The sequence below is a fragment of the Kitasatospora sp. NPDC033851 genome (genome assembly GCF_055576085.1).
In genome coordinates this window covers 282,373-338,852 of record NZ_JBVIRL010000005.1, presented here as the reverse complement: position 1 = coordinate 338,852, position 56,480 = coordinate 282,373, and the positions used below count along the sequence as shown (strand labels likewise).

Here is a 56,480-nt window from a genome sequence, read left to right as displayed (position 1 = left end):
ACGACAGCGACCAGATGACAGATGACGAAAGTTGTCATCTGTCATCTGGTCGCCGTCATCTGTTCGCCGTCATCCGTCCGCCGTCATCCGTCCGCCGTCAGGCCGCGCGCCCGATCGTCGACAGGTAGGTGCGCCAGCCACCGTGGTGGGTGATCTCGCGGTGGACGCCGCGCTCGACTTCGCCCCGGGCGAGCAGCATGGAGAAGCACGCGGAGCCGTCCTCCAGCGTGATCACGCCCAGCTCCAGCTCGCGCGGTTCGCCGGGCAGCACGACGTCCCGCAGCCGCTCCAGGCTGATGTCGTACAGCTCGCCCTCGATGGCGGTGTCGACGTCCGGGTCGGGCAGCAGCCCCGGGCAGACGTCCGTGCCGCCACTGTGGTCGATGGAGAAGAAGCGGTAGCCGGGAGCGGTCCGGGCGGGCCCGATCAGCGCGTCGGCGACCTTGGCGTGGAACGGGCCGCCGACCATCGCCTGGCCGTTGAAGAAGATGCGCGGCATGGGTGAACTCCTTGCGAGGAAAAGGCCGTTCCGTACGGCGATGAGAGGACAGGTGGATTCGTCGCCGTACGGAACGGAGTAACGGGCCGCCGGAGTGCTACAGCCTGGCAGGCGTCAGCGGCGGAGCCGGCGGATTAGATTGGGCTCAGCCCAGCAGGGGAAGCGCGGGGAGGGTCAGGAAGTCCGCGAACTCCTCGGCCAGGGCGACCTGTTCGAAGAGCTGGGCGGCCTCGCGCCAGCGGCCGGCACGGTAGGCATCCTCGCCCAGCTCGGCGAGGAGTTCGGCCAGTTCCGTGGCGACCAGGCTGCGGACCAGTTCGGCGGTGGCCTTCTCGCCGGTGTCGGAGAGCACGACCCCGTTGTGGATCCACTGCCAGATCTGCGAGCGGGAGATCTCGGCGGTGGCAGCGTCCTCCATCATGTTGAAGATGCCGACCGCGCCCATCCCGCGCAGCCAGGCCTCGATGTAGCGGACGCCGACCTGGACGGCGTTGTGCAGTCCCGCGTGGGTGCAGGTGCCGCCGGCGCCGGCGATGTCGAGCAGCTGGGCGGCGGTGACGGGCTCGGACGGGCCGGGGTTGTCCTTCTGGTGGGGCCGCTCGCCGAGCACCGCGTCGAAGGAGGCCCGGGCGACCGGCACCAGGTCCGGGTGGGCGACCCAGGAGCCGTCGAAGCCATTGCCGGCCTCGCGGTCCTTGTCGGCCTTGACCTTCTCGAGCGCGGCCGCGTTGACCTCGGGGTCCTTGCGGCTGGGGATGAACGCGGCCATGCCGCCGATCGCGTGGGCGCCGCGCTTGTGGCAAGTCTGCACCAACAGGCGGGTGTAGGCGGCCATGAACGGCGAGGCCATGGTGACGCTGTTGCGGTCCGGCAGGATGTAGTGCTCGCCGGCGTCGCGGAAGTTCTTGACGATCGAGAACAGGTAGTCCCAGCGCCCGGCGTTGAGGCCGGCCGCGTGGTCGCGCAGCTCGTAGAGGATCTCGTCCATCTCGAAGGCGGCGGTGATGGTCTCGATCAGGACGGTGGCGCGGATGGTGCCGTGCGGGATGCCGAGTGCGGCCTGGGCGTGGGTGAACACGTCGTTCCAGAGCCGGGCCTCGAGGTGGCTCTCGGTCTTCGGCAGGTAGAAGTACGGCCCGGAGTTGGGGTCCTCGGCGCCCTTGGCGAGCAGCCGGGCGGCGTTGTGGAAGAAGTACAGGCCGAAGTCGAGGAAGGCGCCGGCGACCGGGGTGCCGTCGACCAGCAGGTGGCTCTCGTCCAGGTGCCAGCCGCGCGGGCGGACCACGACGGTGGCGAGTTCGGCGGCGGGCTTGAGGGCGTAGGCCTTGCCGGCCGGGGTGGTGAAGTCGATCCGGCCCTCGTAGGCGTCGATCAGGTTGACCTGGCCGCTGACCACGTTCTCCCAGGTCGGGGAGGTGGCGTCCTCAAAGTCGGCGAGCCAGATCCTGGCGCCGGAGTTGAGGGCGTTGATGACCATCTTGCGGTCGGTCGGCCCGGTGATCTCGACCCGGCGGTCCTGGAGGGCGCGGGGCGCCTCGGCGACCTTCCAGTCCCCGGCGCGGATGTCGGCGGTGTCGGGGAGGAAGTCCAGCGTGCCGGCTGCCGCGATCTCGGCGCGGCGGGTCTTCCGCCTGGCCAGGAGCTCTTGCCGGCGGTCCTCGAAGGCGCGATGGAGGCCGACGACGAAGGCGACGGCCTCCGGAGTGAGCACCTCCTCCGCCCGGTGGACGCGCGGACCGGCGACAGTGACGACCGGAGCGGCGGGGGAGGTGCCGACGGGCCCCTGATCTGCAGCCATGAGCAGGACACTCCTAAGACGGTTGAGCCTGGCGAAGGGAGCTCCGGTGGGAACTTCCTCGGGAACTTCCTCGATCGTTACCCGCCTGTCGGCGAGTTCGATTCTGTAAGGTGGAGACTAGTTTCCGCGATACAGAATTTCAACGGTTTGTTGAAGAGGTCGCCGGGACTCTACTCCTCCCCGACAGCGAAGGGAACGCCGGTGGTTGCGACCCCCGACACAGCATCGACGACAGGCTCCGACCGCGCGAGCGGCGGCGTGCAGTCCGTCGAGCGCGCCTTCCAACTCCTGGAGGCGCTGGCCGACGCCGGCGGCGTGGCCACGCTCAGCGAGCTCTCCACCAGTTCCGGCCTCCCGATGCCGACCATCCACCGACTGGTTCGTACCCTCGTCCAGCAGGGCTATGTCCGCCAGGACACCGCGCGCCGCTACACCCTCGGCCCCCGGCTGATCCGCCTCGGCGAGACGGCCGGGCGGCTGCTCGGCAGCTGGGCCCGCCCCTACCTGGCCGAGCTCATGGAGGCCACCGGCGAGACCGCGAACCTGGCGGTACTGGAGGGCGGCGAGGTGGTGTACGTCGGGCAGGTGCAGTCGCGGCGCTCGATGCGGATGTTCACCGAGGTCGGGCGGCGGGTGCAGCCGCACTGCACCGGCGTCGGCAAGGCACTGCTCGCCCAGCTGCCCGAGGACGAGGCGCGCGCCGTCCTCGGCCCCAACCCGCTGCCGGCCCACACCGAGTACACGGTCACCGACCCGCAGGAGCTGCTGCACCAGCTCGCCGAGGCGCGCGAGCGCGGCTACGTGGTCGACGACCAGGAGCAGGAGATCGGCGTCCGCTGCATCGCGCTCGCCGTCCCCGGCGCGCCGACGCCCACCGCGCTCTCGGTCTCCGGGCCGGAGGCCCGCATCCGGGCCCTGGAGGAGCAGGCCGGGGCCGCCTCGCTGGTACCGGTGATGCGCCAGATCGCCGGCCGGCTGGGGCAGGTCCTCGCCCCCTGAGGGCCACCAGCCTGACGCCTCGTCACCCCCCCTTCCGACACGGGCCGCCGGGCCGACACCGCACGTCCTCCGTTCGAGCGGACGGCGGCGGGGCGGGTCGGGATGCGCCCCGGTCGCGGCGACAGCTCGGCCACCCTGGTGCGGACGCGGCCCGCGACGGTGCGGGCGGCCGAAGCACGAGGGCACGGTGAGCGGCATGGAGCAGCAGGACGTACGGGGCGTCGTAGGAGGTGGCTCGGGATCGCGCGGCAGCACTGGGTCTTGCGGTGACACGGGATCGCACGGCAGCACGAGGGGCAGGAGGTACGGCGGGGCCGTGCTGGTCGCGGCCGTCGTGGCGGGCTGCACGGTGGCGGTGCCGGCCACCAGCCCGTCCTGGGCGCTGCGTCGGCCGGAGCCCCGTCCGGCGGTGGAGGTCGTCGCGCCGGGCGCGCCGACCGCGTCCGCCGTCCCCGAGGTGTCCACCCTGCCCGCCGTGGTCGCCGCGCCGTCCGACTCCGACCTGGAGGTGGTCCGGATCGACCCGGACCCGGCGGCGCCGCCCGGCGGCACCACGACCGTCCACGGCTTCGTCGCCAACAGGGGCCCGGACGCCACCGCCTCCCCGTTCACGGTCGTGGTCACCCTGCCGAAGGGCGTCACCCCCGAGGGGCCCTACTACCCCGACAACTGCGAGGTGCTGCAGAACGGCCACCGGGTGCGCTGCGTCTTCGGGCCCGGGCTGCCGCCGCTGCGCACCGCGACCGCCCTCGTCCCGGTCCGTCTGGACCCCGACCTGCCCCTGGGAAAACTGAGCGGCGGCTGGGTCGCGGTGCGCAGCGCGGACGACCGGGACGAGAGCAACAACCGGCAGCCGTTCGACATCACGGTGGTCGAGACGGCTGCCGGTTCCTGAGCACGTCGTCCCACCGGGCGCCGGGCGCCGGCGAGCGGCTGCCGGCTTGCGGCGACCGGTGAGACGTCCTACCGGTTAGCGGTAGACGCGGACGTAGTCGGCGGCCATGGTGATCGGAGCGGTCCCCTGTGGCGCGGGGTGGTACTGCCCCGCGCACACCGAGAGGTTGAGGATCAGGTACGCCGACCAGTTGGCGCCGACGCCCTTGCCGTCCGAGAAGACCTTGACGCCGTTGACGTACCAGTCCACCGAGTTCGCGCCGTAGTAGGTGCCGATGGTCACCCACTGGTCCTTCGCGATGGCGCTCGCGTCGGTGTAGTACTTCGGGTTGCCGGGGTTGACGTGGTTGGTCAGCTCCAGCAGGTTCGGGTTGTCGGGGTGGTACTCGAAGGAGTCGATCTCCCCGTTGCCGTTCTTCCAGGTCCACAGGGCCGGCCAGGCGCCGGTGCCCGCGGGCAGCTTGACCCGGGTCTCGGCGTAGTCGCCGGTCTTGACCTGGAAGCCCTCGCTGGAGCCCTCGGTGGTCAGGAAGCCGGTGTTCCAGGACTGCTTGCCGTTCTCCAGGGCCGGGCCGCCGGGGGCGGCGGTGAAGGTGGCGACCCCGTTGGCGACGCTGACGTTGTTCTTGTTCAGCCAGTCCAGCTTGTTGTCGTCCGGGTTGTGGTTCCCGTACTTGTACGAGGTGCTCTTGTCGCCGACCCAGCGCTGGCCCCAGGAGATCGAGCCGTTGAACTCGTCCGACCAGGTCAGCGACTTGCCGACGACCGGGGAGGACGGCGCGGGGGCGGTCGGGCTGGCCGTGGCGCTCGGGGTCGGCGTGGAGGTCGGGGTCGGCGTGGAGGTCGGCGCCGGGGTGGCGGTGGCCGTCGGGGCCGGGGCCGGGGTGGCGGTGGCCGAGACCATCAGCTGCTGCGAGGGCAGGTTGTGCCAGACGCCGCCGAGGTCCTGCCAGAAGCCGAACTGGGTGTACGTCCCGGCGGGCAGGGTGCGCGCGCCGCTGGTGAAGTTCACGCCGCTCGGGCAGATCTGCACGTTGGAGGCGTTGCCGGGGAAGTCGAGGTTGGTGCCGCGCGCGTCCCGCACGCCCACGCCGACGGTCTTCGCGGTGAAGCAGGCCGAGGAGTGCAGGCCGAGCGAGGCGGTGCCGGCCTTGCCCGCGACCATGGTGGCGGGGGCGAGCCGGTCCTGGGTGACGGTCGGCGCGGTGGCGGCCTGGGCACTGCTCACGGACGGCAGTCCGAACAGGCCGGCGCCGCTGATGGCGAGCGCCCCCGTGGCGGCGAAGGCGGCGTTGCGGCCGCGGCGGGAGGGGCGGGCGCGGCGCGGCGTGGCGCGCCGGACAGCAGGCTGGGGCATGAGCGGACCTCTGCGACGCCTGCGAGGTTAGCTGTCGGGTTCGGGCTGCAGTTGGCCCGGCCGCCTGTGGAACGGCTTCACCCCTAGCCACGACCCGTACGCGTGAGCGCGCGGGCCGGGCGCCGACCTTGGTTCCCCCGCTCCCGTCCGCGTGGTGCTCGGTGACCCGCCGACGGGTGGACGGGACTCGGCGTCCCGGCGGCGGGGTCCGCGAGGGCGGACGACCGTTGCAGGCTAGGCAGGCTGTGCGTGAACGGACAACTCCGTCGGTCCGGTTGTCGCGCAGCTCACAGTGGTGTCGATCAACAACGCTGTGCGGCGGCCGAGTTGATCAATCCCCCGGCCCGGCCGGATGCCCGTCCTGGTTCCTGGCCGGGTGCCCGTCCGGGTGCTCGGCCGAAGGCCTGGCGGGATGGTCAGCCGAGCCAGGCGTCGACCTGGCTCTCGGCCTCCGGCGCCCAGGCCAGCTCCAGGCGGTCGAGGCCGCTCAGCAGCCGGGTGCCGCCGACCGTCGCGATGCCGGTGGTGTGGACGGGCGTGGTGGGGGTGCGTCTCGCTGGGGTGAGTCTCGCAGGGGTGCGTTTTATGGGCGGACGGTAGGACCGGAGCGCGGCGGGTGTCCATGTGCCGGTCGCACCCCCCGGCGGGCGGCGCGGTGGCGATCCGTACCGTGGCAAAGATCTGACCGACTGCACCCGGTCGGATAAATTGGAGGCCTGACATTTCCGCAGTGCACAAGAGCACCAAAGCCCGAAACGAGGAGCCGCCCCACCATGATCGCGTCCCTGCCCGCCTTCGCCGGCCGCACCTACGTCTTCCGGGCCGACAACGGCGCGGCCTTCCGCAACACCTACTCGGCCGACGGCACGCGGCTGCGCTGGGAGGGCCTCGGCGAGTCCGCGGGCCAGTGGGAGGACGTGCGGCTGCACGTCGCCGAGGTCGCACCGGAGATCTACTTCGTCAGCTGGACGGAGCAGAGCGGGATCACCGTCAGCCATGTGATGGACCTGAACAAGCTGACGGTGCGGGCCTTCTGGACCTTCGAGGGCGAGGGCGGCCGGGTCGGCCAGCTGCACACCGGTTCGCTGGAGCGGGTGGCCTGAGACCTGTGACGGCCGGACCCCCGACCCGCGGCTGGGCCCCGGGGTCCGGCCGATAAGCGGCCGGTCGTCAGGCGGTCGGGTTCGGCACCGCAAGGTGCTGGGACAGCCACTCCAGCGAGGACGGCAGCAGCGCGCTCCAGGTCTCGAAGTTGTGGCCGCCGTTCTCGAGCATGCTGTACGAGACCTTCATCGGGCTCCGCGCCGCCTCGACGAAGGCCTCGGTCTCCCGCCGGTAGTCGCCGTCGCCCTTCTTGGTGCCCGCCAGCAGCACGGACACGTTGGGCTGCGGCAGGTTCTTCAGCCGCCACATCAGGTTGGCCTCGTCGCGGCGCTGCTTGCTGCCGCCGAACAGGTCACCGGTGGTCGGGTCGTCGGCGGCGTCGTAGTAGGCCGAGAGCGCGACGGCGGTCGGGAACACGTCGGGGTGGCGCATGGCCAGCTTGAGCGCGCAGTAGCCGCCGGTCGAGTTGCCCATGAAGGCCCAGGCCTGCGGGTCGGACGAGACCCGGAAGCTGGCCTGGATCGCCGAGGGCACGTCCTTGGTGAAGTACGTGTCGGACTGCGGGCCGTTCGGGATGTCCTCGCACTCGGTGTCCTGCGGCAGCGCGGGCGAGGGGCGCATCAGGATCAGGACGGTCGGCTGCATCCGGCCCTCCTGCAGCAGCTTGAGCGCCGCGCCCGGGTAGTTGAAGCGGGTGATCAGGTTCTCGGCGATTCCTGGGAACCCGGTGCTGACGATCACGGCCGGGAACTTCCTCTGCGCGTACTCCGGCTGGAAGTACTGCGGGGGCAGGTAGACGTAGCTCTCGGTGGACAGCCGGCTGACCGCACCGTCGATCCGGACCTTGCGGATCTCGCCCGACTGGCTGGGCTCGCGGCCCACCGCACCGCCGCCCTTGACCGAGGCGTGGCCGATCGTCTCCACCAGGAGGCGACCGGAGGCGTCCGCCTTGTTGTGGATCACCACCGGGCCGGTGTCACCGGTGCCCAGCAGGTCGTCCCAACTGCTGTAGAAGGCGAAGTAGTTGTTCGCCACCAGGCCGAGCGCCGCGAGCACCGCGAACTGGGTGGCGAGCAGCGTGCCGATCCGGCCGAGCACCGCCTGCCAGGTCGTCCTGGCCATCCTGGGCCACAGCCAGACCGTGCCCCCCATCACCACGACGGCGATCAATACGGTCAGCGCCAGCACCTTGTGGCTCGTCAGACCCATGTCCTACTTGCTCCCACGCCTCGAACTCCGGACCCCTCCGCTGGGGACATCCGAGGAGGTCACCCCGGCTCCCCTGCCAGGGCGCAATGATCAACCCTAGCGCCAGCTGGGAGAACGCTGATGGCGGGCTGGGAGGTCGCGGGGAACGGCCGACGGCTTTCAACCGACAGAGTTCAGATGACAGATTTCGAAATCTGTCATCTGACATCTGAACCCTGAACCCTGTCAGCTGCTCGCCGTCACCCGCCAACCGCCGGGCGCGGCAGCCACCACGCCCCACGCCCGACGCACCCCCGGCTCAGGACACCCGCTCCCAGAGCCGCAGCCCCGCCGTGAGCTCGCGCATGCAGCGGGCGCCCAGGTCGCGCGGGGAGCCCGGGCCGACGGCGGGGGCGTCGGAGGAGGCCCACTGCTCCAGGGCCACCCGGATCGCCGCTGTCGCGGCGGCGGCGGCCAGCCGGATCTCCAGCGGATCGGTGCCCTCCGGGCAGCGGTCGGCGAGGACCGCGCGCAGCCGCACCTCCGAGTCGGCGTGGACGCGCTGCCAGGCACCTTCCAGGCTCGGGTCGCGCAGCAGGCTGCGGGTCCACTGCATCATCTCGGCACCCGCCTCGTCGGCCGGCGTCAGCGACGCGACCGCCGCGCTCTCCAGCGCCTCGCGCAGCGGCAGGTCGGCCGAGCTCTCGGCGAACCGGTCGACCCACTGCCGTCCGCCCGCCGCGAGCAGCGGGGCGACGGCATCCTCCTTGACGGAGAAGTACCGGTAGAAGGTGCGCAGCGAGATGCCTGTGGCGAGGGCGATCTCCTCGGCGGTGGTGGCCTCCGCCCCCTTTTCGGCGAAGAGCGCGGCGGCAGCGCGGGCGATCTCCAGCCGGGTGGCGTCACGGCGGCGCTGGTTCAGGGTCGGGCGTCCGGTCACGGGGTCAGCCTACGCGGATGGGTGCCATTCTGGCGCGTCATGCCGAGATGACTCACCAAGCCTCATTGGCACAACATGCCACTTGGGCGTACCGTGCCTCTTGAGGTCGAGAGACCACGAACGAACGGAGTACCACCATGGAGCGCTTCAGCGGACGGAACGTCCTGATCACCGGCGGCGGCTCGGGCATCGGCCGGGCGACCGTGCACCGGATCCTCGCCGAGGGCGGCAAGGTCGTCGCCGTCGACGTCAACGAGGACGGCCTGAAGAAGACCCTGGACCGCGCGACCGCCGACGGCACCGCGGACCGCCTGACCATCCGGGTCCTGGACATCTCCGACGAGGCCGCCGTCGTCGCGGGCGTCGCCGAGGCGATCGCCGACCTGGGCGGCCTGGACGTCCTGGTCAACGCGGCCGGCATCCTCCGTGCCTCGCACACCCACGAGACCACCCTGGAGTTCTGGAACACGCTCCTCGCGGTGAACCTGACCGGCACCTTCCTGATGACCCGCGAGGCGCTCCCCGCACTGCTCGCCGGCGGCAAGGGCGTGGTGGTCAACTTCAGCTCCACCTCCGCGAGCTTCGCCCACCCCTACATGGCCGCGTACGCCGCGACCAAGGGCGGCATCCAGTCGTTCACCCACGCCATCGCCTCGGAGTACTCGAAGCAGGGCCTGCGCGCGGTCTGCGTCGCCCCGGGCAGCATCGACAGCGGCATGACCAACAACCCCGGCCTGCCCGCCGACGCCGACTTCAGCCTGCTCGCCAAGCTCTCCCCCGCCCTCGGCCAGGGCTTCGCGGGCCCGGGGACGGTGGCCGGCGTGATCGCCATGCTCGCCTCCGACGACGGCGCCTTCGTCACCGGCACCGAGCTCCGCATCGACGGCGGCACCCACATGTGACCGCCCGCCCCCGCGGCCCCGAACGGCGGGGCCTGTGCCGTCCCCTGTACGGCACAGGCCCCGCTTCGGCGTTTCGCCCGCTGCCGGAAGGCCTCGATGCTGCGTCGGCGGCCGTGAGGGTCCGGAGCGTCACCACGGCCGTCACCACGGGAGCGTGTTCGGCCCTCGTCAGCCCGTTCCGGCACGGGCGTGACGGCCCCTCGGGACCGCGCCGTCGCGGGCGTCGCGGTGCGCGGCGAGCGCGTTGCCCACGGCGGCGACCGCGGCGCCGACGAGGACGAAGGCCACCGCCGTCAGGAAGCAGGCCCCGGCCACCCGGCGGTAGCCACCGTGCAGGGTGGGGTCGAGGAACGGGTACGGGTACCAGTCGACGGCGTGGCCGCGCAGCAGCGCGTACACCAGGTACAGCAGCGGGAACGCCATCCAGCCGAGCACCACGACCGGGCGGACGCGCCGGGCGGGCGGGTCGATCAGCCAGTCGGCAAGCACGACGAGCGGGATCGCGCGGTGCAACACGTCGTCCGCCCACGGGATCACCAGCTGCTCCGGGTACTTCGCCAGCAGCGTGCCGTAGACCAGTCCGGTGATCACCAGGTAGAGCACGACCGCCCCGCGCACCTCGTCCGGCACCGGGCGGCGGCCGGTCAGGCCCGCCCAGCCGCCGTAGCCCAGGACGGCGACCACGGCGAGGTTGCCCAGGTTGGTGAAGTAGCTGAAGAAGTTCACCACCCCGGTGGGGTCCGTCGCCGCGCGGTAGCCGGAGAAGCAGAGGGCGACGGCGACGAGGGCCGCGACGGCGAGCCGGGCGGGTGCGAGCCACGGGTAGGTCGACGGTGCGGCGGTCGATGGTGCGGCCGCGGTCGATGGTGCGGCCGCGGTCGATGGTGCGGGCATCGTCGAGTCCGCCTCTCTGGGGGCGCCCCTCCGGCAGGAGGGCTACTCGGATTCAAACCCGGGCGGGAGCAGTCGGCCACAGGAGCGGGAACGGGCTCGGAAGCCTGCCAGGGCTCGAGGGTCCGCCCAGCTCAGGGCCTGCCGGGCTCAGGGCCTGCCGGGCTCACGGGGTGCGCCAGTCGGCGGCGAAGGCGGCGGCCGGGTTGGTGGTGAGGAGCAGCTCGGGCAGTTCCGGGCCGTAGGCGCGGGCGAGCCGTGGGGCGAGATCGGTGAGCAGGCGGGTCGGACCGCCGGCCTGCCGGGCGGTACGGGTCGTGGTGTCGGCGCCCAGGAGCAGCTGGTCGGCGTGGCCCGCGTCGACCAGGTCGGCGATGACGTCGAAGGCCTGGAGGTCGGTCGGGTGGCCGATCCGGGAGGGGCTGTCCAAGGCGAGGTGGACGCCCTCGGCGGCGAGGCTGCGGTACGTGGCGCGGTCGGGGAACCGGGTGAGGTGGCCGAAGATGATCCGGTCGGGCCGGACCCCGTCGCGGCTGCTGAGCCGGGACAGGACCTCGTGCGGATCGCCGTCGGGTTCGAGGTGGACGGCGATCGGGGCGCCCGTGGCGTGGTGCGCTTCGGCGGCCGCGGCCATCGTCCGACGGGTGTGCGCGGTGGTGCGGCCCGCGTCGTCGGCGACCTTGATCAGACCGGCGCGGGCGCTCTCGGATGCACCCGGCAGTCCGGTGGTGAGCTCGGCGACGAAGCGTTCGGCGAGGTCCGCGTACGGGACGGGGCCGGCCGCGTAGTGGGCCGCCTGGTGTGCGCCAGTGGCGGCGACGATGTGGACGCCGGTCGTGCGGGAGAGGGTGGCGAGCGAGTCCGCGCCCCGGCCCATGCCGAACGGGGTCCACTGGACGAGGGTGCGGCCGCCGGCGGCGGCGTAGGCGCGCAGGACCTCCTCGGCGGCGGCCGGATCGTCCAGCTCCTGCCCGGGGAGCAGCGGGCTGCGGATGAAGAGGTGGTCGTGGGAGTCCGTGACGCCGAGTTCGGCGGGGTCGAGGTCGCCCAGGACGGTGCGGACGGTGCGGCTCATGCCTGCTCCTCGGTGAGGTCGCTGACTGCGGTGGCGCCGGTGGCTGCGGTGGTGTCGGTGGTGTCGGTGGCTGCGTTGACGGCGGCCTCGGTTGCCTCGGTTGCCTCGGTGGCTTCGGTGGCTTCGGTGGCTTCGGCGAAGGTCGCGGTCGCGACGCGCAGGCCGGCGAGGGCCTTGGGGACGCCGACGTAGGGGGCGAGGTGGACGATGACCTCGGTGATCTCCTCCTTCGTCAGGCCGATCCGCCGGCTGTAGCGCACGTGGTCGGCGAGCTGGGGTTCCACCCCGCCGAGGGCGGTGAGGGCGGCCAGGTTGGCGATCTGGCGGTCGCGCAGGGCGAGGCCGGGGCGCTGGTAGGTGCCGCCGAAGAGGCTGGTGACGATCCAGTCGGGGAAGCCGGGGGCGAGGGCGTCCAGCCCGCCGAGGGTGCCGGCGGCGGCCGGCCCGGCGAGGTCGGCGAGCAGGGCGTAGCCGGCTTCGCGGTCGAGCGGGGCGGGGGCGAGGTCGTTCGGCGGCAGCGGCACGGAAGTCATCGGGGCGTGGGGCCTTTCAGAAGTGGCGTCCGGCCGGCAGCCGGTCGAGTTCGGGTCGGGAGAGGTGCAGCACCTGGTAGCGGGCGCCGGGCGCGTCCTCCGGGGCCGGGCCGTGCCAGAGGGCGAATCGGAGCAGTTCCCAGCGGCTCGGGTCCACGGCGACGGCGGCGGTGTGCAGGGCCGGGTGCGTGGGGAGTTCGGCGAGCGCCCGCTCGACGGCTTCGGCCGGGTCGGCGGTTTCCGGCAGCCGTACGGTGTCGCGGGTGGCGGTGGTCGGGGCGGTCTCCCGCGCGTCGGTCGCACCGCCGTGGCCCAGTCCCGCTCCGAGCCAGTGGTGGACGGCCGGGCGGCCGAAGTCGGCGCTCAGACCGCGGAAGGCCGGGCCCCAGAGGAAGCTGTTCATGCCCTCGGCGGTGCGCCAGAGGTAGAACGGCGCGTACTGGTTGACCGGCGACCCCTGGAGACCGCGCTCCCGGACCAGGTACGCCTTGAGGCCGAGGCCCGGGTAGGCGTCGAGCAGGTGGCCCTTGTCGGCGACGCGTTTGCGGATGATGCCCATGTCGTAGTCGGCGGGGAGGGTGATCTCGTACTGCATGGCGTGCACGGCGGGGCTCCTCGGGGTCGGTGCGCGGCGTCGGGCTGTCGGTCCTGTTCGTTCCGTTCGGGCTGCCGGCCCTGGTCGTGTGGTCGGCCTCTTGGCCGAGCCGGCCCGGTTGGCTCTTCGGGCCCGGTTCGCTCTGTTCGTCAGGCCGTTCGGTGTGCCGCGAGCAGGCCGAGGGCGCCGCGGACGGCCTGGTCGAACGGCTCCGCGCTGTCCGCGGCGCGGGCCAGGACGTAGCCGCCCTGGACGACGGCGACCACGGCGGCGGCGGTGTCGGCCGGGTCGAGGGCGGGGGCGAACTCGCCGCCGGCCTGGCCCTCGGCGACCAGGTCGGCGATCCGGCCGCGCAGCCAGTCGAAGGTCTCCTCGACGGGGGCGCGCAGCTGCGGGTCGGCGACCACGTCCGGATCCTGGGCCATCCGGCCCATCCGGCAGCCGCGCAGGACGTCACGGTCCCGGCGCAGGTACGCGGCGATCCGGTCGTACGCGCTGCCGGGGGCGGCGAGGTCGGCCTCGGCGATGCCCCGCATCTGCTCGGCGCTGCGGCGCAGGGCGGCGGCGGCGAGGTCGGGCTTGCCGGTGAAGTGGTGGTACATGCTGCCCTGGCCGACGCCGGAGCGCTGCTGGATGGCCTTGGGGCTGGTGCCGACGTAGCCGCGCTCCCAGAGGAGTGCCTGGGTGCTCTCGATGAGGCGTTCCTGGGTGCTCATGTGGATCACTGTACATACCAGTAGGTACAGAGTGCCAGTGGAATGCCGGATCGGGTTTCAGGATCGGGCTTCCGGATCGACTTCCAGGAGCCTTCGACGGCCGCCCGATGGTTGAGGGCCGTGCGCCGCCCCCCGGCGGCCACGACCCCTCGACGGTTCGTCATCCCCCTTGCCGCCGGGCGGCATTCCGCCGCGATCGGTGGCGCGCGTCACGTCACGCACGGTTGCCGGCGTCACGCCGGGCAGGGCGCGCACGGCGCGCTGCGCGGGCGGGCGGGCGGCGGATCAGTGGTTACGGGAACGGCAAGGGCTTGATCGGCCGGGGCCGGCTGGCAGGATGTCCGGCATGAGCTACCTCGCCGCGGATGACCGCTACGCCTCGATGACCTACCGGAAGGCCGGCCGCAGTGGCGTCCAGCTGCCCGCCGTCTCGCTCGGGCTCTGGCACAACTTCGGTGACACCCAGCCGCTGGAGGTGCAGCGGGCGGTGCTGCGCCGGGCCTTCGACCGGGGCGTCACGCACTTCGACCTGGCGAACAACTACGGGCCGCCGTACGGCAGTGCCGAGCGCAACTTCGGCTACCTGTTCGCCCAGGACTTCCGGCCGTACCGCGACGAGCTGTTCATCGCGACCAAGGCCGGCTGGGACATGTGGCCCGGCCCGTACGGCAACGGCGGCAGCCGCAAGTACCTGCTGGCCAGCCTCGACCAGTCGCTGGACCGGATGGGACTGGACTACGTCGACGTCTTCTACTCGCACCGCTACGACCCGGACACCCCGATCGAGGAGACGATGGGGGCGCTGGACAGCGCGGTGCGCTCGGGCAAGGCGCTGTACGCCGCGATCTCCAACTACCCGGCGGAGCAGCACCGGGAGGCGGTGGCGATCCTGCGGGAGCTGGGGACGCCGGTGCTGCTGAACCAGTCGGCGTACTCGATCCTCAACCGGCACGTGGAGGAGGCCGGGGTGCTGGACGCGGTGGGCGACACCCAGACCAGCCTGATCGCCTACTCGCCGCTGGCCCAGGGACTGCTGACGGACCGCTACCTCTCCGGGGACGTACCGGCCGGCTCGCGGATGTCGGTCGGGAAGTTCCTGACCCAGGAGGCGCTGACCAGGCCGAAGCTGGAGCAGCTGCGGGCACTCGACGAGATCGCCGAGGGGCGCGGGCAGACGCTGGCGCAGCTGGCGCTGTGCTGGGTGCTGCGGGACCCCCGGGTGGTGTCGGTGATCATCGGCGCGAGCAGCGTGGTCCAGCTGGACCAGAACCTCGACGCGCTGGCCGGCGGGCCGCTGACGGCGGAGGAGCTGGCGGAGATCGACCGGCTGAGCCGCTGAGCCCGCGTTACTGAGGCGCCGAGCTGCGCGGCCTCTGCGGCGGAAGGTGACGATTGACAACTGACAGCTGACAGATTTCGAAATCTGTCAGCTGTCAGTTGTCAGCGACGGCCGACGCACCCGGGCACCGGGCTGGGCCTGCACCGTCCGCTGCACTCCACAGCGCCCGGAAGGCCATCAATAGCCCTGCGGCGGCGGGCTGCTCGTCCGTTCGGAACGTACGGGCGGCCCGCCGCCACAGTCGGCAGTCGGTGATCAGACAGCGGCCGGGTTGTACTTGTAGCCGACCCGACGGACCGTCACGATCGTTTCGCGGTAGGCGGGTCCGAGCTTGCGGCGCAGACGGGCGACGTGCACGTCGACCGTCCGGCCGTCCCCGACGTGGCCGTAGCCCCAGACCGCGGAGACCAGGTGGTCCCGACTGTGCACCCGCTGCGGGTGCTCGGTGAGGTGGGCCAGCAGCTCGAACTCCAGGTAGGTGAGGTCGAGCAGCCGCCCGTCGACGTACGCGTTGCGCCGCTCCGCGTCGACGGTGATGCCGCGCCCGGCCGCACGCACCGGGCGGACACCCGCCGGAGCCGACGCCCCAGGCAGTCCGGCGGCTCCGGACCACCCGACAGCTCCGGGCAGTCCGGCAGTCGCGGGCACGACGGGCGCATCGGGCGCACCGGGCAGGCCCGGGCCACCCGCCGCCGGACTCTCGGTCGGCACCAGCACCAGGTACCCGACCATCGGGCTCCCGTTCGCGCCACCGAACTGCGCTCCGTACTGGGCGAGCAGACCCTGCGGCAGCACGCCCTGCGGCAGGGCGGCGACGACGGTCGCCCCCTCCGGCAGCGCGGCGAGCAGCGCGTGCGGGGCCGGCGGGACAACCGTGCCCGGCTGCGGCGCTACGGCGGTCGTCGGACCACCGGCCGGGCGGGCCGGGCCGGTGTGCGGCGGGCGGAGCACCGCCCCGGGCCATCGGTCGGCCACCGAAGCCGGGGCGACGGACGGACCGGCGGACGGACCGACGGACGACCCCGCGACCCAGGCCGAGCCGGCGGCACCGGGAACGGCGGACGGAACAGGTGACGGAACGGCGGACGGAACAGGCGGAACGGACGGAACAGAGGGGACCGTCGGAACCGAGCGGACCGCGCGCAGGTGCGGGGTCGCGGTGGGCAGGGGCAGGGTGGCCGTGGAGGAAGAAGACATGGTGTGCCGCTCATTTCGCGCGTGACGGACGGGGTGGAGTCGTCTGCGCGTCGACCGGGCGTACTGCCGGGGCTGGACCGGACTGAACCGGGTCAGCGGGCGGAGAGCCGGGACGCGCTGGGCGAGCCCGGACACGTCTGATCGAACAGGTGCGGCTGCCGGGACGGCCAGAACGGCTCGAGGTCGTGGTGACCCCGTCGGCTGTCCGCGGCGCGGCTCACGCGCCCGTTCCACCGTCCGGTCCGTCCACCGCCCGCGCACGTCGCGGGGGCCGTCCCGGCCGTTCGGGTACGGCCGACGGCGGCGGGGTCAGGTCTGGGGCAGACGATGTTCACTGGTGGTCTCTCCGCTGGGCGGTCCGGTTGGTCGGCCGCGGGCGCGCCGGACGGCGGTCCGCTACGGCCTGGTCGACGGGATCAGCGGTGCGTCGGGCGGTGGCTGGTGGGCCGGGAGCGCCGGGGACGTACCGGGATGGGACAGGCCGGTCAGCGACAACACGCGCTGCAGATCAGCGCGTGGTCGATGTAGCGGCGGACGGTGAGCACCGGAGCGGCGGCACCCGAGCGGGCGGAGCCGGGCATGAGGGGCCCGGACAGGGCGGTGGCGATGCGTCGTCGGCCGACGGTCGTCATTCTGCTGCCCTCCCCCTCGTTCTGTGCGCGGCGGTTCACCGCTGCCGGTGCGCGCCCGCGGTGCCTCGCCGGATCGTCGAAGGCCGTCCGCCGGTCGGCAACGCCCGTGTGAACGGGGCGTTTCCGGGGCTCCCGACGGCATGGCCGGGCGGCCTTCGTCCACTGAGCCTTCCACGGCCGGGCCGGTCTAGGCAACCTTCCGCGCGCCGACCGTCCGGGATGCGGACATCGGAATGAGACGTCGGCCGGTAGGGGACGCCCGCGCCGCCGTCACCCGAGGCTCCCTCAGGCCCGGGCGGCAGCAGGGTGGCGGCGCGCGGCGGCGTGCTCGACCAGCGCGACGAGCAGGTCCTTCCCGTCCTCCCGCAGCCGGGCGTCGCAGAGCAACACCGGGATGTCCGGGTCGAGGTCGAGCGCGTCCCGCACCTCGTTCGGCGTGAACCGCTCGGTGCCCTCGAAGCAGTTCACCGCGACCACGAACGGGATGCCGCGCTGCTCGAAGAAATCGACCGAGGGGAAGCAGTCGGCCAGCCGCCGGGTGTCGGCGAGCACCACGGCGCCGAGCGCGCCGCGCGCCAACTCGTCCCAGACGAACCAGAACCGGTCCTGCCCGGGCGTGCCGAACAGGTAGAGGGCGAGGCCGGGCCGCAGGTCGATCCGGCCGAAGTCCATCGCCACCGTGGTGGTGCGCTTCGCCTCGACGCCCGAGGTGTCGTCCAGTGGACGCCCCAGCTCGCTGAGTTCCTCCTCGGTGCGCAGCGGCCGGATCTCGCTGACCGAGCCGACCAGGGTGGTCTTCCCCGCGCCGAAGCCGCCCGCGACCAGGATCTTCACCGCGGCGGCCGGACCGCCGCGCCACCGCGGGTCGTTGGCGTTCGCCGGGTCGGACGCGGCACCGTCCGGGCGGAGGTGGTGGTCAGAGCGCACGGAGTCCATTGATCACGTCTCGCAGCAGGCGCTCGTCCGGCAGCTCGGCGAGCGGAACGGGTCGGGTGACGCTGATCAGGTCGGCGTCGTAGAGGTCGCCGAGCAGCACCCGCACCACGCTGACCGGCAGGTCGGTGAAGGAGCCGAGTTCGGCGACGGAGAGCGGCTCGCGGCGGCACAGCGCCAGCAGCGTCTGGTGTTCCGGGTCGAGGACGTGCGCGGGCACGGCCCCCGCGTCCGGCCCGGGCTCGACGGCGGTGACCAGCGAGATCAGGTCGAACAGGCCCTCCTCGACCGGCCGGGTGCGGCCGCGGGTCATCGAGTAGAGCCGCACGACCGGGCCGGCCTCGTCGTCGAACCAGCGGTCGTCGACCGGGGTGCGCGGACGGAACAGGTCGACCTCGGGTCCGTCCGGGTCGATCTGCTCCGCGTCCGCCGGAGTGTCCACACCCTGGGATGCGGCCACACCGTCCGGCGCGTTCACGCCGGCCGGGGCGTCCACCTCCGCCGATGCGTCCGCACCAGGCGACGCCCCCGCACCGGTCGGCCCGTCCGTGCCCACCGGCACCTCCGGGCCGTCCGGCACGTCCGGCACGTCCGCCTTCGGATCCGCCATCGGCCCGCTCATCTCCCCGGCGGGGCGGTTTCGGTGCGCGGCTCGGCGGCCATGTGCTCGCCGACCCGCTTGACCAGCAGGGCCATCTCGTAGGCGATCTGGCCGATGTCGGCCTCGGCGTCACTCAGCACGGCCAGGCAGCTGCCGTCGCCGGCGGCCGTGATGAACAGGAACGCCTCGTCCAGCTCGACCATGGTCTGCCGGACGCCGCCGACCTTGAAGTGCCCGCCGGCCCCCTTGGCCAGGCTGTGGAACCCGGCCGCGACGGCGGCCAGGTGCTCGGCGTCCTCGCGGTCGAGGTCGCGGGAGGCGCCGGTGGCCAGGCCGTCGCTGGACAGGATCACCGCGTGCCGGAGGGCCGCTACGCGCCCCACCAGGTCGTCCAGGAGCCAGTTGAGGTCCCCGGACGGCTGCGTCGAAGTGGTCATGAATCAGTTCCTTCCGCTGGAGCGGGTGGTGCAGGTGATGCCGATGATGCGGGTGATGTGGGCCGCACAGGCGATGTGGGCCGCACGGGTGGTGCGGGTCGTGCGAGTGGTGCCGGTCGTGCTGATGAATCGGGTACAACGGGTGATACCGGTGGTACGGGCGATCCCGGGCCCGGGCTGCGACGGACCGGCGGTCCGGGCGGCAGCCGACGGGCGAGCGGGGCCCGCCCGGTGTCCGAGGGGGCGGGCAGCGCCGCCGGGGCGGGCGCCGGGCCGATCGCCCGGCGGGACGCGCCCGGCGGCTGCCAGACGGGTACGGCTGCGAAGCGATCGCGCGGCGATCCCTCGTGGGCCGTCGGGGCGCTCTCTGCGCCCTCTGGCGTGCCGTCGCGGTCCTTTGACGATCCGTCGCCGTTTCTTGACGATCCGTCACTGCCTGTCGGCGAGCCGTCGCGATCCTTGGTGGCATCGGCACGGTCCACCGGGGCGGAGGCACCGCGTCCCCGGGTGAAGCCGCGCTGGAACGAGGCGAAGGTCGCCCGGGCCTCCTCGGGCGAGCGCTCCCGTGCCTCCCGAGCGTCGGGAGCGGACCCCGCGTCCCCGGTCGTGTCCCCCGACCCGCCCGCGCTGCGGAATCGTTCCTTCACTTGCTCCGTGAGCTGTTCCCTGAGCTGCGGCGCCAGGTTCGCCTGCCGGACCCGACGCGGCAGACCGCCCACCGTCCGGGGCGCGGCGTCCACCGGCGGAACCTCGGCAGCCCCAGCAACCCCTGCAGCCCCAGCGATCACGGCAGCCTCGGCGACAGCGGCAGCCTCGGCGGTCGCAGCAGCCGCGAAGGCCTCCGCAGCCGCGGCCACCACCATGTCCTCCCGCCGGTGCCGGCCCGTGCCCGGCCCGTCCCCGGTGTCCCCGGTGTCCGCTCCGGGCGCGGGGACCAGGACCGGTCCGCCCTTGGGCCGCGAGGCCCTACGCGGCAGACCGCCCGCCGTACGCCCCGCCTCGGGCACGGAGGGCCGCGGCCCGCCCGTCCCCCGGTGCCGACCGCCCTCACCGGCGCCGGACGAGGAGCCCGACGACACGCCGGACAGGGAACCGGACGAGGAGCCCGCCCCGGGGTCGGTTCCGCCCGCAGCCCCCGGCCCGGGAACCGGCCCCGGGACCGCGACCAGGTCCCGCTGCCCGCGCCGACCGGCGCCCACGGACCGCCGACCGGTCGCGGCCGGCTCCGCCAGCCCGTCCGGCGCCTCGGCGAGCAGCTCGCGCGGGATCAGCACCACCGCCGTCGTCCCGCCGTACGGGGACGGCCGCAGGTGCACGCGGATGCCGTGCCGCCGGGCCAGCCGGCTGACCACGAACAGGCCGAGCCGGTCGGTGTCGGCCAGGTCGAACTCCTGCTCCACGGCGAGGCGTTCGTTGATCTCGGCGAGCAGCTGCTCGCTCAGCCCGAGCCCGCGGTCGTCGATCTCCAGCGCGAAGCCGTGCGCCACCACCTCGCCCTGGACGGTGACCTGGGTGCTCGGCGGGGAGAACACCGCGGCGTTCTCGACGAGTTCGGCGACCAGGTGGGTGATGTCCGCGACGGCGCTGCCGAGCAGGCCGGTGCCGGGGAACGGCCGGACGGTCACCCGGGCGTAGTCCTCGACCTCGCCGACCGCCGCCCGGACCACGTCGACCATCCGGACCGGCTTGCGCCAGGCACGCCCGGGCGAGCCGCCGGCCAGGATGATCAGGCCCTCGGCGTGCCGGCGCATGCGGGTGGTGAGGTGGTCGACCTTGAAGAGGTCCGCAAGCTCCGTCGGGTCCTCGGTGCGGCGTTCCATGGTGTCGAGCAGGGTGAGCTGACGGTGCAGCAGCACCTGGCTGCGCCGGGCCAGGTTGACGAACACGGCCGAGACGCCGCGCCGCAGCTCGGCCTGTTCGACGGCGGCCTCGACGGCGGCCCGCTGCACCGCGTTGAAGGCCTGGCCGACCTGCCCGATCTCGGCGTCGCCGAAGTTCAGTCCGGGCGCCTCGGTGGCCACGTCGACCGGCTCGCCGCGGCGCAGCCGCAACATGACGGAGGGCAGTCGGGTGCCGGCGAGTTCGTTGGCCGCGTTGCGCAGGCCGATCAGCTCGCGGGCCAGGCCGCGACCGATCCGGAACGAGATCATGATCGACAGCACGACCGCGACCAGGCCGATCGCACCGGCGATGCCGCCGCGCCAGAGCATGCCGATCGCCGCGGACCGCGCGCGCTCGTCGAGCCCGGCGGCGATCCGGCTGTTGATCGAGTTGAGGTCGCCGAGTGCCCGGTCGGCGGTCTCCCGCCAGGAGTCGCTGTTGAGTGCCTGGACCACCCGGTCGGGGCCGCCGGCGCCGACGAAGTCCGCCTCGGCGCGGGCCAGCGCGCCCCAGGCCTCGCCGCCGCGCAGGGCGATGTAGTCGGACTGGTCGGCGGGTTCGAGCTCGGCGACGTAGACGGTGAACAGCGCCTGCTGGTTGTGCAGGGCGTCCAGCGCGACCTGGTACTGCTCGGCGGTGGGCTTGGCGGCGCCGGCGCGCAGGCCCTCCATCGCCGCGTCCTCCTGAGACAGGTACTCACGGGCGCGCACCAGCTCGATCAGAATGGTTCCCTGGCGCGGGAGTTGGCCGGTCTGCCGGGCGACGTAGGCGGAGCGGAAGCCGAACACGGGCTTGACCAGGTCGCTGTACTGGTCCAGCGCGAATTCCCAGTTCAGCGCGGCCCGGCCGACCTGGGAGCGCAGCGGGCCGATCTGGTCGGCGGAGGCGATGATCTGCACGAAGCGGCCGCGCTGGGGGGTGGAGAGCTTACTGCCCGCGCTGTCCTTCTTCTGCCGCAGCACGGCGAGGCTGCGGTCGGTGTTGGCCTTGGCGTGCTCGTAGGCGTCCCGGGCGACGGGCGAGCGGGGGTCGGCCAGGCTCTGGACGGCGGCGCGGCGCTCGTTCTGCAGGTCGGTGGCGTACTGGTCGACCGGGCCAGCGAACTCCTTGTACGTACGGCTGATCCTCAGCTGGCTCCAGACGTCGCCGGTGGTGGCGAAGGTCGCGAACACCCACAGGGCGGTGAGCGCCACGATGGGCACCAGGAGCAGCGCGATGATCTTCGCGCGGATCGAGCTGCGGCGCAGACGCATGGAGTCCTCGGTCGGGAAGTGCCAGGCGCGGACGGGGAGGGTGGGGGCCGTGGAAGCGGTGGGCGCGGCGGGAGGGGTGGGGCAGGGGCAGGAACGGTGAGGAGGGATACGGAGGGGGCTCCCGGCCACGGGTCTGCGCGACTCTACTACGCCCTGACCACTCGTTCGAGGGCCGAACCAATCCGCCTCCCCACCTTGCCCCGCACACGTCAGAAACCGGTCGCCCAGGCCCTCGTTTCACGACGGAATCGTCCACCGATGCCCGGAATGCCCGACCTGCACGCCACCCTCACCCCTCTCCCGCATCCTCGACCACGCCTTCACGGGTGCGGCACCATGCGGGCGGACCGGTGCCGATCTCGTCGCGTCACCGTCACAACCCTGGGAAGTGACGGGACGATCCGATAGTTTCGCTCCACCCGCGCAACCGGCGCCGGCGCCCCGGCGGCCGGAGGGCGCGCCGGGCCGGCCCGGCAACAGGCGCCGGGAGACGCGAACTGGGGAGGACTGTGCGCGAGTTCACCACCCCCGCCCCGGACGCTCCCGGGGCCGCCGGAGGACTCGCCGACTCCCTGTACGACACCGCCGAGCGCACCCCCGACCTGGTCCAGTTGTCCCGGCGGACCGGCGGCGGACGCTGGCAGGACGTCACCGCCCGGCAGTTCCGGGACCAGGTGCTCGCCCTGGCCAAAGGACTGCTGACACACGGCGTGCACTACGGCGACCGGGTCGCCCTGATGTCCCGCACCCGCTACGAGTGGACCCTCTTCGACTACGCGCTCTGGTCGATCGGCGCGATCACCGTCCCGGTCTACCCCACCGCCGCCCCCGAGCAGGTCCGCTGGATCCTCGCCGAGACCCAGGCCGTGGCCTGCCTGGTCGAGGACGAGGACGCCGCCATGACCGTCGGCGCGGTCTGCGACGCACTGCCCGACCTCACCGGCATCTGGCAACTGGACCGCGACTGCGTCGCCGCGATCACCGAGGACGGCCACGGCGTGCCCGACTCCCTGGTGCACCGCCAGCGCCTCGGCGTCGCCGCCGAGAACGTCGCCACCGTCGTCTACACCTCCGGCACCACCGGCCGGCCCAAGGGCTGCCTGCTCACCCACGCCAACCTGGCCGCCGAGGCCGACGCGCTGCTCGCCGGCTGGGGCGACGTCCTGCGTGACACCGGCGGCGGCCAGCCCGGCACCCTGCTGTTCCTGCCACTCGCCCACGTCTACGGGCGGGCCGTGCAGATCGCGGCGATCCGCGGCGGCTTCCGGGTCGGCCACGTCCCCGAGGTCTCCACCGACGCGCTGCTGCCCGCGCTGGAGACCTTCCGGCCGACCTTCCTGCACGCCGTCCCGTACGTGTTCGAGAAGATCTTCCAGCAGGCCCGGCGCGCCGCCGAGAGCTCCGGCCGCGGCGAACTCTTCGAGCAGGCCCGACAGGTGGCCGTCGACTGGGCCGCCGCCCGGGAGCAGAAGGCCTTCGGACGCGGACCCGGACCGGGCGCCGCACTGCGGCTGCGCCACCTCGCCTACGAGCGGACCGTCTACCCGAGACTGCGCGCGGCGCTCGGCGGCCGGGTGCGCAGCGTGATGTGCGGCGGCTCCTCGCTGCGGCGCGACCTGGGCCTGTTCTTCACCGGCGCCGGGCTGCAGCTGTACGAGGGGTACGGGCTGACCGAGACCTCCGCCGCGATCACCGCCAATCCGACCGGGCGGCAGAAGCTCGGCACCGTCGGGCAGCCGGTGCCGGGCGCCTCGGTGGCGATCGCCGACGACGGCGAGGTGTGGGTGCGCGGCGACTCGGTCTTCGGCGGCTACCTCAACCACCCGCGGTGCACCGCCGAGTCGCTGGTCGACGGCTGGTTCGCGACGGGCGACCTGGGCCGGCTGGACGAGGACGGCTACCTCACCATCACCGGCCGCAAGAAGGACCTGATCGTCACCAGCAGCGGCAAGAACCTCGCCCCGGCCGGCCTGGAGGAGCGGGTCGAGGCGCACCCCCTGGTCTCCCAGTGCCTGGTGGTCGGCGACGACCGCCCGTACGTGGCCGCACTGATCACGCTCGACCCGGCGGCGCTGGCGCACTGGCTGAAGACCCGCGGGCGGGAACAGCTCGACGCATGGGCGGTGCTCGCGGACGAGGACCTGCACGTCGAGATCCAGCGCGCGGTGGCGGCGGCGAACACGGCGGTGTCGCGAGCCGAGTCGATCCGCGCGTTCCGGCTGCTCCCACGGGAGTTCAGCGAGGAGCAAGGTCTGCTGACGCCCTCACTCAAGCTGCGGCGAGGGGCCATCGCGGAGTACTACGCGGAGGACATCGAGGAGCTGTACCTCCCCTGATCGGGATGTCCGGTAGGTGTTTTGACTGGCCGTCTTGTCCCTTGTGGCACAGGTCCGGTGGCCGCCCGGTTCATCTGCCGTTCCCTTGACGGGCCGATTGGTCCAGTCCATTGTTTCTCTTCGGTCCGAGTGCGGCGCACCACCACCCCTTTCGTTCGCGCCCTCCCCACGGGCGTCTCCCCCACACGCTGGAGTCCTCACGTGTCGATGTCCACGCGGCTGTCCGCGCTGGCCGCCTCCGTCGCGCTGCTCACCGCCTTCGCCGTACCGGCGGCCTCCGCCGACGGCGCCCAGGCCGCCCCTGCCACCCCTGCCACCCCGGCCGCCGAGGCCGCCCCGACCGTCAACCTGGCGACCAACCCCGGGTTCGAGCTGCCCGCCCCGAGCCTCGCCGACTGGGGCAGTATCCCCGGTTGGAACTGCACCGGCGGCCCGGCCGAGGCGGCCGTCACCCCCACCGCCCCGCACGCCGGCGCCTCCGCGCTGACCGTCACCCCGGCGAACGCCGACTCCACCGGCGAGTGCGCCCAGACCGTCGCCGTCCGCCCCGGCACCACCTACACCGCCTCCGCCTGGGTGCGCGGCAGCTTCGTCTACCTGGGCGCCACCGGCACCGGCAAGGACGTCCCGCCCGCCTGGACGGAAAGCACCGGCGGCGGCTGGCAGCGACTGACCACCCGGTTCACCACCGGCCCCGACGCGCACAGCGTCCGACTGTACGTGCACGGCTGGTACCAGCAGGGCCCGTTCTCGGTGGACGACGTCCGGGTGGACGGGCCCGCACCCGCCCCGGCGGTGGCGGCGAGCTCGATCCCGACCACCGACAGGGTCGTCTTCTTCACCGTGGACGACGGCTGGCAGCGCACCCCCGAGGCGGAACAGTTCATCGCCGACCACCGCCTGCCGATCACCGCCTTCCCGCTGCCGATGCCGGCCGGCACCGACCCGGCCTTCTTCCAGCGGGTCACCGCCGTGCCCGGCTCCTCGATCCAGGACCACACGGTCTCCCACTCCGACCTCAGCAAACTCCCGGCGGACCAGCAGCAGGTCGAGATCTGCGACGCCCGCGACGCCCTGACCCGCCACTTCGGCACCGCGCCCGTGGTCTTCCGTCCGCCGTACTTCGCCTGGAACGCCGACACCCTGCAGGCCGCCGCCAACTGCGGCATCCGCACCGTGCTCACCGCCGACGCCGACTTCAGCTGGGGTGCCGCCGACATCTGGCACCCGGGCCTGCTGCAGCCGGGCGACGTCGTCCTCATGCACTGGACCGACACCCTGGCCACCGACCTGCAGCGGGCCCTGGCCGCCGCCGACGCCGCCGGCCTCAAGCCGACCGGCCTGGTCGACTACCTGCGCTGACGCACCGCGACACCGACCGCCGCTGACGTGCCGTCATATCGACCGTCGCAGAAGCACCGCCATACCGGCCGTCGCAGACCCGACGCGCCGCCGCCTCCAGGGGGAGCGGCGGCGCGTCGCCGTACCGCGCGGTGCTTCGCCGCCCCCGGTGGTGGGTGATCCCGCTCGTTGACAGTGCGACCGCGGCGCGGATCTAATGGGGGCGTGCAGCGCGGCGCCGGCCACAGAGCAGTGGGCCGGCCGGTGGCCGAGCGAGCACCCTTCCGAAGGGACGACGCGCGATGAGCACTCTCTCCGCTTCCCTGATCTGACGCCACGCGGTCACCCGCGGTGTCCGCGTGCGCGATGCGCCACCCCTGACTGTCACCGCGTGTGGCCGCGACTCCCCTTTCTCCGGAGACCCCACCACACACACATGCCTATGTCTTTCCAACTGAATGTCATCAAGGAGTTCCGCGCCAACGGCGGGCGGGTCGGCGGCCCGTTCGAGGGCGGCGACCTGCTGTTGCTGACCACCACCGGCGCCCGGTCCGGGCGGCCGCACACCGTGCCGCTCGGGTACGTCCGGGCGGAGGGGCTGCTGCTGGTCGTCGCCTCGGCCGCCGGGGCGCCGGAACACCCACAGTGGTACCGCAACCTGCTGGTCCACCCGGTGGCCCGGGTCGAGCTCGGCACCGACACCTTCGACGTGATCGCCGTACCCGCCGAAGGCGCCCGCCGGGAACGGCTGTTCGCGGCCGTCGTCCGGAAGGCGCCGGGGTACGGCGACTACCAGGCGCACACCGAACGCGAGTTGCCGGTCGTCGTACTGGAACGGGAGCGGCCCGGGGCCGGACCCGGCGGCGAGGAGCCGGTGGTACGCACCCTCGCCGACAAGCTGCTGGAGGCGCACACCTGGCTGCGCGCACAGCTGCGCCACGTCCGGGAGGAGGCGCACACGCACGTCCCCGGCCGCCCGGCCGGGCTCGGGCTGCAGCTACGGCAGCACTGCCTGGCGTTCTGCGACGGGCTGACCCATCACCACACCGGCGAGGACGCCGCGATCTTCCCCGCGCTCGCGCGCAGCCACCCGGAGCTGGCCGACGTGCTCGCACGGCTCGACGAGCAGCACCGGGCGATCGGGCGGATCAAGGACGAACTGGTGGCGCTGCTGGCCGGGATCGAGGTCACCGAGCCGGAGCGGCTCCGCACCGAACTGGACCGGATGTCGGCCCAGCTGGAGGCGCACCTCGAGCACGAGGAGGCGGAGTTGTTGCCGGTCCTGTCCGGCATCCCCTTCCCGCCGACCGGGCCTTCGCCGACCGGGCCGGGGGCCTGACCCGCTCCGGTCGGGACCGCCCCGACCGGAGCCGTCCCGACCGGAGCCGTCTCGACCGGGGCTGCCCCTACCGGTAGCTGAAACGGCGTTGCCGCCGTCCCCTCCCCGTGCCTCGGGAGGGGGCGGCGGCAGCCGTGGTGCGACGGCCGCGGCGGTGTCGGAATCCGACCGGGTCCGTCAGGACTGCGAGAAGACCGGCAGGTAGCCACCGGCCTGGCCGGAGGCCTTCGGGTGGTAGCTCTCGTCGATCGGCAGGGTGGTGCTGTTCAGCCAGGTGGTCAGGCTGCCGCAGATCTCGTGCTCGGTGAAGATGCTGCGGACGTCGCCGAAGTTGAAGCCGGCGTTGGCGGCGCGCTTGGCGAGGACGCCGTCCAGGGTGTCGGCGGCACTGTTGATGGCGGCACGCTTGGTGTCGCCGATGCCGAAGACGCAGTCACCGCCCACCTTGTACATGTGCGGGTAGCCCATCACCACGACGTGGGCGTTCGGCGACTTGGACTTGATGGCGGAGTACACCTGGTCCAGCTGGGCGGGCAGGGTGTTGAGGGCGTAGTTCTTCGCCGTGCTGACGGCGCTGAGGCAGGCGCTGTCGGAGCCCAGGACACAAGTCTGCATGGTGTCGGCGAAGCCGGCGTCATTGCCGCCGACCGAGATGCTGACCAGCGTGGTGCCGGAGTCCAGGGCGGAGATCTGGTTGTTCAGGATGTCCCCGGTCCTCGCGCCCGAACAGGCGACGAACTTGAAGGAGGACGGCGAGTGCGCGTTCTTCCACAGGTACGCGTACGCGTTGGTGCTGCGCTTGCAGCTGCCACTGTCGCTCAGGTAGCTGCCGGCGCCGACACCGGCGGAGTACGAGTCGCCGAGGGCCACGTAGTTGGCACCGGCCGCGTTGGCGGACGAGGCAGCGAAGAGCGTCGTCATGGCGAGGCCTGCCGCTATCGCGGCGATGGACAGGGCACGGGCGGGGCGGGGGTGGATCATGACACCTCCAGGGTGGGGGGGTGGGGGCGTGGGGGCGTGGCGTGGGTCACAGAAGTGATACCAGGCGGTAGCCGAACCCGGAAGCGCTCATGCCAAAGATATTGACGGACCGTCTGATAGCAGAGAGGTGAACTGCCGCCCACAGCACGTGAGTTCACGCTGGTCAGCCCGGGTGCTTTTTGACGCGCGTAGCACTGCGCGCGTAGACCGGCAACTTGTGGATGTTCAGCGCGGGGTAAGCCTGGAGTCGACGTCCGACCATCGTTGAGTCAATTTCGACGCGGGTCAGCGGCCGGGGGGCAAGGGCGCGGCAGCGGGCGCGAGGGGACCGGGGCGGGTGCGACCCGGCGCGGGCGGGTGCCGGTGTGAACCACCTTCAGGACCGGACGCCGAAGCGCCGAGCGTCGACGCGCTCGATGTCGACGCGCTCGATGTCGAGACACCGAGCCTCGAGACACCAAGCCCCGAGACACCAAGCCCCGGGACACTGAACGTCAAGACAATGAGCGTCGCTCAGGCCCGGGACGGGCGGGTCGACTCCCGAACCGGGTCAGCCCCGCCCACCCGGGTGGCCGCCGCCCGGGTACGCGGCACCCGGGGAGACCGTGCAGCCCCCGACGGGCAGCTCCTCGATCGTCTCGTTCGCGGCTGCGGGCACGCCGAGCCGGCGGACGGCGGTGGCAACCGCCGCCCGCGCCTGGCGCAGCCCGGGCTCGCCCCAGCCCAGCAGCTCGACGGCGAGCCCGGGCGCGACCAGCAGCCGCCGGTAGTGCCGGCCCGAGGCCGGGTCGGCCGCGCTCGGCCCGACCGCCCGCAGCGCCGCCGCCATCCGGACCCGCGCGCACTCGTGCCCGCCGTTCGCCGAGCCGACCCGGTCGTAGAGGTAGCCGAGGTAGTACGGCCGACCGATCACCGCCTGCGCCTCCTCGGCGGCCTCCCGGGCCAGGGCGGCCGCCGGGTCCCCGGCGTCCTCCGGCTCCAGCGAGCCGCCGGGCAGCGAGCAGATCCCGTCCCTGGGGTTCACCAGAGTCAGCACCCGCCCGTCCGGGGCGAACAGCCACCCCCAGGACTGCTTGACCGGCAGCCCGTCCGGCACCTGCTCGCCCGGCCGCCACGGCCAGCCCGCCGTGGGGCGACGCCGCACCTTGCCGAGCAGCTCGGCGATCTCCGCGCTGTACTCGATCGGGCTCATGCTCTCGCCTCGCGGCGCTCGGCCGGGGCACCGCACGGCCCAGCGGAGACATCGGCGAACGAACCGGTGGAGACCTCGGCCGTGGTGTCCGCCTGCGCGCACCCCCCGGCACCGAGCTCGCTCCGCGCGCTCATGCGTCCCCCTCTCGCTGTCGGGCTCGCCGGACCGGCGGTGCGCGGAAGGGACCTGCAGGGCGCGGTACGGAGCGGAGCGGCCGGAGCGGCGGCGTGGGGTACCTCGCGCTCCTGCTGTTGATCTTCTCCGAATCTTCCCCGAACAGGCGGTCGATGAACAGTCCCCAGCGCCGCATGGTGGATGCGGAGGCGGTGACCGCCCTGATCACCCCAGCGGCCCACCCCCGCCCCGGGGGCCGGGGAACCCGGGCGGCGGGAAGCCCGGCGCCGGGACGCCGAGCGACGGGAACCCGGGCAACGGGAACCCGGGCCGCGGGTCCACGCCCGGCGGGAACGGCAGCCCGCGGGCGGCGTCGTCGGCGAGCTCGTCGAACACCTCATGCGCGGTCATCGGTCGCAGCCGCCCGCCGGCCAGCGCCCAACCGCGCACCGGCGGCCGGGCCGGGCCGTCGCCGCCGGGGGGACCCCCCGAGCCACCGGGCGGCGGGTCCGCCCGGCCGCTCAGCGACGGATCGCCGTGCAGCAGCAGCGCCCCCTCACCTCCGGAGGCCACACCCGCCGCGAGCGTGACGCAGAACGCCTCGGTGTCCCGCCCGGCGGGGTACAGCCGCCCCTGCTCCACGCAGACGTCCACCGCCGAGGTGAGCTCCTCACCGTCCTCGGGTCCGTGGCAGCGCAGCGTCAGCAGGTGACAGCCCTCCCCGGCGCCCTCGGCCAGCGCCAGGTACACCGACGTCACGTACCGCATCACCGCAGCCATCCGGCGCTGCCCGGCCTGGTCGTCGCCGACGGCGTCCAACAGGGCCGCGCAGGCCACGGACATCCGCACCCGCGCCCGGTGGTCGTCCATCAGCACCGGCAGCAGCTCGGCCAGCCGCTCCCCGGCGTAGACGAACGGCTCCCCGGCCAGCTCGGGATCGCCCGCGTAGGCGACCCGGGCCGCGGGCATCCGCGGATCGAGGCCGAGCACCTCGCAGTAGTCCTCGAAGTCGTTCGCGTCCAGGACCCGCAGGTGCACCTCCAGGCCCTGCCGGTACAGGGCCGTCAGCTGCTCCTCGGCCCGCCGCAGGTAGTCCTGGTGGCCGAGTCCGCCGAACAGCCCGTACCGCGCGAGCCCGGCGAAGTCCCCGGCCTCGACGGCCAGGGCCACCGCGACCGGCTGCGGCGGCGCACCCCGGGCCCGTTCGCTCCGCCGCGCCCGCGCACCACCTCCTCCCGCACGCCCGCCCGGCGGCCGTCCGCCCCCGGGCGGCACCGCCCCACCGGACCCACCGCCCGGCGCCCCACCGGCACCCCCCTGCTTCGACCCGGCCAGCACCAGCACCCGCCGGCGCCGCCCCGCGACACCCGCCACCTCGCGCACCAGCTCCCGCACAGCAGCCATGGCTCCTCCTGTTCCTCGATCCGTTCCTCGATCACCCGACACCCGACAGCGCCGGCCACCCCGAACGGCGGAGCTGCCGACGTCGAGGAACATACACAGAGCCACTGACAATCCACTCCGAGTAATCGAACAGCGCGCCTCGAAAGGAAGGGGCGCGGGAGAGGCGAGAGAGATCGTGTCGACTTGACCGACGATCCGATGGGGCGAAAGCACCCCGACCGACCCCCGGTACCCGTGAGACGCATGCCTCCACGGATCCGGGTGGGATTGTCAGTGGTGCGGGTTAGGGTCGGGGACCATGCGACTGCTGCATACCTCCGACTGGCATCTCGGGCGTTCGTTCCACCGGGAGAGCCTGCATGACGCCCAGCGGGCCTTCCTGGACCACCTGGTGGATGTGGTCCGGGCCGAGGGTGTGGACGCCGTGCTGGTCGCGGGGGACGTGTACGACCGGGCACTGCCGGGGCTGGAAGCGGTCTCGATGTTCGACGACGTGCTGCACCGGCTGGCGGATCTGGGCGTGCCGACGGTGTTCATCAGCGGCAACCACGACTCGGCCCGCCGGCTGGGGGTCGGCGCGGGACTGATCGGGAGGGCCGGGATCCACCTGCGGACGGATCCCGGCCAGTGCGCCACTCCCGTGCTGCTGGCGGACGAGCACGGGCCGGTGGCCGTGTACGGGCTGCCGTACCTGGAGCCGACGCTGGTGCGCGAGCGGTTCGGCCTGGCGAGGGGCGGGCACGCGGCGGTGCTCGGGGCCGCGATGGACGAGGTGCGGGCCGATCTGGCAGCGCGCCCGGCCGGGACCCGGGCGGTGGTGCTGGCGCACGCCTTCGTCACCGGCGGCGCACCGAGCGACAGCGAGCGGGACATCGCGGTCGGCGGCGTCGCCGCGGTGCCCGCCTCGGTGTTCGACGGGGTGCACTACGTCGCGCTCGGCCACCTGCACGGCTGCCAGACGCTCGCCCCGCACCTGCGCTACAGCGGCTCCCCGCTCGCCTACTCCTTCTCCGAGGCGAAGCAGCGCAAGAGCATGTGGCTGGTCGACCTCGCGGCCGACGGCTCGGTGACCGCCGAGCGCGTCCCCTGCCCCGAGCCGCGCCGCCTCGCCACCCTTCGCGACAGCCTGGAGGCGCTGCTCACCGACGAGGAGTACGCCGAGCACGAGCAGTCCTGGGTGCAGGCCACGCTCACCGACGCGGCCCGGCCGAGCGAGCCGATGGAGAAGCTGCGCCGCCGCTTCCCGCACACCCTGCAACTGCTCTTCGACCCCGAGGAGACCGAGGCCGAGTCCTCGTCCTCGTACGCGGCACGGGTGAGCGGCCGGGGCGACCTGGAGATCGCCGAGGGCTTCCTGCGGCACGTCCGTCCCGGAGCCGAGCCGGCGCCGGACGAGCTCGGCTGGCTGCGCGAGGGCTTCGAGCGCGTCCGGGAGACCACCGACCGGAAGGCGGACCTGCCCCGATGAGGCTGCACCGGCTCACCGTCACCGCCTTCGGCCCGTTCGCGGGCTCCGAGACGGTGGACTTCGACGCACTCGCCGCCGGCGGGCTGTTCCTGCTGCGCGGCGCGACGGGCGCGGGCAAGAGCAGCGTGCTGGACGCGGTCTGCTTCGCCCTGTACGGCGAGACGCCGGGCACCCGCCGAGCCAACCGGCTGCGCAGCGACCACGCCGACCCCAAGCGGCTGACCGAGGTCCGGCTGGAGCTGACCCTCGGCGGGCGGCGGCTGCAGATCACCCGCCTGCCGGAGCAGCGCCGGCCGAAGAAGGTCGGCACCGGCACCACCGTCGAGCGGGCGCAGACCCTGCTGCGCGAGTGGGTCGCCGACACGGGCGACGGCACGGCGGGCTGGCGGGGGCTCAGCAAGTCGCACCAGGAGGTCGGGGAGGAGATCCTCCGGCTGATCGGCATGAACCGGGAGCAGTTCTGCCAGGTGGTGCTGCTGCCGCAGGGCGACTTCGCCCGCTTCCTCAAGGCCGATTCGGAGGAGCGGGGCAAGCTGCTGCGGCGGCTGTTCGACACCGAGCGGTACCGGTTCGTCGAGGACTGGCTGGCCGAGCAGCGGCGCGCCCAGGAGGCCGAGGTCCAGGCCGGCCGGCGCCGGCTGCGCGACCTCGCCAGCAAGGCCGAGCAGGCGGCCGGTCCCGGCGCCGAGCCCGTCGAGGGCTGGGCCCCGGCCGAGGACGGTGACGCCGGGCCGACCTCCGGGGTGCTCGGCTGGGCGGCGATCCTGCGCGGCGGCGCGGCCGAGCAACTCGCCATCGCGGAGTCGGCGCTCGCGGGCGCCGGGGAGGCGCAGCGCGCGGCCCAGCGGCACCGAGAGGCCGCCGAGGAGCTGGCCGGGCGGCAGCGCCGACACCGGGAGGCGCTGGACCGGGCCGAGCGGCTGGCCGGGTTCGAGCCGGACGCGGCGCGGGACCGGCAGCGGCTGGCCGCCGCTCAGGAGGCCGTCGGGGTGGAGTCCGCGCTGCGGCTGCGGGAGAGCGCGGCCGAGGCGCTCCGGCGCGCCCAGGCGGCGGAGCGCCGGCACCGCGAGACGCTGGCCGCCGCCACCGGCGAGGGCGGCCGGCCGCTCGACGGGGCCGGCGCCGCCGAGCTGGCCGAGGCCGAGCTGCGGCTGCGGGCCGAGGTGGTCCGGCTGGAGGCGGCCCGGGCGGAGGAGCGGCACTGCGCCGAACTCGCCCGCGAACAGCGCTCCTTGACGGCGGAGCGAAGTGCCGCCGAGGCACTGGCGGAGGAGGCCGAGGACTGGCTGGCCGAGTTCGAGGGCGAACTGAACCGGCTGGAGGAGGAACACTCCGCGGCCCGGGCGGCAACCGCCAGGGTCGAGCAACTGGACGGGCAGCGCGCCGAGTCGGCCGCCCGCCTGGACGCGGCCCGGGAGCGCGACGGCCTGCGCACCGAGATCGCGGCGGCCGAACCGCGGGTCGCCGAGCTGCGCACCGCCGCACTGGACGCCCGCGAGCACAGCCTGGACCTGCGGGACCGGCGCCTGACGGGCATGGCCGCCGAACTGGCCGAACAGCTCCGCTCGGGCGAGGCCTGCCGGGTCTGCGGCTCGCCCGATCACCCGGCACCCGCCGAAGCGGCGCCCGGCAGCCGGGTCGGCGCCCAGGACGAGGAGCGGGCCCGCCGCGCCCAGGCCGACGCCGAACAGGCGTGGACGGCGGCCGACCAGACACTGACCGCCCTGCGGGTGCGCGAGGCCGCCGCCGCCGGGGCGGCCGGACCGGACGGTGCGGACGCGCTCGCGCGGGCCCTCGCCGCGTTGGAGCGCGAACACCGCGAGGCCCGGCACACGGCGGAGGCGCTCGGCCGCGTCGAGCAGGAGATCGCCCGGCTGTCCCGGGACCGCACCCGCCGTGGCGACGAGCTGCACGAGGCCAAGGAACGCGCCGCCGTCCTCACCGACCGGCTGCTGAAGCTCGACACCGAGCGGGAGGCGCTGACCGCCCGGGTGACAGCTGCCCGGGGTGAGGCGGCCTCGGTCGCCGACCGGGCCGCGGCCCTGACCCGGCTCACCGAACAGGTCGCCACCGCGGCGGCGGCGGCCCGGACCAGTGCGGAGGCGGCCGCCCGGCTCGACGAGGCCGAGGGCGAGCTGGGCAAGGCCGCCGCCGTGGCGGGCTTCCCGGACGCCGAGGCGGCACTGGCAGTGCTGCTGCCGCGCGAGGAGCGCGAGCGGCTGGAAGCCCGGCTGGAGCGGCACCGCGCGGAGACCGCCGCCGTCCGGCGTGAGCTCGACCTCCCGGAGCTGGCCGAGGCCGCGGCCCGTCCCCCGGTCGACCTGCCCGCCGCCGCAGCCGCCCTCCGCACCGCCACCGACCGGCTCGGAGAGGCACACGCCGCTCAGGCGGCGGCCCGCGAGCGGTGCGAGGCACTGGCCACGATCGGACGGCAGCTGGCCGGGCTCGCCGCCGAACTGGCTCCGGCGCTGGACCGGTACGGGCGGATCAACCGGCTCGCCACCCTGGCCGCCGGCACCTCCGCCGAGAACCGGCTGCGGATGCGCCTGGAGTCGTACGTCCTGGCGGCCCGGCTGGAGCAGGTCGCGGCGGCCGCCAGCGACCGGTTGGTCCGGATGTCCGGCGGCCGCTACACCCTGGTGCACAGCGACGACCGGGGCAACGGCACCAGGCGCTCGGGCCTGGCCCTGCGGGTGGTGGATGCCTGGACGGGCACCGAGCGGGACACCGCGACCCTCTCCGGCGGCGAGAGCTTCTTCGCCTCGCTCTCCCTCGCCCTGGGCCTGGCCGACGTGGTCACCGACGAGGCGGGCGGCATGCCGCTGGACACCCTGTTCATCGACGAGGGCTTCGGCACCCTCGACGTGCAGTCCCTGGAGGAGGTGATGGACGTCCTTGACGGCCTGCGCGAACGGGACCGGGCGGTCGGAATCGTCAGCCACGTCGCCGACCTGCGCAGCCGCATCCCGGCCCAGCTGATGGTCCGCAAGGGGCGGCGCGGCTCGACCCTGGCCCTGGCCGGGCGGGAGGACGCGTAACGCCGCCGACTCAACCGGGGACCGGCATCAGCCCGAGCAGGCGATCCGCTGCGCCTGCTGCCAGGCACACACCGGGCAGAGCGTGCTGCCCGGCTGATCGGCGGGCAGCTCGGTCGGCTCGCCGCACAGCACACAGTCGGCGCACGGCCCGGTCGCCGCCGGGTCGTGCCGCAGCGCCGCCTCGGCACCGCCCTCGGGGGCGAGCTCGCAGACCGCCGTGGACTCGTCCGTCACGCTGTCGCTCATGCCGCCTTCCTACTCCGCCACTCCGCCCCGCCGCAAGACGGCCCCGATCCCGGCCTCGCTTCCCTGCCGCTCCCGCGACCGGATTCCCTTACCGCTCCCACTCCCCCTCCCGCTCCCGCTCCCGCTCCCGCTCCCGCTCCCGCTCCCGCTCCCGCTCCCGCTCCCGACCGACTCGATCATGGCGGCGACGCCGTCCAGCAGCGGCTTCAGCCCGAAGGCGAACAACGCGTCCAGGTCGAGGTCGTAGCCGTTGCCGAGGCTGCCGGTCGTACGCGCGAACACGGGATGGCGTTCGCCGGTGACGATCGCGGTCAGGGCCGGACCCTGATGGTCCATCCACTGGTCCTCGGTGAGGCCGGTGGTGGCCTCGGCCTGGGCCTCCCGTTCCAGGTGGACGGCGATCCCCTGGACGTAGCTGTAGAGCAGGACGTGCAGGTCGAGCATGGTCGTGGCGTCGAGCCCGTGACCGTCGAGCGCGGTGAGCGCCCATTCGGCGTGGTCCAGCAGGGCGGGCAGCATCAGCGGGCGGGTGAGCGCGCCGACCTGGGCGAGCCATGGGTGGCGCCGGTAGATCCGCCACAGTGTGTGCGCGCCGATCTCGAGCCGCGCCCGCCACGCCGCCGGTGGTTCTGCCGGGTACGACTCATCTCCGAACGCCGCGTCCGCCATCAGCAGCACCAGGTCGTCCTTGCTCGGGACGTAGCGGTAGGGGGACATCACGGCGACGCCGAGCCGGGCCGCGATGCTGCGCATGGAGAGCGCCGCGAGCCCTTCACGGTCGGCGATCTCCATCGCGGCCCGGACGATCCGCTCCGTGGTCAGCTCGACGGACGGCCCCGAGGCCGACGGTGCGGCGGACATCGACGCGGGCGCGGCGGCAACGGGTCCGGCGGGCACGGGAGCAGCGGGCCTGGACGCACCGGGCACGGGAGCAGCGGGCCCGGGCGCAGCAGGCCCGGGCGCAGCAGGCCCGGGCGCAGCAGGCCCGGGCGCAGCGGTGGCGGCCACCACGGTGCCCACCCTGGGCCGGGTCTCGACCAGCCCCTCCAGCCGCAGTGTGGTCAGCACCTTGGTGGCCGTGGCCAGCGCGACGTGCCACTCACGGGCGATCCGCCGCGTCGACGGCACCTGCTCGCCCGGCGCGAGCGCGCCGTCGGCGATCCGCCCCGCGATCTCGTCGGCGATGCGCCGGTACGGCGGGGTGGACTCGGATCCGGCGGTCATGCGGCCCACTCTCTCGTGTGACGCGGATCTCATTCCGCGACGGCCCGAACTGTACTAGTTCAGACGCTACCAGGAGCGCCGCTACGGATCGGCTCGCTGCACTAGATCAGAGGCGGTGGAACAGCACTTGGAAGGCCTACGCGTACGCCGTACATTCAACCCGCGTACAGCGTACGAGCCGACGCGCGACACCGCGCGCGGACGGACAGCGAGGAGCGACCAATGAAGACCGTGCTCATCTCCGGCAGTGGCATCGCCGGTACCGCGCTCGCCGCACTGCTGAGCCGCCGGGGCTTCGCCCCCACGGTGGTGGAGCGCGCTCCCGGGCCGCGCGGCGGCGGGCAGGCCGTGGACATCCGGGGTGTCGCGCTGGAGGTGGTCGAACGACTGGGCGTGCTGGAACAGGTCCGCGCCCGGCGCACCCGGATGCGGGGCATGTCCGTCCTGGACGGCGACGGCCGCGAGGTCCACCGCTCCACCGAGCACACGATCAGCAGCGGGCGGCTCGACAACGACGACCTCGAGCTGCTGCGAGACGACCTCGTCCGGATCCTGCACGAGCGTGCCACCGAGGAAGGGGCAAGCCGGTTCGTGTTCGGGGACAGCGTGACCGCGCTCGACCAGGACGAGGAAGGCGTCCGGGTCTCCTTCGAGCACGGCGAGCCGCGCCGGTACGACCTGGTCGTGGGCGCCGACGGACTGCACTCGGCCGTGCGCCGACTGGCCTTCGGGCCCGAGGAGCGCTTCGCCCGCCACCTCGGGATGCACCTGGCGATCTTCAGCGCGGACAACTTCCTCGACCTGGAGGACTGGCAGCTGTGGCTGCGCGACGGCGAGGCCGGGTACGGCGTCTACCCGGTACGCGACAACACCGAGCTGCGGATCACCTTCGGCTTCGCCGGTGAGCCGTTTCCGGAGGGCCGGCGCAGTCCGGAGGCGCAGCGGGCGGTCGTCGCCGAGCGGATGTCGGCGCTGCGCTGGGAGACCCCGAGGCTGCTGAAGGCGCTGGCCGAGGCGCCCGACCTCTACTGCGACACGATGACGCAGATCCGGATGGACCGCTGGTCGCACGGCCGGATCGCCCTGCTCGGGGACGCGGGCTACTGTGCCTCCCCACTGTCGGGCCAGGGCACCAGCCTCGCCCTGGTCGGCGCCCACGTCCTCGCCGGCGCACTCGCCCGATCCGCCGGCGACCACCGCACCGCCCTCGCCTCGTACGAGGAGCGGCTGCGCCCGTTCGTCGAACTCAATCAGGCTCTGGCGACGGAGAACCCGGGCGGACCGGCCGCCGAGGAATCGGTGGAGCGGGCCAAGAACGCGATCTCGCTGGACGACTGACCGAAGCGGACGGCGGAGGGGCACGGCGTTGAGGGAACAGATGACAGCAGACAGATGACAGCGAACAGATTTCAGAAAACGTTCGCTGATATCTGTTGACTGAAAGCTGTTCGCCGAACGCCGTCCGCCGCAGCCCGTTCGCAGCCCGCCCGTCCGCCATGGCCCGTCCGCCGGCAGTCGGTAGCCGTCGGCCCGCCGACCGGGCGGGCCTGGCCGACGGCTACCGTGACCGGCATGGCTACCGATCTCCACCAGCGCCTGCTCGCCGCCCGCGCCACCGCCCCGTCGTACGCCGAGGTGGGGGCCACCCGGGGCGGGCGGCTGCCGGACGGCTACGCACACCTGCGGCGGCGGGTGCACCTCGGGCACGGGCCGGAGGTACTGCAGCGGGCCGGGCGGTACGTCCTCGGCTGGGGCACCCAGTTGGGCACCGGCTTCGCGGTCCACCCCGGCGGGCCGGCCCGCGACGGGGACACGGTCCTGCTGCGGCTGAGCCTGCCGGGGAGTCGGTGGCCGCGTCTGGTGATCCCCTGCCGGGTGGTGTGGACCGTGGACGAGCCGGACCGGGTCGGGTTCGCGTACGGGACGCTCCCCGGGCACCCGGAGTGCGGCGAGGAGGCCTTCCTGGTGTCCATGGACGCCGACGGCGAGGTGTGGTTCGAGGTCACCGCGTTCTCCCGGCTCTCCGCCTGGTACGCGCGCCTCGGCCGCCCGGTCGCGCTGCTCTGCCAGCACCTGGCGATCGAGCGCTACCTCACGGCCGTGGCCGCGCACGTCGGCCGGTAGCCACCGGACATGGCAATCGGCCTGATGGGGGGCCGGCCGGCCCGACGGGAGTCAGCCCAGGAAGGACAGCCGGACGGTACGGCGCGGATTGTCCCCGTTGGTGTCGACCAGCACCACCGACTGCCAGACGCCGAGCGCGAGTTGGCCGCCGAGCACGGGCAGGGTGGCGTGCGGGGCGACCAGTCCGGGCACCACGTGGTCCCGGCCGTGGCCGGGGCTGCCGTGCCGGTGGCTCCAGCGGTCGTCGGCCGGGAGCAGTGCGCGCAGGGTGGCGAGGAAGTCGTAGTCGCTGCCGGAGCCGGTTTCCAGGACGGCGATCCCGGCGGTGGCATGCGGGACGAAGACGTTGAGCAGGCCGTCGCGCCCGGCGGCCCGCTCGTCGAGGAACGCGGCGCAGCGGTCGGTGATGTCGAGGGCGACCTCGCGGCTGCCCGTGGTGATCTCGAAGGTGGTGGTCTGGAACAGACCGGCCGGGGTGGAGTTCTTGTTGTCCGCCATGGCGCCATCCTGACCCAGGTCAGGGGGCTCGGCGTACTGCCTCGCCGACTCGGCTTGCCAGGGAGGCAAACTCGCATAGGGTGAAAGGTTCAGACCACAGCCCGGGCCTCGACCAGCCCCGCCCGGCTCGGGACAGCCCCCGCCCGGCTCGGGACAGCGGCCGCCCGCCCGGCTCCCCGACGGCAGCTGCCCGGATACGCCAATGACCCGGCGGACCGGATGGTCCACCGGGCCTGCTCCCGACCAGGACGGGACAACGACTGACGCCGACCGGGGACGAACCCCTAGCCGCGCCCGCCGAAGAGGCTCCGCCGCAGCCGACGCAGCGGTGTCAGCAGCGAGATCCTGGTGTGGCGACGACGGGTCGCCGGGGCTTCGCCGCCGCGCGGCGTCAGCTCCCTTATCAACCCGAGCGCCTCGGCGGTGTCCACCGCCGGGAGCGCGGGCGCGCCGAGCACGGCCAGGTGCCGTTCGATCCGGCGGCCGGTCGTGCCGACACCGCACTGGATCGCCGGCACACGGGGCCGAGTCCGCACTTGCATGTGTTCCATCAGTTTTCCCACCCCTACGAGGCGCCAGGGCCGTGAGGCGAAGACTATCCGTGACAGACGGCCTTCGCGCAACCGTCCTTGGTGTTGTGCCACCGTATCGTGTGGCGTCAACTGACGGTGCACCAGGGGCCACCCGGCCGATCACGACTAGGCATCAATGATGGTGCACGACCGGCCATCCGTCAGCAGGGCCAGGAGGTGCGGGCCCGGCGCCCGTGTGCGCGGTACGCGCCCGGCGCACGGGGGCGCTGTGGCGGGACGCGACTCGGCACCGGGTGGGGCGCCCGCGCACACCCGCGGGGACTCCACATGTGGACACCGCATATAGGGGACAGCCGCCAGATCGACAAAGTGATCTTCGGGGTCATCACTCACCGTTGCCCACCGTCGTCCGCCACCGCCCGCCACTACCCGCCTCCGCCCGTCTCCGCCGCCCGCCAGCTCCCACCCGCTCCCGACTCCGCCCGAATTCATGAAGTGAACACATTCGAGGGATTGACTCCCGCCGAACCTCCAAGCAATATCTGATGCACGCGCCGGTGCCCGCACCGCACCCAGGTGCGTGTTCGAGTGATGAAGAACTCCGGCTCCCGCGAGCCACTGCCCGGCCGCCTCGACGCTGCGGTGGCCAGGCTCGCGCGGTGCCCGGACCGGCGGTCGGCCGTAGAGGGTCGGCCGGGCCGCCACCTGACTGCCGGTGCCGCCCCGTGAGGGGCCCGGCACCGGCGGTTCCGGGTCACCCCCCGCGGATCCCACCGACCGGCCGCCACGGCTGCCACCAGCTGCCACCGGCAAAACCCGCGGATCCCCGGCAGGACCTCCGCACCGGACGTCCACGCAGGTCGCGCCCGGTGGATCGGTAGACTCGGCCACCGTGTCCCTCCTCCTCAGCATCGTGCTCCCGGTCCACGGCGTGGAGCGGTACCTGCCGCGCTGCCTCGATTCGATCCTCGGCGACACCCCCGCCCTGGAGTCCCGCTTCGAGGTCATCGCGGTCGACGACCTCTCCCCCGACGGCTCCGGCGCGATCCTGGACGCCTACGCGGCCCGCGACCCCCGGCTGCGGGTGCTGCACCTCACCGAGAACCAGGGCCTCGGCGGGGCCCGCACCGCCGCCCTGCCGCACGCGCGCGGCGAGTACGTCTGGTTCCTGGACAGCGACGACTGGGTGCCCGAGCGGACCGTCAGCGTGATCCTCGACGAGCTGACGCAGGAGCGCCGCCGCGAGACCCCGGCCGACGTGCTGATCACCGACTTCACCCACGTCTACCCGGACGGCGGGACGGAGTCCAACCCCTGGCGCCACGTGCTGACCGGCTCCCCGCTGGTCGAGGGCTGCACCCTGGCCGAGCACCCGGCGCTGTTCCAGACCGTGATGTCGGTGTGGAACAAGGTGTTCCGGCGCGAGTTCCTGGACGGCCTCGGCGTCTCCTTCGGCCGCGGCTACTACGAGGACATCTCGGTCACCTACCCCGCGCTGCTGGCCGCCGAGCGGCTGCGCTACCTCGACCGCCCCTGCTACAACTACCGGCGCGGCCGGGACGGCGCGATCACCGCCACCGCCTCCCCCAAGCACGCCGACGTCTTCGCCCAGTACGACGCGATCTTCGCCTTCCTGGACCGCGCGGACCGCCCCGGCCCAACCGTCCCGGACTCGCTGCGCACCCTGGTCTTCGACCGGACCGTCCGCCAGGCGCTCAACGTCTACGACACCCCCGGGCTGGTCCCCGTCGACCTGCGCAAAACGTTCTTCCAGCGGATCGCCCGGCACTTCGACCGCCACCGCCCGACGGGCTACCGCTTCCCCGGCGGGGTGCGCGGCGTGCAGTACCGGCTGGCCTCGCGCGGCGCCCGGATCGCGTACGCCGAGCTGCGCCGCACCGGCCGGCTGCCGCGCGAACTCAAGCGCGGGGCGCGGGCGATGGCGCCCGCGGTGAAGAAGGGGGTGCGCAGCGGCGCCCGGTTCACCGCGTACAACGCCTTCCGCCGGCTGCCGCTGGACGAGAACCTGGCGGTCTACGCCGCGTACTGGCACCGGGGTTACGCGTGCAGTCCGGCGGCGATCTACGAGAAGGCGAAGGAGCTCGCGCCGCGGATCCGGGGCGTGTGGGTGGTGCAGAACCGCCGGCAGGCCGCCACGCTGCCGCCCGGGGTGCCGTACGTGATCGTCAACACCCCCGCCTACCTCAAGGTGATGGCGACCGCCAAGTACTTCGTCAACAACGTCAACTTCCCGCGCACGATGGTCAAGCGGCCGGGCTCGGTGCACGTGCAGACCCAGCACGGCACCCCGCTCAAGGCCATGGGCATGGACCTGCGCGACCGCCCCTCCGCAGCGGAGGGGATGGACTTCGACCTGCTCCAGGAGGCCATCGACCGCTGGGACTTCCTGGTCTCCCCCAACCCGCACACCAGCGAGCACTTCGCCCGCGCCTTCCCCGGCCGGTACGAGATGCTGGACACCGGCTACCCGCGCAACGACCGGCTGACCGACGCCGACCCGGACGAGGTGCGCGCGGTGCGCGAGCGGCTGGGGCTGCGGCCGGGCACCCGGGCCGTGCTGTACGCGCCGACCCACCGCGGCGGCAAGGGCGGCTACCTGCCGCTGCTGGACGTGGCCGAGCTGGCCCGGCGGTTGGGCCCGGACTTCACGCTGCTGGTGCGCACGCACTACTTCCACACCGGCGGGCCGGGCGACCTGACGGCCGAGGGGAAAGCGGCGGAGATCGTGGACGTCTCGGCGCACCCGGTCGTCGAGGACCTCTACCTCGCGGCGGACGTGCTGGTGACGGACTACTCGTCGATGATGTTCGACTATGCGGTGCTGGACCGGCCGGTGGTGATCTTCGCCCCGGACTGGGAGGAGTACCAGCGGGAGCGCGGCGTCTACTTCGACCTGTTCGCGGAGCCGCCGGGCGCGGTCACGGAGACCGCGGACGAGCTGACGTGGGCGCTGCTGGCGGGCGATCCGGCGCCGGGGGCGCGGGCGCGGTTCCGCGCGAAGTTCTGCGTCTGGGACGACGGCGGGGCGGCGGAACGGGTGGTGCGCCGGGTGTTCCCGGTGGACAAGCGGTAGGACCAGGACCCCGGAGCGCGGGGGCGGTTGGGCCCGGAGCACAAGCGGTGGAGTCTCCGGACGAAGCCTCCGGACGAGCCTCCGGACGGGACCTCCTGACGGGGCCGGCGCCGCCGGTACGGCGACCGGCCCCGTCGGCGCGGGCTCAGCGCCGGCGGGCAGCCAGGAACTCCTCGAAGGTCAGGACGCCGTCGTGGTTGGTGTCCATGCTGTGGATCAGCGCCTCGGCCATCGAGATGGTGACGTCGTGGTCGCCCATCTCGTTCGCGGCCAGGGCGTACTCGGCCGGAGTGATCTTGCCGTCGCCATCCTGGTCGAAGCGGTCGAAAAAGGCCTTGATCGCCTCGGTGGTCTCCATCGTGCCCTCCTGGGTACTGCGGGGTCGTGCTCGGTACGGACGGCCGTACCCTACCCGGCCGTGGTGTTCGCCACGGCGGCCGGGAGTGGACGGGCGCGGGGGTGGGTGTCGTAGTCTGCGGATCTGATGCAGGCCCGGGACCTCCCGGGCGGTCGTTCGTCCAGGGAGGGAACATGCTCGATCTCGCCACCAGGCTGGTGCTGAAACCCGTCTCGCGGGGTATCTGGCGGCCGGTCATCGAGGGTGCCGAGAACGTGCCGCGCAAGGGCGGGGTGATCCTGGCCAGCAACCACCTGTCGTTCATCGACAGCGTGGTGATCCCGCTGACCGCCCCGCGCCGGGTGCACTTCCTCGCCAAGGCCGAGTACTGGACCGCGCCCGGACTCAAGGGCAAGCTCTCCAAGGGCTTCTTCGAGGCGATCGGCGCGGTGCCGGTCGAGCGCGGCACCTACCGTTCCGCTCAGGCCTCACTGGAGTCGGCGCTGGAGATCCTGGAGGACGGCAAGGCCTTCGGCATCTACCCCGAGGGCACCCGCTCGCTGGACGGCCGCCTCTACCGGGGCAAGACGGGCGTCGCCTGGCTCGCGCTGACCGCGGGCGTGCCGGTGGTGCCGGTGGCGCTGGAGGGGCCGGAGGAGATCCTGCCGGTGGGCAAGCGCGTGCCGCGGCTCAAGAAGGTGACGGTCCGCTTCGGCGAGCCGCTGCACTTCGACGAGCTGCACGGGCAGGCCCGCTCGCTGAAGGCCCGTCGGCAGGTGACCGACGAGGTGATGGCGGCGATCCAGCGGCTCTCCGGCCAGGAGGTCGCAGAGAGCTACAACGAGGTACCGAAGGCCGCCTGACCGCCGACGGGTTCGCCCCCAAGGCTCCGAGCGGCGGGTCCGACTCCCGGACCCAACCCCCGGGCCCGACTCCCGGCTACGACTTCGGGTCCGACTTGCGGGTCCGACTTGCGGGTCCGACTTGCGGGTCCGAACGGGCAGGCCCAACCCCCGGGTCCGACTGGCGGGTTCAGGCGTGACCGAGGACGGGTTCCGGCAGGGCGGCCGCCTCCGGCGCTTCCCGGCGCAGCAGGGCCGCGTACCGGCCATCCAGCTCCACCAGCTGGTCGTGGGTGCCGAGTTCGACCACCTGGCCGTGGTCCAGGACGGCGATCTGGTCGGCGGCGCGGACGGTGGAGAGCCGGTGCGCGATGGTGATGGTGGTGCGGCCGGCGGCCAGGGTGTCGACGGCCTGCTGGACGGCGCGCTCGGTCCGGTTGTCGAGCGCGCTGGTGGCCTCGTCGAGGATGAGCACCGGCGGGTTGCGCAGGATCGTCCGGGCGAGCGCGAGGCGCTGCTTCTCGCCGCCGGAGAAGCGGTAGCCGCGCTCGCCGACCAGGGTGTCGTAGCCGTCGGGCAGGGCGGCGATGGTGTCGTGGACCTGTGCGGCCCGGGCGGCCTCGACCAGTTCGGCGTCGGTGGCGTCGGGCTTGGCGAAGCGCAGGTTCTCGGCGACGGAGGCGTGGAAGAGGTAGGTCTCCTGGGAGACGACGCCGACCGCGCGGGCCAGGGTGTCGAAGGAGAGTTCGCGCACGTCGACGCCGTCCAGGGTGACCCGGCCGCCGGTGACGTCGTACAGCCGCGGGACGAGGTAGCTGAGGGTGGTCTTGCCGGAGCCGGTCTCGCCGACCACGGCCAGTGAACTCCCGGCGGGGACCTTGAGGTCGAGGCCGGCGAGGGTCGGGCGCTCCTGCGCGGGGTCGTAGCGGAAGTCGACGTGCTCGAAGCGGACCTCGCCGCGGAGCTCGGGCAGCGTGACCGGGTCGGCCGGTTCGGCGATCTCCACCGGCAGGTCGAGGTACTCGAAGATGCGCTGGAAGAGCGCGAGCGAGGTCTGTACGTCCACGCCGGTGGACAGCAGGCTCACGGTGGGGCGGAAGAGGCCCTGCTGGAGGGTGACGAAGGCGATCAGGGTGCCGACCGAGACGATCGGCGCGCCGGCGGCGGAGGTCAGCCCGGCCGCCCAGTAGATCAGCGCGGGCATCGCGGCCATCACGATCTGGATGGTGTTCATCCGCCAGCGCCCGGCCATGCTGGCCCGGACCTCCAGGTCGGCGAGCTGGTCGGACTGCCCGGTGAACTCGCGGGCGAGCGAGTCGGAGCGGCCCATCGTGCGGCCGAGCAGGATGCCGCTGACCGAGAGCGACTCCTGGACCGCCGAGCTCATCGCGGCCAGTTGCTTCTGCCGCTCGGTGGTGATCTTCTTGCGTTCCTGGCCGACCCGGCGGCTGATCCAGACGAACAGCGGGAGCAGGACCAGGGAGACGACGGTGAGCCGCCAGTCGAGGGCGACCATGGCCACGACGGAGGCGACCACCGCGGTGAGGTTGGAGACCAGACTGGTCGCGGTGGAGGTCACCGTGGACTGCATGCCGCCGATGTCGTTGGCGATCCGGGACTGCACCTCGCCGGTGCGGGTGCGGGTGAAGAAGGCCAGCGACTGCCGCTGCAGGTGCCCGTAGACGGCGGTGCGCAGGTCGTGCATGACGCGCTGGCCGACGGTGGTGGAGATCAGCGTCTGCAGGACGTTGAAGATGCTGTTCACCACGGCGGTGAGGATCATCCCGAGCGCGAGCAGGCTGAGCAGCCCGGTGCGGCCCTGCGGGATGGCGGTGTCCAGGACGGCCTTCAGCAGGAACGGCGAGACCACCGAGACCACGGCGGATGCGGCGACCAGCAGCCCGACGGTGGTCAGGCGACCTCGGTACGGGCGGAAGAGCGCGAGGATGCGCCGCCACTGGGCCGGCGGGCGGGGCTCGCCCTCGGCGCGCTCGGGCGGGGTCCATCGGATGGTGGCTGGCCTCAAGGGCGGGCCTCCCTGGGTCGGCGGGTCGGACGGGGATCAATATAGGGAGGATAGCTCATAGTTAGACAAGCTAATAGTGAGATTCGCTCTATTCCCCGCCCGACCGCTCTGGCAGTCTTGGCAGCCGACCGCCCCGCCCGACCGCCCCGCTCGCCCCGACCGACCGACTCCTCGGACAGCTGCGGCCGTCAGTCGGTGCGGTAGGTGCGCGCCGCCTTCGAGGAGAGGCCGCCGAGCCCGCCGGACGGCAGCACCCGGGCGATCGCCACCGCGACCTTGTACCGCTTGCCCGGCACGGACAACGACCGGCCGCGGGCCAGGTCGCGCATCGCCTCGTCCACCACCCGCTCGGCGGAGAGCCAGGACCAGGACGGGATGTTGCCGGTGCCCATGCCGGCCCGCTCGTGGAACTCCGTCCGGGTGAAGCCCGGGCACAGCGCCATCATCCGCACGCCCGTGCCGCCCAGGTCACGCAGCACGCCCTGGGTGAAGCTGACCACCCAGGCCTTGCTCGCCCCGTACGTGCCGCGCGGCAGGAAGGCCGCCACCGAGGCAACGTTGACGATCGCGCCCCGCCGGCGCTCACGCATGCCGGGCAGCGCCGCCGTGGTCAGCCGCAGGATCGCCTCGATGTGCACCTTCAGCATGTCCAGCTCGTCCTGCAGCGGGACGGCCCCGAACGCGCCCTTGTTGCCGAAGCCGGCGTTGTTGATCAGAAGGTCCACCGGGCGGGCGGAGTCGGCGAGCCGGGCCTCGACGGCGCCGATGCCCGCGTCGGTCGCGAGGTCGGCGGTCAGCACCTCCGCCTCGACGCCGTACGTGCCGTGCAGGTCGGCGGCGGCGCGCTCCAGGCGCTCGGTGTCCCGCGCCACCAGGACGAGCTGGTAGCCGCTACGGGCGAGCCGGCGGGCGAACGCGGCTCCGATGCCGGCGGTCGCGCCGGTGATCATGGCTGTGGTCATACCCCCGACCGTACCGACTCGCCGCAACCGAGCCCACACCGAGCGCAACGCCCCTGCTCAGGGGGGTGCGGATGCAGACGATCGATCGTGCTCGGACGGTTCATCCAGGTCGGGTTCGAGGTGCTGCGGACCGCCTGTCGCCAGTCCCTGCCGTAAGGCCTGACCGTAACTCCCGGCCGTGACTCCCGGCCGCAAGGCCTGGCCGTACGGCCCCGCCAGTCCTAGGCCCAATGCCGGTGACTTTGTGGTCTGTGTGTCGTTGGTTGTGGTGTGGCGAGGGTGGGGCAGGTCAAGTCGTGTGCGGGTGAGCGGTTGTCGGATCGGATTGCGATCGGGGTGCTGACGCAGGCGTTTCCGCCGGGTCTGGTCGATGAGGTGATCGCTAAGACCGGGCGGGGTGAGAAGCGCAGTCGTCTGCTGCCGGCGCGGGTGGTGGTGTACTTCGTGCTGGCGATGTGTCTGTTCTTCGGGCAGGGCTACGAGGAGGTCGCCCGGCTGCTGGGCGAGGGGCTCGGGGACGGGCGGCGGTCGTGGCGGGTGCCCACGACCGCCGCGATCGGCCGGGCCCGCCGACGTTTGGGCGTCGAGCCGCTGAAGGTGCTGTTCGCGCGGGTCTGCCGCCCGCTGGCCGTGCCCAAGACGGCGGGTGCCTGGTACCGGCGGTGGCGCGTGGTGGCGGTGGACGGCACCTGCCTGGACCTGGCGGACACCGAGGCCAACACCGAGTTCTTCGGCCGACACGCGTCCGGCCGTGGGGCGAGTGCGTTTCCGCAGGCCAGGCTGGTCGGACTGGCCGAATGCGGCACCCACGCGATGTTCGGCGCGGCCGTCGGCCCGCTCTCGGCCAGTGAGCAGTCACTGTCCCGGCAGCTGTTCACCCGTCTGCAAGAGGGGATGCTGCTGCTGGCCGACCGGGGCTTCTACGGCTTCGAACTGTGGCAGGCCGCCCGGGCCAGCGGAGCGGACCTGCTGTGGCGGGTCCGCTCCAACGCCGCCCTACCGGTCGTGCGGGCCCTGGACGACGGCTCCTACCTCAGCACGGTCCACGCCGAACAGGACCGGAGGAGCCGCCGCAACCCCGTGCTCGTGCGGGTCGTGGAGTACACCCTGGCCCGCACCGGCGACCAGGCCGTCTACCGGCTGGTCACCACCATCCTCGACCCCGAACAGGCACCGGCCCGAGAGCTGGCCGCGCTCTACACCCAGCGATGGGAGATCGAGACCACACTGGACGAGATCAAGACCCACCAGCGCGGCCCCAAACTCGTCCTGCGCTCGAAGTACCCGTGGGGCGTCGAGCAGGAGATCTACGGGCTCCTCCTCGTCCACCATGCCGTCCGGCAGCTGATGCACCAGGCCGCCCTGCACGAGGGCCTGGACCCCGACCGGCTCTCCTTCACCCGCAGCCTGCGGGTCGTACGCCGCCAGGTCCCCGCCCAGGCGGCGCTTTCCCCCCGGCACACTCGCCCGCGCACTCACCCGAACCCTGGCTGAGATCAGCGAACGCCTCTTGCCACCACGGCGTAACCGATCATGCCCACGCGTCATCAAACGCAAGATGTCCAACTGGCCCCTCAAACGGGCCGAACACCGCGACTGGCCACCACCCGCTCCGGCCATCGTCACGATCGCCGGACCGGGCAGGACCTTAAATCACCGGCATTGGTCCTAGGCCACGACTGCCTTGGCGCGGTCGGCGGCGATGTGCACGGCGAGGCCGGCGAGGACGGTGCCCATCACGTAGCGCTGGATGCGCAGCCAGGCGGGGCGGCGGTTGAGGAAGGCGGCGATGCTGCCCGCGCTCATCGCGATCAGGCCGTTGACGGTGATCGCGATCGCGATCTGGGTCAGGCCCAGCAGCAGGCTCTGCAGGGCGACGTGGCCGCGCTCCGGTGCCACGAACTGGGGCAGCAGCGAGATGTACATGATCGCGATCTTGGGGTTGAGCAGGCAGGTCAGGAAGCCCATCGCGAAGAGGCGGCGCGGCGGGTCCGGCGGCAGCTCCTGCGGGGCGAAGACCGCCGTACCGCCCGGCTTGACCGCCTTCCAGGCCAGCCAGAGCAGGTAGCCGGCGCCGGCCAGCTTGATCGCGGTGTAGAGGGCGGGCACCACCGAGAACACCGCGGCCACCCCCGCCGTCACGGCGACGAGGTAGACCAGGAAGCCGGTCGCGACCCCGAGCAGCGAGATCAGCCCGGCGCGGCGGCCCTGCGCGATCGAGCGCGAGACCAGGTAGATCATGTTGGGTCCCGGCGACAGCACCATGCCCAGTGCCACGGCAGCGATGCCGAGCACGGCGTGGCCGTCCACGGCGGATGTCAACGCGTCCATGTGATCCAGGTGCAGGCGGTCCAGGTGGTCCATGCGAGGAGGCTAGGACGGGTGGACGGCTCAATGCAATGATGACTTTGCACTCGGTGCAATGATGGTCAGGGCATGAGGGGATCGACGCCGATGGACGACTACCGCCTGATCGCCGACCTGGTCGCCGCCGACATTGCGGGCGGACGGCTGCGGCCCGGCCAGCAGCTGCCCACCCAGCGCGCTTTCGCCCGCAGCCGGGGCATCGCCAACTCGACGGCGGGGCGGGTCTACCGGGAACTGGCCCGACGCGGCCTGACCGTCGGAGAGGTCGGGCGCGGGACCTTCGTCCGGGCCGGGCGCGGTGCGGACGGCGGCCTCGTCCCGCTCGCCGAGCCCACCGCCGCGCCCGTGGACCTGGAGCTCAACTACCCGGTCGTCCCCGGGCAGTCCGAACTGCTGGCGGGTGGACTGGCACCGCTGCTGCGCGCGGACGCGCTCGGGGAGGCTCTGCGGCCGATCGGCGCGGCCGGGACGGGCGCGGCGCGGCGGGCCTTCGCGGGTCTCCTGTCGACCGGTTCCCGGGAGTTCGACGCCGCGGACCTGCTGTTCGCGGGCAACGGGCGACAGGCCGTCGCAGGGGCGCTCTCCGCGCTGGTGCCGCCCGGGCAGCGGCTCGGGGTGGAGGCGCTGACCTATCCGGTGGTCAAGGCGGTGGCGGAACGGCTGGGCATCAGGCTGGTGCCGCTGGCGGTGGACGAGGACGGGCTGCTGCCGGACGCCGTCGCGGCCGCCCACCGGGCGGCGCCGCTGCGTGCCGTGTACCTGCAGCCCCGGCTGCAGAACCCGCTCGGAGTGAGCCTGCCGCGCGAGCGGGCGGTGGCGCTCGCGGAGGAGCTGCGACGGCTCGACCTGCCGGTGGTCGAGGACGCCATCTGGTCCTTCCTGCGACCCGAGCTGAAACCCCTGGCCGCGCTGGCACCGGAGCGCACCGTCCTGGTGGACAGCCTCTCCAAGCGGCTGGCCCCCGGGCTGACCACCGGGTTCGCGGTCGTGCCGGCCGCGCTGCGCGATCCGGTGGCGGGCACGCTGCGGTCGGGCGGGTGGACGCCGAGCGGGTTCGCGCTGGAGGCCGCGGTGCGCTGGATCGGGGACGGCACGCTGGCCGTGGTCGAGGCGGCGAAGCGGGCCGACGCGGCGGCCCGGCAGCTGCTGGCGCGCGAGGTGCTGGCGGGGCAGCGGCTGCGGGCCGATCCGTGCTCGTACTACCTGTGGTGGGAGCTGCCGGGGGCGTGGCGGGCGGAGACCTTCGTCGCGGCGGCCGCACGGGCCGGGGTCTCGGTCACGCCCGCGACGGCGTTCGCGGTGGATCCGCGGCGCTCGCCGTCCGCCGTCCGGGTCGGGCTCGCGTCGCCGCCGTTGCCGGTGCTGGCGCGGGCGCTGGAGACGCTGGCGCGGATTGCGAACAGCTGACAGATGACAGCTGACGGATTTCGAAATCTGTCAGCTGTCATCTGTCGACTGCCGTCCGCCAGCTGTCCTCTGTGACCCCGTCCGGGGTCAGCTGCCCGAGCCGCTGTGGCTCCCCCGGGCTGCCGTGTCCGCCGCACCTCCGGCGCCGACGGCGCGCAGGCGGCTCGCGGCGGTGGCCGCGAGCTGGGGGGCGAGCCGGGCGACGTCCCGGGAGCCGACCACCGCGATCAGGCTCGGCAGCACCCAGCGGACCGGCTGCATGCCGCGCAGCCAGGCCTGGGCGTAGACGTGGGCGGACCGGCGGGCGATCCCCGCGACGATCCGGTCCACCGCGGGCTCCAGCGGGTACGTCTTGTTCGCCGGCCACGGCAGCCGGGACCGCATCTGCTTCAGCACGGTGTCCTCGTCGGCGCCGCGCACCATGTCGGTGTCGGTCCAGCTCAGGTATCCGACGCCGACCTTCACCCCCTGGTGGGCGACCTCGGCGCGGATCGAGTGGGCGAAGGCCTCCACCCCGGCCTTGCTGGCGCAGTACGCGCTCATCAGCGGCGCCGGCGTCAGCGCGGCGAGCGAGGCGATCTGCAGCAGGTAGCCGCGGCTCTCGGTGAGCGCCGGCAGGAAGGCCCGCGCGGTGGCGACGCTGCCGAGCAGGTTCACCTCGATGACCCGGCTGAAGGCCCGGTGGTCGCTGTCCGTCAGCGGTCCGCCGATGGCGATCCCGGCGTTGGCGACGACCGTGTCGATCCGCCCGTAGTGCTCCTTGATCCGGCGGGCGGTGTCGTCGAGCGCGTCGAGGTCGGTGACGTCCACCTCCCAGCTGGTCGCGTCGGGCCCGCACTGGGTGGCGACGGCCTTCAGCTCCTCCGGCTCGAGCCCCAGCAGGGCGACCTTGGCTCCGCGCCGGGCGAGCTTGCGGGCCAGCGACGCGCCGACCCCGCGGGCGGCCCCGGTGACGACGACGACCTGCGCGGACAACGGCGGGATGGCGTTCATGCGACGGCGGTCCTTTCGTCGGTGGAGTCGCTGGTGGACTCCACAGTGGAGTCCGCGGTGGCGAGGGCAAGGGCGGAGTGGGCGAGGGAGACGGCGGTGTCCCCGGCGGGTTCTGCAGTGGAGTCGGCGGCTGCGGCCGGGACGGGATCAGCGCCGGCGGGCGCGCCGACCAGGTGCTCGGCGGCCATCCGGTGGATCTCGGCGGCGACCTCCGACGGCCGCTCCAGCGGCGACATGTGCCCGACCCCGGGCAGCAGCAACAGCCCCTGCGGATCCTTGAGTTCGGCGACCATCCGGTGTGCGTGCACCGGCGGGGTCAGCCGGTCGTTGGTGCCGACCACCACCGCCGTGGGCGCGGTGAGCCGGGCCAGCCCCGCGTGGACGTCCAGCCGGTCGAGCACCGCGGCCCAGTTGGCGCGGACGGCGGTCGGGCAGGCGTGCACGATCCGGGCCGTCGCCTCGACCTGACCGGCGGGCGAACTCGGCCCCATGGTCGCGTACTTGAGCGCCACCCGGCTGAGCGGCGAGACCGGTCCGAGCGGCATCCGGGAGCGCAGCAGCTGCCGGTGCAGGAAGCGGCGCAGGCCCGGGGAGCGAACGCCCGGGGGCAGGACGGTGAGCTCGGCCACCAACTCGCTCGGCCCGGTGGAGATCAGGACGGCGGCGGCGGTGCGCTCGGCGACGTCGGGGCGGCCACCGGCGGCCATGATGGTCATTCCGCCCATGCTGTGCCCGGCCAGGACGGCCCGCTCCCCCGCCGGGACGGTCCGGGCGAGCACGGCGGACAGGTCCTCGGCGAGCGCCCGGGTCGAGTAGCGGGCCCGGCTCGGCGGGATCTCGCTGTGTCCGTGGCCGCGCTGGTCGTAGACCACCACCCGGTAGCGGTCGGAGAGTTCGCGGATCACCGGGGCCCAGAAGGCGGTCGAACAGGTCCAGCCGTGCGCCAGCACCACGGTGGGAGCGCCGGGTTGGCCGTGCACCTCGACGTGCAGCCGGATGCCGTCCGCCGAGCGGACGCTCAACTCCTCGATGGGAACGGGTGGTTCGTACTCGGCAGGCAGATGGACGGAACTCACGCGGTGACCTCCTGGACGGTGCGGGCGGCAGTCGGCACCGCCCGCATGATCAGCTCGTATTCGCCGAGGTCCACCTTGCGGGTGGCGCGGCGGAACGAGGTGGTGGAGTCGGGCCAGAGCACCGTGTTCTTGCCGCTCGGGTCGAGGTACCAGCTGCGGCAGCCGCCGGTGGTCCAGACGGTGCGGTCCATCCGGTGCTGCAGTTCGAGGTTCCACTGCCGCTGGGCGCGCGCGGTCGGCTGCATGGCGGCGGCGCCGATCGAGCCGAGCGTGGTCAACGCGTCGATCATGTAGTTCAGTTGGGATTCGATCATGAGAATCATCGAGCTGTTGCCGAGGCCGGTGTTGGGCCCGATGACGAAGAAGAGGTTCGGGAAGCCGCGCACGGTCGAGCCGCGCAGCGCCTCCATGCCGTCCTTCCACTCCTCGGCCAGGCTGGTGCCGTCGACGCCGAACACCCGGTCCCCGATGGGCATGTCGGTGACGTGGAAGCCGGTGCCGAAGACGATGGCGTCCACCTCGTGCTCGCTGCCGTCGGCCGCGACCAGCGTGGAGCCGCGCAGTTCGCGCAGGCCGGAGGAGACGACCTCGGTGTTGGCCGCAGCGAGCGCCGGGTAGTAGGTGTTGCTGAGCAGGATGCGCTTGCAGCCGATCCGGTAGTCCGGGGTGAGCTTGGCGCGCAGCGCCGGGTCCTGGATGCCCTGGGCGATGTGGCGTTCGGCGAGCTGCTGGACCAGGCGCAGCATTCCGGGGCGGCGGACGAAGGCGTCGACCTGGAGCTCGCGGAGGGCGAACAGGGTGCCGCGGCGGATCGCCGCGGTGACCGGCAGGCGGCCGTGCAGCCACTTCTCCAGCTGGGTGATCTCGCGGTCGCGGCGCGGCAGGACCCAGGCCGGGGTGCGCTGGAAGACGGTCAGCTTGCCGACCTTGGGCTGGATCGACGGGATGATCTGGGCGGCGGAGGCGCCGGTGCCGACCATGGCGACGCGCTTGCCGGTCAGGTCGAAGTCGTGGTCCCAGCGCGAGGAGTGGAACACCTTGCCGGTGAAGCCGCTCAGCCCGGGCAGGTCGGGGATCTGCGGGTCGGCGAGCGGTCCGGCGGCGGAGACGACAGCGTCGGCGGTCCACTGACCGGCCGAGGTGGTGATCCGCCAGCGGGTCTCGTCGCTCTCCCAACGCGCCTCCAGCACCTCGGTGTTGAACCGCAGGTGGGGGCGGAGACCGAAGACGGTGGCGACCTTCTCCAGGTAGGCGCGGATGTCCGGCTGGCCGGAGAAGCTGCGCGGCCAGTCGGGGTTGGGGGCGAAGGAGAAGGAGTAGAGGTGCGAGGGCACGTCGCAGGCGCAGCCGGGGTAGCTGTTGTCGCGCCAGGTGCCGCCGACGGAGTCCGCGCGTTCCAGGACCACGAAGTCGGTGATCCCGGCGCGGCGCAGCCGGACCGCGGCGCCGAGGCCGCCGAAGCCGGAGCCGATCACCGCCACCCGGACGTGCGGTACGGCCCGGTCCGGCACCGCGGACGTCTCGGACGCGCCGGATCGGGGGCGCTTGCTGCTGGATGCCATGCGGCCTCCTCCTGAGGGTGGGGCGGTGATCGTCGCGCTCTCCGGGGGGCTTGCCCCGGAACCCTGCCAATCGCGCCAGTAATCACTGGCATGGTTGGCAGGGTAGCCCTTGCTGACACCGGATGGAAGAAGCGCGACAGCCCCGGTTCCGGGAGTCTTCCGGGTTCCGGGAGCTTCCCTTCCGCGTTCCGGGAGCCTTTCCGGCCGACGGACCTATGCTGATCGCCGTGGACAAGGTCAGAGCTGCTGCGGGCGACAGAAAACGCGAGTACCGGGTGGAGGAACTGGCCGAAGCGGCCGGCATCACCACCCGCACCCTGCGCTTCTACCGCGAGCGCAAACTGCTCCAACCGCCCCGCAAGGAGGGCCGGATCGCCTGGTACGGCGAGGAGCACCTGGCCCGGCTGCGGATGATCGGCGAACTGCTGGAACGCGGCCACACCCTCGGCGGCATCGTCGAACTGATCGGCGCCGGCGAGAGCGGCCGGGACGTCGCGGACCTCATCGGACTGGAGGCGGCGATCGTCGCACCCTGGTCGGACGAGGCCCCGGTACGTCTGGACTGGGAGGAACTGAAGGCCGCCTTCGGAGACCAGCTCACCGAGGAGAACACCGCCGAATCGATCGCCCAGGGCTACATCACCGTCGAGGAGGACGGGATCACCCACGTCAGCCGCCGCCTGATGGACGCCACCACCGAGCTGGTGGCGGAGGGCGTGCCGCTCTCGGCGGTGCTGGACGCCAGCCGGCGCACCCGGGAACACGTGGACGCCATCGCCGAGATCTTCATCGAGGTCGTCAGCGAGCACCTGCTCAGCGCACTGTCCGCCGACACCCCGCTGCCACCCGGCGAGGCGGCCCGGCTCACCGAACGCATCCTGCGGGTGCGGCCACTCGCCCGGACCGTCGCCGACGCCCAGTTCGCCCTCGCCATGGACCGCCGGGTGCACGCCGAGTACGACGAACTGCTGCGCCAGCGACGGGAGAACGGCTCCGAGGCGTAGCGGGCCGCGGCGGTTCCGAGGTGCAGGCGGGCCGGCGCGGTTCCGAGGCGTACCCGGGCTGCTGTGCGGGCAGGGATTCCCGCGCCCTGCCCGTACGTCGGAGGTGCCGTCGATGCCCAGACCCCTCAGCCGCCGCGCCGTACTCGGCCTCGTCGCCGGGCTCCCCCCGGGCCTGACGCTCGCCGCCTGCACCTCCGACTCACCTGCCCCGGCAGCCGGTTCGTCCGGCAGCGGCGGCACCAGGACCGTCCGGCACGCACGCGGCGAGAGCACCGTACCGGCGCGGGCGGCTCGGGTGGTGGCGCTGGACACCGACGCCCTGGACTCGGTGGTCACCCTCGGTCTCGTCCCGGTCGGCGCCACCACCGTCAGCGCCGGCGCACCCTTCCCGACCTACCTCCCCGCTGACCGGCTGACCGGGACGAAGGCCGTCGGCGCCATCGGCCAGCCCAGCCTGGAGGCGATCGCGGCGCTGCGGCCGGACCTGATCCTGAGCAACCAGGTCCGCGACGACAAGCGGTACGACGAGCTGTCCAAGATCGCACCGACCGTGCTCTCCAAGACCACCGGACCGACCTGGAAGGAGAACGCCCGGCTGCACGCGGAGGCGCTGGGCCGCCAGGCCGAGGCCGAGGCTGCGGACACCGCGTACCGGACGAAGCTGCGGGACCTGGTCACCGCACTCGGCGGACCGGCCAAGGCCGCCGCCACCCGGGTCGAGATGGCCCGCTTCCTGGCGGGCGCGCCGACCAGGCTGTACCTCAACGACACCTTCGTCGGCTCACTGTTCAAGGACCTCGGGCTCGGTCGACCCGCCAACCAGGACAAGCCCGGCTTCTCGATCGAGATCAGCCCGGAGCAGGTCGACCAGGCGGCGGCCGACGTCATCTTCTACTCGGTGTACGGGGACGCGGACAAGTCCGACGTGGGCAGGGTCACCGCGGGCGCGCTGTGGAAGAACCTGGATGCCGTCCGGAACGGCCGGGTGTTCCAGGTGGTCGACAGCCTGTGGATGCTCGGCATCGGCTACACCGGCGCGGGGCTGATCCTGGACGGGATCCGCGCGGGCCTCACCCAGGGCTCGGCGAACAGGTGACGGCGGACAGGCGACAGATAACAGACAACAGCTGACAGCGGACAGATGTTGAAATCTGTCCGCTGTCAGCTGTCATCCCGCCGCCCCTCCGCCCCCGGCCGTACCGCGACGG

Annotated in this window: 47 protein-coding genes and 1 riboswitch; of the genes, 18 read left to right on the top strand and 29 right to left on the bottom strand. The window is 73.1% G+C overall.

All coding sequences use genetic code 11. The features are described 5' to 3' along the window. Positions 1–97: 97 nt before the first annotated feature. Both ACZ51D_RS13225 and aceB read right to left on the bottom strand, forming a co-directional pair. Positions 98–499, bottom strand: a complete 402-nt coding sequence (locus ACZ51D_RS13225) for an allophanate hydrolase-related protein (protein WP_360490025.1) — start codon at positions 497–499, stop codon at positions 98–100. Between the two features lie 145 nt (positions 500–644). After that, positions 645–2,297 (bottom strand): malate synthase A, encoded by a 1,653-nt coding sequence (gene aceB / locus ACZ51D_RS13220; protein ID WP_465619741.1) that lies wholly within the window; start codon positions 2,295–2,297, stop codon positions 645–647. Between the two features lie 201 nt (positions 2,298–2,498). Between aceB and ACZ51D_RS13215 the strand changes: the two genes are divergently transcribed. Both ACZ51D_RS13215 and ACZ51D_RS13210 read left to right on the top strand, forming a co-directional pair. Next, on the top strand, positions 2,499–3,296 hold the full coding sequence (locus ACZ51D_RS13215; protein WP_465619739.1) for an IclR family transcriptional regulator: 798 nt from the start codon (positions 2,499–2,501) through the stop codon (positions 3,294–3,296). A gap of 316 nt (positions 3,297–3,612) precedes the next feature. Continuing rightward, on the top strand, positions 3,613–4,191 hold the full coding sequence (locus tag ACZ51D_RS13210) for a hypothetical protein (protein ID WP_465662288.1): 579 nt from the start codon (positions 3,613–3,615) through the stop codon (positions 4,189–4,191). A 75-nt stretch (positions 4,192–4,266) separates the two neighbouring features. Here the strand turns inward: ACZ51D_RS13210 and ACZ51D_RS13205 are convergent, their stop codons facing one another. Then, positions 4,267–5,547 (bottom strand): glycoside hydrolase family 16 protein, encoded by a 1,281-nt coding sequence (locus tag ACZ51D_RS13205; RefSeq protein WP_465662286.1) that lies wholly within the window; start codon positions 5,545–5,547, stop codon positions 4,267–4,269. Position 5,548: 1 nt separating this feature from the next. Next, positions 5,549–5,714: riboswitch (cyclic di-AMP (ydaO/yuaA leader) on the bottom strand. A 606-nt stretch (positions 5,715–6,320) separates the two neighbouring features. Here ACZ51D_RS13205 and ACZ51D_RS13200 point away from each other — a divergent pair. Further along, on the top strand, positions 6,321–6,650 hold the full coding sequence (locus ACZ51D_RS13200) for a phenolic acid decarboxylase (protein WP_360490037.1): 330 nt from the start codon (positions 6,321–6,323) through the stop codon (positions 6,648–6,650). A 67-nt stretch (positions 6,651–6,717) separates the two neighbouring features. Here the strand turns inward: ACZ51D_RS13200 and ACZ51D_RS13195 are convergent, their stop codons facing one another. Both ACZ51D_RS13195 and ACZ51D_RS13190 read right to left on the bottom strand, forming a co-directional pair. Next, a complete protein-coding gene (locus tag ACZ51D_RS13195; protein ID WP_360490039.1) occupies positions 6,718–7,860 on the bottom strand; it encodes an alpha/beta hydrolase in 1,143 nt (380 codons plus the stop codon). A 298-nt stretch (positions 7,861–8,158) separates the two neighbouring features. Next, positions 8,159–8,779, bottom strand: a complete 621-nt coding sequence (locus tag ACZ51D_RS13190) for a TetR family transcriptional regulator (protein WP_465619731.1) — start codon at positions 8,777–8,779, stop codon at positions 8,159–8,161. A 137-nt stretch (positions 8,780–8,916) separates the two neighbouring features. Here ACZ51D_RS13190 and ACZ51D_RS13185 point away from each other — a divergent pair, with 137 nt between their 5' ends. After that, complete coding sequence (locus ACZ51D_RS13185) at positions 8,917–9,681, top strand: SDR family NAD(P)-dependent oxidoreductase (protein WP_465619729.1); 765 nt, start codon at positions 8,917–8,919, stop codon at positions 9,679–9,681. A 168-nt stretch (positions 9,682–9,849) separates the two neighbouring features. Here ACZ51D_RS13185 and ACZ51D_RS13180 read toward each other — a convergent pair whose 3' ends face one another. From ACZ51D_RS13180 to ACZ51D_RS13160, 5 genes are all read right to left on the bottom strand, one after another. Next, on the bottom strand, positions 9,850–10,575 hold the full coding sequence (locus ACZ51D_RS13180) for a Pr6Pr family membrane protein (protein WP_465662284.1): 726 nt from the start codon (positions 10,573–10,575) through the stop codon (positions 9,850–9,852). A gap of 163 nt (positions 10,576–10,738) precedes the next feature. Next, the gene (locus ACZ51D_RS13175) at positions 10,739–11,647 is read right to left on the bottom strand and encodes a phosphotriesterase family protein (RefSeq protein WP_465662282.1); all 909 of its coding nucleotides are present in this window, start codon (positions 11,645–11,647) and stop codon (positions 10,739–10,741) included. Next, on the bottom strand, positions 11,644–12,180 hold the full coding sequence (locus ACZ51D_RS13170) for a carboxymuconolactone decarboxylase family protein (protein WP_465662281.1): 537 nt from the start codon (positions 12,178–12,180) through the stop codon (positions 11,644–11,646). Before ACZ51D_RS13170 ends, ACZ51D_RS13175 begins: the two co-directional genes overlap by 4 nt. Before the next feature lie 16 nt (positions 12,181–12,196). Then, positions 12,197–12,784 (bottom strand): DUF4865 family protein, encoded by a 588-nt coding sequence (locus tag ACZ51D_RS13165; protein WP_465662279.1) that lies wholly within the window; start codon positions 12,782–12,784, stop codon positions 12,197–12,199. Between the two features lie 140 nt (positions 12,785–12,924). After that, positions 12,925–13,491: a TetR/AcrR family transcriptional regulator gene (locus ACZ51D_RS13160; RefSeq protein WP_360490053.1), complete on the bottom strand. Its 567-nt coding sequence runs from the start codon at positions 13,489–13,491 to the stop codon at positions 12,925–12,927. A 346-nt stretch (positions 13,492–13,837) separates the two neighbouring features. Between ACZ51D_RS13160 and ACZ51D_RS13155 the strand changes: the two genes are divergently transcribed. Further along, on the top strand, positions 13,838–14,830 hold the full coding sequence (locus ACZ51D_RS13155) for an aldo/keto reductase (RefSeq protein WP_465662277.1): 993 nt from the start codon (positions 13,838–13,840) through the stop codon (positions 14,828–14,830). 255 nt (positions 14,831–15,085) lie between these two features. Here the strand turns inward: ACZ51D_RS13155 and ACZ51D_RS13150 are convergent, their stop codons facing one another. From ACZ51D_RS13150 to ACZ51D_RS13130, 5 genes are all read right to left on the bottom strand, one after another. Continuing rightward, entirely contained in the window at positions 15,086–15,805 is a 720-nt protein-coding gene (locus tag ACZ51D_RS13150; RefSeq protein WP_465662364.1) for a winged helix-turn-helix domain-containing protein, read from the bottom strand. A gap of 1,139 nt (positions 15,806–16,944) precedes the next feature. Continuing rightward, entirely contained in the window at positions 16,945–17,595 is a 651-nt protein-coding gene (locus ACZ51D_RS13145) for a GTP-binding protein (protein WP_465662275.1), read from the bottom strand. Further along, complete coding sequence (locus tag ACZ51D_RS13140; RefSeq protein WP_396287675.1) at positions 17,576–18,007, bottom strand: DUF742 domain-containing protein; 432 nt, start codon at positions 18,005–18,007, stop codon at positions 17,576–17,578. Before ACZ51D_RS13140 ends, ACZ51D_RS13145 begins: the two co-directional genes overlap by 20 nt. Before the next feature lie 203 nt (positions 18,008–18,210). After that, a complete protein-coding gene (locus tag ACZ51D_RS13135; protein ID WP_360490059.1) occupies positions 18,211–18,630 on the bottom strand; it encodes a roadblock/LC7 domain-containing protein in 420 nt (139 codons plus the stop codon). Continuing rightward, positions 18,627–21,764, bottom strand: a complete 3,138-nt coding sequence (locus tag ACZ51D_RS13130) for a sensor histidine kinase (protein WP_465662273.1) — start codon at positions 21,762–21,764, stop codon at positions 18,627–18,629. Before ACZ51D_RS13130 ends, ACZ51D_RS13135 begins: the two co-directional genes overlap by 4 nt. Before the next feature lie 509 nt (positions 21,765–22,273). Here ACZ51D_RS13130 and ACZ51D_RS13125 point away from each other — a divergent pair. The 3 genes from ACZ51D_RS13125 (at position 22,274) to ACZ51D_RS13115 (ending at position 26,780) form a co-directional block, all read left to right on the top strand. Beyond that, positions 22,274–24,100 (top strand): AMP-dependent synthetase/ligase, encoded by a 1,827-nt coding sequence (locus ACZ51D_RS13125; RefSeq protein WP_465619711.1) that lies wholly within the window; start codon positions 22,274–22,276, stop codon positions 24,098–24,100. Between the two features lie 207 nt (positions 24,101–24,307). Further along, the gene (locus tag ACZ51D_RS13120; protein ID WP_465662363.1) at positions 24,308–25,462 is read left to right on the top strand and encodes a polysaccharide deacetylase family protein; all 1,155 of its coding nucleotides are present in this window, start codon (positions 24,308–24,310) and stop codon (positions 25,460–25,462) included. A 415-nt stretch (positions 25,463–25,877) separates the two neighbouring features. Continuing rightward, positions 25,878–26,780, top strand: coding sequence for a nitroreductase/quinone reductase family protein (locus ACZ51D_RS13115; protein WP_465662272.1), 903 nt, complete (start codon positions 25,878–25,880; stop codon positions 26,778–26,780). 177 nt (positions 26,781–26,957) lie between these two features. On the opposite strand, the gene ACZ51D_RS13110 is transcribed toward ACZ51D_RS13115, so the two are convergent. The 3 genes from ACZ51D_RS13110 to ACZ51D_RS13100 all read right to left on the bottom strand — a co-directional run bounded on the left by ACZ51D_RS13110 (position 26,958) and on the right by ACZ51D_RS13100 (position 30,471). Further along, complete coding sequence (locus ACZ51D_RS13110; protein WP_465619706.1) at positions 26,958–27,761, bottom strand: SGNH/GDSL hydrolase family protein; 804 nt, start codon at positions 27,759–27,761, stop codon at positions 26,958–26,960. Positions 27,762–28,311: 550 nt separating this feature from the next. Continuing rightward, positions 28,312–28,953, bottom strand: coding sequence for a hypothetical protein (locus ACZ51D_RS13105; protein WP_465662270.1), 642 nt, complete (start codon positions 28,951–28,953; stop codon positions 28,312–28,314). A gap of 339 nt (positions 28,954–29,292) precedes the next feature. After that, the gene (locus ACZ51D_RS13100) at positions 29,293–30,471 is read right to left on the bottom strand and encodes a hypothetical protein (protein WP_465662268.1); all 1,179 of its coding nucleotides are present in this window, start codon (positions 30,469–30,471) and stop codon (positions 29,293–29,295) included. A 298-nt stretch (positions 30,472–30,769) separates the two neighbouring features. On the opposite strand from ACZ51D_RS13100, the gene ACZ51D_RS13095 reads away from it, so the two are divergent. Both ACZ51D_RS13095 and ACZ51D_RS13090 read left to right on the top strand, forming a co-directional pair. Beyond that, positions 30,770–31,939 (top strand): exonuclease SbcCD subunit D, encoded by a 1,170-nt coding sequence (locus tag ACZ51D_RS13095; protein ID WP_465619700.1) that lies wholly within the window; start codon positions 30,770–30,772, stop codon positions 31,937–31,939. Then, on the top strand, positions 31,936–34,977 hold the full coding sequence (locus ACZ51D_RS13090; protein ID WP_465662267.1) for an AAA family ATPase: 3,042 nt from the start codon (positions 31,936–31,938) through the stop codon (positions 34,975–34,977). Before ACZ51D_RS13095 ends, ACZ51D_RS13090 begins: the two co-directional genes overlap by 4 nt. 27 nt (positions 34,978–35,004) lie before the next feature. On the opposite strand, the gene ACZ51D_RS13085 is transcribed toward ACZ51D_RS13090, so the two are convergent. Together ACZ51D_RS13085 and ACZ51D_RS13080 are read right to left on the bottom strand one after the other, a co-directional pair. Continuing rightward, the gene (locus tag ACZ51D_RS13085) at positions 35,005–35,223 is read right to left on the bottom strand and encodes a hypothetical protein (protein ID WP_465662265.1); all 219 of its coding nucleotides are present in this window, start codon (positions 35,221–35,223) and stop codon (positions 35,005–35,007) included. A 9-nt stretch (positions 35,224–35,232) separates the two neighbouring features. Further along, on the bottom strand, positions 35,233–36,447 hold the full coding sequence (locus tag ACZ51D_RS13080; protein WP_465662263.1) for a TetR/AcrR family transcriptional regulator C-terminal domain-containing protein: 1,215 nt from the start codon (positions 36,445–36,447) through the stop codon (positions 35,233–35,235). 222 nt (positions 36,448–36,669) lie between these two features. On the opposite strand from ACZ51D_RS13080, the gene ACZ51D_RS13075 reads away from it, so the two are divergent. Both ACZ51D_RS13075 and ACZ51D_RS13070 read left to right on the top strand, forming a co-directional pair. Next, the gene (locus ACZ51D_RS13075; protein WP_465662261.1) at positions 36,670–37,785 is read left to right on the top strand and encodes an FAD-dependent monooxygenase; all 1,116 of its coding nucleotides are present in this window, start codon (positions 36,670–36,672) and stop codon (positions 37,783–37,785) included. Between the two features lie 234 nt (positions 37,786–38,019). Continuing rightward, the gene (locus ACZ51D_RS13070) at positions 38,020–38,571 is read left to right on the top strand and encodes a DUF1990 family protein (protein WP_360490083.1); all 552 of its coding nucleotides are present in this window, start codon (positions 38,020–38,022) and stop codon (positions 38,569–38,571) included. Positions 38,572–38,622: 51 nt separating this feature from the next. On the opposite strand, the gene ACZ51D_RS13065 is transcribed toward ACZ51D_RS13070, so the two are convergent. Both ACZ51D_RS13065 and ACZ51D_RS13060 read right to left on the bottom strand, forming a co-directional pair. After that, on the bottom strand, positions 38,623–39,069 hold the full coding sequence (locus ACZ51D_RS13065; protein WP_465619688.1) for a YjbQ family protein: 447 nt from the start codon (positions 39,067–39,069) through the stop codon (positions 38,623–38,625). A 284-nt stretch (positions 39,070–39,353) separates the two neighbouring features. Then, complete coding sequence (locus ACZ51D_RS13060) at positions 39,354–39,620, bottom strand: hypothetical protein (protein ID WP_360490087.1); 267 nt, start codon at positions 39,618–39,620, stop codon at positions 39,354–39,356. 874 nt (positions 39,621–40,494) lie between these two features. Here ACZ51D_RS13060 and ACZ51D_RS13055 point away from each other — a divergent pair. Continuing rightward, positions 40,495–42,696 (top strand): bifunctional glycosyltransferase/CDP-glycerol:glycerophosphate glycerophosphotransferase, encoded by a 2,202-nt coding sequence (locus ACZ51D_RS13055; RefSeq protein WP_465619686.1) that lies wholly within the window; start codon positions 40,495–40,497, stop codon positions 42,694–42,696. A 145-nt stretch (positions 42,697–42,841) separates the two neighbouring features. On the opposite strand, the gene ACZ51D_RS13050 is transcribed toward ACZ51D_RS13055, so the two are convergent. Then, on the bottom strand, positions 42,842–43,054 hold the full coding sequence (locus ACZ51D_RS13050) for an EF-hand domain-containing protein (RefSeq protein WP_360490091.1): 213 nt from the start codon (positions 43,052–43,054) through the stop codon (positions 42,842–42,844). Between the two features lie 173 nt (positions 43,055–43,227). Between ACZ51D_RS13050 and ACZ51D_RS13045 the strand changes: the two genes are divergently transcribed. Next, complete coding sequence (locus tag ACZ51D_RS13045) at positions 43,228–43,896, top strand: lysophospholipid acyltransferase family protein (RefSeq protein ID WP_360490092.1); 669 nt, start codon at positions 43,228–43,230, stop codon at positions 43,894–43,896. A gap of 169 nt (positions 43,897–44,065) precedes the next feature. Here the strand turns inward: ACZ51D_RS13045 and ACZ51D_RS13040 are convergent, their stop codons facing one another. Both ACZ51D_RS13040 and ACZ51D_RS13035 read right to left on the bottom strand, forming a co-directional pair. Next, complete coding sequence (locus ACZ51D_RS13040; protein WP_465619683.1) at positions 44,066–45,901, bottom strand: ABC transporter ATP-binding protein; 1,836 nt, start codon at positions 45,899–45,901, stop codon at positions 44,066–44,068. Between the two features lie 188 nt (positions 45,902–46,089). Continuing rightward, positions 46,090–46,863: an SDR family NAD(P)-dependent oxidoreductase gene (locus ACZ51D_RS13035; protein WP_465619681.1), complete on the bottom strand. Its 774-nt coding sequence runs from the start codon at positions 46,861–46,863 to the stop codon at positions 46,090–46,092. A 270-nt stretch (positions 46,864–47,133) separates the two neighbouring features. Between ACZ51D_RS13035 and ACZ51D_RS13030 the strand changes: the two genes are divergently transcribed. Continuing rightward, positions 47,134–48,357, top strand: a complete 1,224-nt coding sequence (locus tag ACZ51D_RS13030; RefSeq protein WP_465662259.1) for an IS4 family transposase — start codon at positions 47,134–47,136, stop codon at positions 48,355–48,357. 174 nt (positions 48,358–48,531) lie between these two features. Here ACZ51D_RS13030 and ACZ51D_RS13025 read toward each other — a convergent pair whose 3' ends face one another. Then, complete coding sequence (locus ACZ51D_RS13025; protein ID WP_465662361.1) at positions 48,532–49,194, bottom strand: LysE family translocator; 663 nt, start codon at positions 49,192–49,194, stop codon at positions 48,532–48,534. A 123-nt stretch (positions 49,195–49,317) separates the two neighbouring features. On the opposite strand from ACZ51D_RS13025, the gene ACZ51D_RS13020 reads away from it, so the two are divergent. Next, a complete protein-coding gene (locus tag ACZ51D_RS13020; RefSeq protein WP_465662360.1) occupies positions 49,318–50,637 on the top strand; it encodes an aminotransferase-like domain-containing protein in 1,320 nt (439 codons plus the stop codon). An 87-nt stretch (positions 50,638–50,724) separates the two neighbouring features. On the opposite strand, the gene ACZ51D_RS13015 is transcribed toward ACZ51D_RS13020, so the two are convergent. The 3 genes from ACZ51D_RS13015 to ACZ51D_RS13005 are packed head-to-tail and all read right to left on the bottom strand — an operon-like array spanning position 50,725 to position 54,268. Then, positions 50,725–51,630, bottom strand: coding sequence for an SDR family oxidoreductase (locus ACZ51D_RS13015; RefSeq protein WP_465620616.1), 906 nt, complete (start codon positions 51,628–51,630; stop codon positions 50,725–50,727). Then, positions 51,627–52,706 (bottom strand): alpha/beta fold hydrolase, encoded by a 1,080-nt coding sequence (locus ACZ51D_RS13010; RefSeq protein WP_465662257.1) that lies wholly within the window; start codon positions 52,704–52,706, stop codon positions 51,627–51,629. The genes ACZ51D_RS13015 and ACZ51D_RS13010 overlap by 4 nt, the downstream gene beginning before the upstream one ends. After that, the gene (locus ACZ51D_RS13005; RefSeq protein WP_465662256.1) at positions 52,703–54,268 is read right to left on the bottom strand and encodes a flavin-containing monooxygenase; all 1,566 of its coding nucleotides are present in this window, start codon (positions 54,266–54,268) and stop codon (positions 52,703–52,705) included. Before ACZ51D_RS13005 ends, ACZ51D_RS13010 begins: the two co-directional genes overlap by 4 nt. Before the next feature lie 215 nt (positions 54,269–54,483). On the opposite strand from ACZ51D_RS13005, the gene ACZ51D_RS13000 reads away from it, so the two are divergent. Together ACZ51D_RS13000 and ACZ51D_RS12995 are read left to right on the top strand one after the other, a co-directional pair. Next, on the top strand, positions 54,484–55,272 hold the full coding sequence (locus ACZ51D_RS13000; protein WP_465662254.1) for a MerR family transcriptional regulator: 789 nt from the start codon (positions 54,484–54,486) through the stop codon (positions 55,270–55,272). 112 nt (positions 55,273–55,384) lie between these two features. Then, positions 55,385–56,368, top strand: a complete 984-nt coding sequence (locus ACZ51D_RS12995; RefSeq protein ID WP_465620622.1) for an ABC transporter substrate-binding protein — start codon at positions 55,385–55,387, stop codon at positions 56,366–56,368. Positions 56,369–56,480: the final 112 nt, after the last annotated feature.

Excerpts from the sequence above, each read along its gene's own strand:
- ACZ51D_RS13095 (WP_465619700.1), top strand. The coding sequence starts at position 30,770 with ATGCGACTGCTGCATACCTCCGACTGGCATCTCGGGCGTTCGTTCCAC.
- ACZ51D_RS13100 (WP_465662268.1), bottom strand. The coding sequence starts at position 30,471 with ATGGCTGCTGTGCGGGAGCTGGTGCGCGAGGTGGCGGGTGTCGCGGGG.
- ACZ51D_RS13025 (WP_465662361.1), bottom strand. The coding sequence starts at position 49,194 with ATGGACGCGTTGACATCCGCCGTGGACGGCCACGCCGTGCTCGGCATC.
- ACZ51D_RS13070 (WP_360490083.1), top strand. The coding sequence starts at position 38,020 with ATGGCTACCGATCTCCACCAGCGCCTGCTCGCCGCCCGCGCCACCGCC.
- ACZ51D_RS13015 (WP_465620616.1), bottom strand. The coding sequence starts at position 51,630 with ATGAACGCCATCCCGCCGTTGTCCGCGCAGGTCGTCGTCGTCACCGGG.
- ACZ51D_RS13050 (WP_360490091.1), bottom strand. The coding sequence starts at position 43,054 with ATGGAGACCACCGAGGCGATCAAGGCCTTTTTCGACCGCTTCGACCAG.
- ACZ51D_RS13005 (WP_465662256.1), bottom strand. The coding sequence starts at position 54,268 with ATGGCATCCAGCAGCAAGCGCCCCCGATCCGGCGCGTCCGAGACGTCC.
- ACZ51D_RS13180 (WP_465662284.1), bottom strand. The coding sequence starts at position 10,575 with ATGCCCGCACCATCGACCGCGGCCGCACCATCGACCGCGGCCGCACCA.
- ACZ51D_RS13175 (WP_465662282.1), bottom strand. The coding sequence starts at position 11,647 with ATGAGCCGCACCGTCCGCACCGTCCTGGGCGACCTCGACCCCGCCGAA.
- ACZ51D_RS13185 (WP_465619729.1), top strand. The coding sequence starts at position 8,917 with ATGGAGCGCTTCAGCGGACGGAACGTCCTGATCACCGGCGGCGGCTCG.
- ACZ51D_RS13060 (WP_360490087.1), bottom strand. The coding sequence starts at position 39,620 with ATGGAACACATGCAAGTGCGGACTCGGCCCCGTGTGCCGGCGATCCAG.
- ACZ51D_RS13195 (WP_360490039.1), bottom strand. The coding sequence starts at position 7,860 with ATGGGTCTGACGAGCCACAAGGTGCTGGCGCTGACCGTATTGATCGCC.
- ACZ51D_RS12995 (WP_465620622.1), top strand. The coding sequence starts at position 55,385 with ATGCCCAGACCCCTCAGCCGCCGCGCCGTACTCGGCCTCGTCGCCGGG.
- ACZ51D_RS13115 (WP_465662272.1), top strand. The coding sequence starts at position 25,878 with ATGCCTATGTCTTTCCAACTGAATGTCATCAAGGAGTTCCGCGCCAAC.
- ACZ51D_RS13020 (WP_465662360.1), top strand. The coding sequence starts at position 49,318 with ATGGACGACTACCGCCTGATCGCCGACCTGGTCGCCGCCGACATTGCG.
- ACZ51D_RS13110 (WP_465619706.1), bottom strand. The coding sequence starts at position 27,761 with ATGATCCACCCCCGCCCCGCCCGTGCCCTGTCCATCGCCGCGATAGCG.
- ACZ51D_RS13105 (WP_465662270.1), bottom strand. The coding sequence starts at position 28,953 with ATGAGCCCGATCGAGTACAGCGCGGAGATCGCCGAGCTGCTCGGCAAG.
- ACZ51D_RS13065 (WP_465619688.1), bottom strand. The coding sequence starts at position 39,069 with ATGGCGGACAACAAGAACTCCACCCCGGCCGGTCTGTTCCAGACCACC.
- ACZ51D_RS13080 (WP_465662263.1), bottom strand. The coding sequence starts at position 36,447 with ATGACCGCCGGATCCGAGTCCACCCCGCCGTACCGGCGCATCGCCGAC.
- ACZ51D_RS13035 (WP_465619681.1), bottom strand. The coding sequence starts at position 46,863 with ATGACCACAGCCATGATCACCGGCGCGACCGCCGGCATCGGAGCCGCG.
- ACZ51D_RS13155 (WP_465662277.1), top strand. The coding sequence starts at position 13,838 with ATGAGCTACCTCGCCGCGGATGACCGCTACGCCTCGATGACCTACCGG.
- ACZ51D_RS13090 (WP_465662267.1), top strand. The coding sequence starts at position 31,936 with ATGAGGCTGCACCGGCTCACCGTCACCGCCTTCGGCCCGTTCGCGGGC.
- ACZ51D_RS13000 (WP_465662254.1), top strand. The coding sequence starts at position 54,484 with ATGCTGATCGCCGTGGACAAGGTCAGAGCTGCTGCGGGCGACAGAAAA.
- ACZ51D_RS13205 (WP_465662286.1), bottom strand. The coding sequence starts at position 5,547 with ATGCCCCAGCCTGCTGTCCGGCGCGCCACGCCGCGCCGCGCCCGCCCC.
- ACZ51D_RS13075 (WP_465662261.1), top strand. The coding sequence starts at position 36,670 with ATGAAGACCGTGCTCATCTCCGGCAGTGGCATCGCCGGTACCGCGCTC.
- ACZ51D_RS13225 (WP_360490025.1), bottom strand. The coding sequence starts at position 499 with ATGCCGCGCATCTTCTTCAACGGCCAGGCGATGGTCGGCGGCCCGTTC.
- ACZ51D_RS13085 (WP_465662265.1), bottom strand. The coding sequence starts at position 35,223 with ATGAGCGACAGCGTGACGGACGAGTCCACGGCGGTCTGCGAGCTCGCC.
- ACZ51D_RS13120 (WP_465662363.1), top strand. The coding sequence starts at position 24,308 with ATGTCCACGCGGCTGTCCGCGCTGGCCGCCTCCGTCGCGCTGCTCACC.
- aceB (WP_465619741.1), bottom strand. The coding sequence starts at position 2,297 with ATGGCTGCAGATCAGGGGCCCGTCGGCACCTCCCCCGCCGCTCCGGTC.
- ACZ51D_RS13130 (WP_465662273.1), bottom strand. The coding sequence starts at position 21,764 with ATGCGTCTGCGCCGCAGCTCGATCCGCGCGAAGATCATCGCGCTGCTC.
- ACZ51D_RS13170 (WP_465662281.1), bottom strand. The coding sequence starts at position 12,180 with ATGACTTCCGTGCCGCTGCCGCCGAACGACCTCGCCCCCGCCCCGCTC.
- ACZ51D_RS13045 (WP_360490092.1), top strand. The coding sequence starts at position 43,228 with ATGCTCGATCTCGCCACCAGGCTGGTGCTGAAACCCGTCTCGCGGGGT.
- ACZ51D_RS13135 (WP_360490059.1), bottom strand. The coding sequence starts at position 18,630 with ATGACCACTTCGACGCAGCCGTCCGGGGACCTCAACTGGCTCCTGGAC.
- ACZ51D_RS13145 (WP_465662275.1), bottom strand. The coding sequence starts at position 17,595 with ATGGACTCCGTGCGCTCTGACCACCACCTCCGCCCGGACGGTGCCGCG.
- ACZ51D_RS13160 (WP_360490053.1), bottom strand. The coding sequence starts at position 13,491 with ATGAGCACCCAGGAACGCCTCATCGAGAGCACCCAGGCACTCCTCTGG.
- ACZ51D_RS13200 (WP_360490037.1), top strand. The coding sequence starts at position 6,321 with ATGATCGCGTCCCTGCCCGCCTTCGCCGGCCGCACCTACGTCTTCCGG.